The organism is Amycolatopsis sp. NPDC052450 (assembly GCF_044547565.1).
In the GTDB taxonomy this organism is placed as follows: domain Bacteria; phylum Actinomycetota; class Actinomycetes; order Mycobacteriales; family Pseudonocardiaceae; genus Amycolatopsis.
This window is the reverse complement of sequence record NZ_JBIUAQ010000026.1, coordinates 25,450-81,395: the sequence shown is the minus strand read 5'-3', so window position 1 is coordinate 81,395 and position 55,946 is coordinate 25,450. Positions and strand designations below refer to the sequence as shown.

The following is a 55,946-nucleotide window of genomic DNA, read 5'->3' as shown; positions in this document are numbered from 1 at the left end:
GTGCCGATCACCTCCACCATTTCCGCGTGGGTGAGCGACCGTTGGCCGGTCAGTTCGAGTTTCCGGCCGTCGAACTCGTCGGTCAGCAGGGCGCGGGCCGCGACGTCGGCCAGGTCCCGCTCGTGCAGCGGCGCTTCGGCGAAGTTCGCGAACGGACCGAAGACGACATCGCCCGCGCTGATCTGGCCTGCCCAGGTCAGCCGGGTATTGGCCGCGAAGAAGGACGCCCGCAGGCTCACCCACTCCAGTCCGCTCGCGATGGCGGCCTGTTCGACCTCTTTGTTCCGGTCGCCCTGGAAACGCGACGGCTGGTGGTCCGCGGGCTCGTCGACGTTGGTGGCGGACAACGCGACGACCCGTCGCACGCCGTGGTCCTTCGCCAGCGCGAGCACTTCGGAAGGCGCGGCGGCCGCGGCCCGGGAATGCAGGAAGATCCCGGTGACGCCCGCCATGAAGGGAGCGATGCCGTCGGGGCGCGACGGGTCTCCTTCGACGACTTCGACTCCCGAAGGCCATCCGGACGCGGCTTGGGCGTCGCGGGTCACGGCGCGGACGCGTGCGCCCGCCTCGGTGAGGCTGTCGATCAACGGCCGTCCGACGGTCCCGCTCGCCCCAGTGATCAGATACATGGCCCACTCCTTCGCTGTGTGTCATACAATATGGAAACCGTATCACTTTGGAACATGGAAACGAGATGATATGACTTCCGTAACACCTGAGGGCAGGCCTCGGCGACGGAAGGTCGCGGTGATCAAAGGAGCGTTGCGCGCGCTGAACAACCAGCTCTCGCTGTTCAATCACCAGGTCAGCGCCAAGGTCGCGCTCAAGCCGGTGGACTTCGACTGCCTCGAAGTGCTGAACCTGCACGGACCGTTGAGCCCGAGCGCGCTGGCGAAGCAGGCGGGCCTGCATCCGGCCACCATGACGGGGGTGCTGGACCGCTTGCAGCGCGCGGGATGGATCACCCGTGACCGGCCGCCGGACGCGGCCGACCGCCGCGCGGTCGTCGTCTCGGCGACCGGCGATCGCGACGGCGACGTGTACCGGCACCTGGCGGGGATGAACGGGAAGATGGACGAAGTCTGCGCCGGCTACACCGACGCGGAACTGGACGTGATCGCCGATTTCCTGCGGCGCACCACCATGGCGGGGAAAGACGCGACCGGGGACCTCGCCGGGGAATCCGGATAGGCGGCCTCGTCCGCAACCGCGTCAAACGCCGGCCCCGGACACCGACTACCCTGGAAAGCCGTCGGTCCGTACCGGCAAGCCACGACGACCCCAGCTGGAGCGTGCACACCCGTGTTCGACACCCTCTCCGATCGGCTCACGTCCGCCCTGCAGACCCTGTCTCGCAAGGGCAGGCTCTCCGACGCCGACATCGACGCCACCGCGCGTGAGATCCGTATCGCGCTGCTCGAGGCGGATGTCGCGCTGTCGGTGGTCAAGGACTTCATCGCCAGGATCAAGGAGCGCGCCAAGGGTGCCGAGGTGCACGGCGCGCTGAACCCGGCGCAGCAGGTCATCAAGATCGTCAACGAGGAACTCGTCACCATCCTCGGCGGCGAGACCAGGCGGCTCACGTTCGCGAAGAACCCGCCGACGGTCATCATGCTCGCGGGCTTGCAGGGTGCCGGTAAGACGACGCTCGCGGGCAAGCTCGCGATGTGGCTGAAGAAGCAGGGCCACGCGCCGATGCTGGTCGCCTGTGACCTCCAGCGCCCCAACGCGGTCACGCAGCTGCAGGTCGTCGGCGAGCGGGCCGGGGTCGCGGTCTTCGCGCCCGAGCCCGGCAACGGCGTCGGCGACCCGGTCGACGTCGCCCGCCGCGCCATCGACGAGGCCAAGCGCGCCCAGCACGACATCGTCCTCGTCGACACCGCCGGCCGTCTCGGCGTCGACGAAGAGCTGATGAAGCAGGCCGCGAACATCCGCGACGCCGTTTCGCCGGACGAGACGCTGTTCGTCGTCGACGCGATGATCGGTCAGGACGCGGTCACCACGGCCGAAGCGTTCCGCGACGGCGTCGGCTTCACCGGTGTCGTGCTCACCAAGCTCGACGGTGACGCCCGCGGTGGTGCCGCGCTGTCGGTCCGCCAGGTCACCGGCCAGCCGATCCTGTTCGCCTCGAACGGCGAGAAGCTCGAGGACTTCGACCTCTTCCACCCGGACCGGATGGCCAGCCGGATCCTCGGCATGGGCGACGTGCTCAGCCTCATCGAGCAGGCCGAACAGCACTTCGACCAGGAGAAGGCCGAGCAGACCGCGGCCAAGCTCGGCAGCGGCCAGCTCACCCTCGAGGACTTCCTCGAGCAGATGCTCGCGGTCCGCAAGATGGGCCCGATCGGCAACCTGCTCGGCATGCTGCCCGGCGCCGGGCAGATGAAGGACCAGCTCGCGCAGGTCGACGACAAGCAGCTCGACAAGCTGCAGGCGATCATCCGCGGCATGACCCCCGCCGAGCGGGCGGACCCGAAGATCATCAACGCCTCGCGCCGCGTCCGGATCTCGAAGGGGTCCGGTGTCGCCGTCCGCGACGTCAACGACCTGGTCAACCGGTTCTTCGAAGCGCGCAAGATGATGGCGCAGATGGCGGGCCGCTTCGGCTTCGGCGGCGGAGGCGGCGGCAGCAAGAACCGCAAGGGCAAGAAGGGGAAGAAGGGCAAGGGGCGCGGTCCGACGCAGCCCAAGGTCCGCGGCGGCTTCCCTGGCGGCATGCCGATGCTGCCCCCGGGCGGAATGCCCGGCGGCGCCGGCGGCGGGATGCCCGACCTCTCCCAGCTCGGCGGCATGAACGACGTACCCGGGTTCGACCCGAAGAAGTTCAAGCTGCCGAAGGACAAATAGCCCGTGGAGGCGCTGCACCTGGCCGGCGTCGTCCTGCCGGACGGCGAGCACCGTGAGCTGTGGGTCACCGGCGGCCGGATCACCACCGAGCCGGTCGCCGGAGCGGAAACCGTGGTCCGGGAAGGCTTTCTCGTTCCCGGGCTGGTCGACGCGCATTGTCACCCCGGCATCGGGGTCGGCGGCGCCACCACCCTCGAAGAGGCCGCCGAACAGGCGATCACCGATCGCGACGCCGGGACGCTGCTGATCCGTGACTGCGGGCTGCCGATCGACGTCCGGCCGCTGCAGGAGCGTGCCGATCTGCCGCGGATCATCCGCGCCGGACGGCATCTCGCCCTGCGCAAGCGCTACATCCCCGGCCTCGGCATCGAACTCGAAGACCCTGCCGAACTGCCGAAGGCGGTCGCCGAACAGGCCCGCGACGGCGACGGCTGGGTCAAACTCGTCGGCGACTGGATCGACCGCGGTGCCGGCGATCTCGCGCCGCTGTGGCCCGACGACGTCCTCGCCGAAGCCATCGCCGTCGCGCACGCCGCGGGTGCCAAGGTGACGGCGCACGTATTCGGCCAGGCCGCGTTGCCGGGACTGATCGACGCGGGGATCGACTGCCTCGAACACGGCACGGAACTCCTCCCGGACCAGCTGGACGTCCTCGCCGAACGCGGGATCGCGCTCGTGCCGACCCTGATCAACATCGAGAACTTCCCCGGGATCGCCGACAAGGCGGGCAAATACCCGGTGTACGCCGACCACATGCGGGCGCTGCACGCCGGCGTGGGGGAGATGGTGTCGACGGCGATCGAGGCGGGCGTGCGGGTGTACGCCGGAAGCGACGCGGGCGGCATGGTCGAACACGGCAGGCTCGTCGACGAGATCGAGGCACTCCACAAAGCGGGCATGTCCGCCGAACAGGCGCTGGCTTCGGCTTCGTGGGCGGCCCGCGAATGGCTGGGCGTGCCCGGAATCGTCGACGGCGCTTCGGCCGATCTGCTCGTCTACCCGGCCGACCCGCGTGAGGATCTCGCGGTGCTGCGGCATCCGAGTCATATCGTCCTGCGTGGCAGGATCTACGCCTGACCCGACTCCATCGGTGACCGGAGCGGCACTTAGCGTGGAGGCGTGGTGGACGACGGGCAGGCTCGCGAGCGTCTGGTGCTCGGAGCGCACTGGGGCTTCGTAGCGTTCTTCGCGGGCATCGCCGGATACCACCTCGTCACGCTCATCATGAGCTTCTTGATGTCAGGCCGCTTCGGCGGCTACGACCCTCTCGAACTCCGTGACGTCGGCCCGCTGCTGATCCTCGCGTTCCTGCCGACCCTCGTACTCGGTCTCGGCCCGGCGGTCGGCTCCCGCCTCTGGGGACAGGGGCTTCGCGAAGACTTCGGGCTCAAACCCACTTGGCGCGACGTCCGGATCGGGCTCGCCTGCGGAGCGGCCGCGCTCGCCGCCGGCTACCTCCTCAACCTGCTCCTGCTCGCCGTCTACGGGACCGACAGCGACGACAGGACCTTTTCCGACGTCTCGCCCGGCCCGATCACCGAACTGTCCGGCACCACCGAAGGCGACACGGTCTGGCTGGTGCTGGCCGCGGTCATCGTCGTCCTCGCCGCCCCGGTCACCGAAGAACTGCTCTTCCGCGGCACCCTGTGGAACGCGATGGGTTTCCACCGCCTGCCCTCGTGGGTGATCCTGCTGGTCACCGCGCTGGTTTTCGCCCAGCTGCATGGGGAAGCCGCGCGCACGATCGCGCTGTTCGGCCAAGGCATCGCCATCGGCCTCGCCCGTTATCTTTCCGGACGGGTGAGCGCGTCCGTCATCGCGCACGCGGCCAACAACCTCCCACCGGCTGTATTGCTCTTCGCGGCGAGGTGATCGCCCGTCAAGGCGGTTAGAGTCTTTGAGTAACCGAACGATCACCGGAGGATCGGCGTGACCGTATCTCAGCCCAGGGAGCCGATCCCCGAGGCCGCGCCGCCGGGCGAACTACCTGCCGGAGGTGAGGTGGCCGCGCTCGACACGCCACCGTCGCATCGCTGGGGATTCGGGGCCTTCCTCTTGGTGGAAGCCGTCCTCCTGGCTTCGGCGGCGTTCATCAGCGTCCTGCTCGGCGACGTCCAGCCCGGCCAGCCACTGCCGATGCGCATGGTGCTGCTGGGCACCATGGTGCCGACGATGATCGCCGCCGGGGTCGCGCTGCTGATCACCCGGCTGCGTGGCAACGGCCCGTTCGTCGACCTGCGGATCGGCTGGAGCTGGGCCGACGTCAAAATCGGGCTCAAGCTCGGTGTGCTCGGGCTCGGGTTCACCTCGCTCGCCGCCTACGTCTGGACGCAGGTCGTCGGCAACGAGAACGCGACCTCGGCGATCAGCGCGCTCGTGGAAGACCGGCGGATGTCGGTCTCGGCCGCCATCGTCATGTTCATCTACCTGTGGCTGGTCGGGCCGATCTGCGAGGAGATCATCTACCGCGGCCTGCTGTGGGGCGCGGTGGAACGGCTGACGTGGCGCACCGAACGCTGGGGGAGGATCGCGGCGTTCCTGGTCTCCACGGCCGTTTTCGCGGCGAGCCACCTCGAGCCGCTGCGCACCACGCTGCTGCTGGTGATCGCGATCCCGATCGGGCTCGCCAGGGTGTTCACCGGACGGCTGCTCGGCAGCGTCGTCGCCCATCAGGTGAACAACTTCCTCCCGGCCGTGACGATCCTGCTCGCCTCGCTCGGGATAGCCGCGTTCTGACGGCCCGCCGGCGTCTGGCAGAATGTACGCTTGCCTGCTTTGGCCGGACCCTCTCACCGCGCCCGAGCTTCGGACCTTCGGGTGTGCGCAGCCGTTCCCCACTCGGCCGGCGCACGCCTTCCACCTGCATCAGAGAGAACTGAGGAGTACCCACACCCGTGGCCGTCAAGATCAAGCTGCAGCGTCTCGGCAAGATCCGTGCGCCGTACTACCGCATCATCGTCGCCGACGCGCGCACTCGCCGTGATGGCAAGGCCATCGAGACGATCGGCAAGTACCACCCGAAGGAAGAGCCCAGCTTCATCGAGGTCGACACCGAGCGTGCCCAGCACTGGCTGTCCGTCGGCGCCCAGCCGACCGAGCCGGTCCAGCGCATCCTCGAGATCACCGGTGACTGGCAGAAGTTCAAGGGTCTGCCGGGCGCCGAGGGCACCCTGAAGGTCGCCGAGCCGAAGCCGTCGAAGCAGGACCTGTTCAACGCCGCGCTCGCCGCCGCCGGTGACTCGGCCTCCGCCGAGGCCACCACGCCGAAGAAGAAGTCCGCCCCGAAGAAGGCCGAAGCCGACAAGGCCGAGGCCGCCGAGGGTGACAAGGCCGAGGCGTGAGTTTCCTCGCTGACTCCCTCGAGCACCTGGTGCGCGGGATCGTCGACAACCCGGACGAGGTCCGGGTCGAGCTGCTGACCACTCGCCGTGGCCGCACGCTCGAGGTGCACGTGCACCCCGACGATCTCGGCAAGGTGATCGGCCGGGGCGGTCGTACCGCGACCGCCCTGCGCACCGTCATGGGCGGCATCGGTGGCCGCGGCGTCCGTGTGGACGTCGTCGACACCGATCGCTGACCAAGGACACAGGAACACATCGGGATGGACGTCGTAGTAGGCCGGATCGCCAAGGCGCACGGAATCCGCGGGGAACTCGCGGTGGACGTGCGCACGGACTCGCCGGAACAGCGGTTCGCGGTCGGTTCGGCCGTCACGACGAAGCTGCGTGACGGCAGCAGCAGAAACCTCACCATCGCAGCCGCCCGCGAACACAGCGGGCGGCTGCTGGTGCGTTTCGAAGAGGTGCTGACCAGGGACGTCGCGGAAACCCTCCGCGGCGCGCTGCTGATCGCCGACACCTCGACGCTGCCGCCGACCGAAGACCCCGACGAGTTCTACGACCACGAACTCGAAGGCCTGCGGGCCGAACTCGCCGACGGCACCGTCCTCGGCAAGGTGCTCGAAATCGTGCATTCGCCCGCCGGGGAACTGCTGTCGATCGAACACGACGGACGCGAGGTGCTGGTGCCGTTCGTGAAGGCGATCGTCCCGGCGGTCGACGTCGCGGGCGGCCGTGTGGTCCTCGACCCGCCGGAAGGCCTGCTGGACGCCTGATGCGCCTCGACGTCGTCACGATCTTCCCCGAATACCTCGACCCGCTCCGCGCCGCGCTGCTCGGCCGCGCGATCGACCGCGGCCTCATCGAGGTCGGCGTGCACGACCTGCGGAACTGGACGCACGACGTCCACCGCGCGGTCGACGACGCGCCGTACGGCGGTGGGCCGGGAATGGTGATGAAACCGCAGATCTGGGGCCCCGCCCTGGACGACGTCTGCGGCGAGAACACCCGCCTCGTGGTCCCCACTCCCGCCGGACGGCCGTTCACCCAGGCAATGGCCCACCAGTACGCCGCCGAGGAGCACCTCGTGTTCGCGTGCGGCCGCTACGAGGGCATCGACCAGCGGGTGATCGACGACGCCGCGAAGCGGATGCCCGTCGACGAGGTTTCGATCGGCGACTACGTGCTGGTCGGCGGCGAGGCCGCGGTGCTGGTGATGGTCGAGGCCGTCGTCCGGCTGCTGCCCGGCGTCCTCGGCAACGCCCGCTCCGCCGAGGAGGACTCGTTCTCCGACGGCCTGCTCGAAGGCCCCAGCTACACCCGGCCGGAGGTCTGGCGGGACCTGGCCGTGCCGGAAGTCCTGCGTTCGGGGAACCACGCGCTGATCGACCGCTGGCGCCGTGACCAGGCGCTGGAACGCACCGTCCGGCGCAGACCCGAACTGATCGGGCAACTGCCGGAAGGTAGTCTCGACAAGCACGATCTCGGGGTCCTCGAGCGGTTGCGCGAGGACACCGGCCAGGCCGGGTCAAGCGCCTGAGTCCTGGTCTGCAATACTTGACAGGTTGGCGTGAGTGGACGCGCGGCTTTCGAGTCGGCGCCGTACACCGGAACGCCATCAGCCCCCGGGTAGGTCGCAGTCCCGATACTGCGCGCCCAAGCTGCACGTAAGCCATACGAAGACGAGGACGGACCACCGATGAACACCCTGGACGCGCTGGATGCGCAGTCACTGCGTTCCGACATCCCGGACTTCCGACCGGGCGACACGCTCAAGGTTCACGTCCGCGTCATCGAGGGCAACCGCGAGCGTAACCAGATCTTCCAGGGCGTCGTGCTGCGTCGCCAGGGCGGCGGCATCCGCGAGACCTTCACGGTCCGCAAGGTGTCGTTCGGCATCGGCGTGGAGCGCACCTTCCCGGTGCACTCGCCGAACATCGCCGAGGTCGAGGTCTACAAGCGCGGCGACGTCCGCCGGGCGAAGCTGTACTACCTCCGCGAGCTGCGCGGCAAGGCCGCCAAGATCAAGGAACGCCGCGAAAACCGCGAGAAGACCTCCGCTTCCTGAGTAGCCTCGCGGTTACAGGTAACCTGGCGTCGTGGTCGAACCCGTGTCTCAGAACACGTCCGAAGATGAGCCCGATCGCCCCGAAGAGGAGCGCCCGACCAGGGCCTCCCGCCGGGGCCGGTCCGGGTCCAAGAAATTCGGCAAGGTCAACAAGAAGCGGTCGTTCTGGAAGGAACTGCCGATCCTGATCGTCGTCGCGCTCGTGCTGACGATCTTGATCCAGCAGTTCCTCGCCAAGGTCTACATGATCCCCTCGGGGTCCATGGAGTCCACTCTGCACGGCTGCGCGGGATGCACGGGCGACCGGATCCTGGTCGACCGGATCACGTACGACTTCACCGATCCCGGTCCCGGCGACGTGGTGGTCTTCAAGGGACCGCCGGCGTGGGCGGGCGAGATCGACACGCCGGAGTCCAGCAACATCTTCGTCAGTGGCTTCCGCGCGCTGGGTTCCCTGATCGGGTTCGCGCCGCCGGACGAGCGCGACTTCGTCAAGCGGATCATCGCGGTCGGCGGCCAGACGGTGCAGTGTTGCGACAACAACCGCGTGGTCGTGGACGGCAAGGCGCTCGACGAGCCGTACGTCCACTGGGAAGAGGGCATGGCGCCCACCGAGAAGACGTTCGAGCCGGTCAAGGTGCCCGCCGGATACGTCTGGGTGATGGGCGACAACCGCAACAACTCGAGCGACTCCCGCTTCCAGGGCGGCGGTGGCGTCAACGGCGCCGTACCGGTCGACAACATCATCGGCAAGGCGCGCGTCATCGTGCTCCCGCCCGGCCGCTGGGGCGGCGTTTCGGACCACAACCCGCAGGCGAACGCCCAGCCGCTGGCGCTCGGTGCGCCCGCCTGGCAGCAGGGTCTCCCCCTGGGCGTCGGTGTCGCCGCAGCGTGGCCCGTGGTCTTCCTCGGCAGGCGAATGTCGTCCGGAGTGCGCAAGGCGGTCGACCGGAGGCGGTAAGGCCTTGAGAGTTCCTGTACCGCTCACACCGGCCGAGCCGCTTCGGCCGCCGCGGGCAGTGGTGCGTGGCGACCTCTTCTGGGGGTTGCAGGGTGCGCTGGACCGGCGGGGCCTCGGGCCCGTCGCCGGTGTCGACGAGGCAGGGCGCGGCGCTTGCGCCGGCCCGCTCGTCGTGGCCGCCTGCGTGCTGCGCCCCGGCGACGCCGCGCGGCTGCCCGAGCTCACCGATTCGAAGGTGCTCACGGCCAAGGCCCGCGACCGGGTTTACGACCGGGTCGTCCAGCGTGCCGTCGACTACTCGGTCATCGTCATCCCGGCGCCCGAGGTCGACCTGTTCGGCATCCACGTCATGAACCTCGAAGGCATGCGACGTGCGGTTTCGGCGCTGCGGACCACGCCGGGCTACGTCCTGACCGACGGATTCCGCGTCTCCGGGCTGCCCGCCCCGAGCATCCCCGTGATCAAGGGGGACAAGGCCGTCGCATGCGTGGCGGCGGCGTCCGTACTGGCCAAGGTCACCCGCGACCGGATCATGGGCGACCTGCACGACGTCCACCCGCATTACGGCTTCGACGTGCACAAGGGGTACAGCACCACCGACCACAGCGCCGCGCTGAACACTCACGGTCCGAGTCCGGTCCATCGCTGGTCGTACGCGAACGTGGCCACCGCGGCCGCCGCGCACCGGGTGCGGCCGCCTCACCCGGTCGTGCTCACCGTCGCGGCACTGGAAAACCCGAGCGTGCCGATACGTGCCCTCGGCCCGTACGTGGGTAACAATGAACGCTCCGCCGCTGGAGCAGCAGCAAAATCGCGAGGAGGGGCGCGGATTTCATGAGCGCAGAGGATCTCGAGAAGTACGAGACCGAGATGGAGCTCTCGCTTTACCGCGAGTATCGCGACATAGTCGGCCAATTCTCGTACGTGGTGGAGACCGAGCGGCGGTTCTATCTGGCCAACGCCGTCGACGTGCAGGTGCGCGACGGCGGCGGTGAGGTGTACTTCGAGGTCCGCATGTCCGACGCGTGGGTCTGGGACATGTACCGGCCCGCACGGTTCGTCAAGCACGTCCGGGTCATCACGTTCAAGGACGTCAACGTCGAGGAACTCGACAAGCCGGATCTCCGATTGCCGGAAGACGGGCCGTTCTCCGGCTGATTTTCAGAACTACTGAAGGCCCCCTTCATCGTGTTCAGGCACGTGAAGGGGGCCTTCATGTATTCGCGGGGCGCCTAGCACAGATCACCGACGATTCCGTCCGGTGAGCCTCCACGACGGCCGAACCATCCACAACACCCCAGTTGTCCACAGGCGCCGGAATCGGGCCTGTCCGGGACCCGCTCACCCTGGCAGCGTTGATCGCACACGCACTGTGACGATCGCTGAGGGGGATCGAGATGATGAACACGGCAGAACAGCCGTCCGCCGGGGCACCGCACATCGAGCTGGGCCGGTGGGGCGAGGAACTGGCGGTCCGGCATCTGGAGAAGGCGGGCTACGTCGTACTGAGCCGCAACTGGCGGTGCCGTGACGGCGAGCTGGATCTCGTCGCGACCGACAAGAAACGCCTGATCTTCTGCGAGGTGAAGACGAGGACGGGAGTCGGCTTCGGCACTCCCGCCGAGGCGGTGACCCCGCACAAGGCCGACCGTATCCGCCGTCTCGCGCACCAGTGGCAGCGCGCTTTCATGCTCCGCTGGTGCCCGGTCCGCTACGACATCATCGCGATCGTCGCCCGGCCCGACGCCCGGCCGCAGGTGCGCCATATCAAGGCGGCGTTCTGAATGGCGCTGGCGAAAGCCTGGTCCGTCGCGCTGCTCGGCGTCGAGGGCAGGATGATCGAGATCGAGGCCGACATCGGCGGCGGCTCGCCGAAGGTGACGATGGTCGGGTTGCCCGACACCGGGCTGAAAGAAGCCAAGGACAGGGTCCGCTCGGCCGTCCGGAATTCGGGGCGGACGTGGCCGGACGAGAGGGTGATCCTCGGCCTTTCCCCGGCGAACCTGCCGAAAGTGGGATCGGGTTACGACCTGGGCATCGCGGCCGCGATCCTGGCCGCGACGGGGTCGGTCCCGGCCACCAAGCTGCTCAACACCGTGCTGCTCGGCGAACTCGCCCTCGACGGCCGGGTGCGGGCCGTCCGCGGCGTACTGCCGGGGTTGCTGGCGGCGCGCAATGCCGGGTACCGGCGGGCGGTCGTCCCCGCCGAGTCACTGTTCGAAGCGGCTCTCGTGGACGGGCTGGAGGTCGGCGGGGTAGCCCGGCTGAGTGAATTCGTGGATTGGCTCAAGGGCGAAGGCGAGCTCACCCGGCCCGAGCCGGCCGTCGTCCAGGAGCCGCCGCGGGTACCCGACCTCGCCGACGTCGTGGGACAACCGGAAGCGCGATGGGCCTTGGAGGTGGCCGCGGCGGGTGGTCATCACCTGCTCATGACCGGTCCTCCCGGAGTGGGCAAGACGATGCTCGCGAAACGCCTTCCCGGCCTCCTCCCGCGCCTGTCCGCCGAGGAGTCGTTGGAGGTGACAGCGGTTCACTCGATCGACGGATCGCTGTCGCGGTCCGAACCGCTGGTCACCGTGCCGCCGTTCGTCGCGCCGCATCATTCGATCAGCGTGCCCGCGCTGATCGGCGGTGGCAGCGGACTGGCCGTGCCCGGCGCCATCAGCCGGGCACACCGGGGGATCCTGTTCCTCGACGAAGTGTGCGAATTCGGCCCGGAACGGCTGGAGTCGCTGCGCACGGTGCTCGAAGAGGGTGAAGTACGCATCGCGAGGGTCAAGGGCTCGGTGCGGTATCCGGCACGCTTCCAGCTGGTGCTGGCGACCAATCCTTGTCCTTGCGCCCCGGCGAAAGACGCCGACTGCACGTGTTCGGCGACCGTACGAAGGCGGTACTTGGGCCGGTTGTCCGGACCCTTACTCGATCGGGTGGATCTGCGGGTCGGGCTGCGCCCGCTTTCCGCGCTCAGCGCGCACCTGAGCGAGCCGCCCGAAGCGTCGGCGGCCGTCCGGGAACGGGTCCTGGAAGCCCGCGAGCGGGCCGGAAAACGCTGGGCGGAACAGGGCTGGCTGACGAACGCGGAGGTGCCGGGTCCGGCGCTGCGTCGCGAATTCGCCCTTCCCCCGCAGGTCACGGCGCTGCTGGACCGCGCGTTGGAACGCGGGGCGATCACCGCGCGCGGCGCGGACCGCTGCCTTCGCATCGCTTGGACCCTCGCCGATTTGAAGGGGGCCGACAAGCCGGAGGCGGACGAGGTCGCGGCGGCCCTGAACTTCCGGGAGAGGTCATCCGGATGAGTGAATTCGAAGCCGAGCGGATCGCGCGGTCGTACCTTTTGCGCGTCGCCGAGCCTCCGGCGCCCGCATTGGCCCGCTTCGTCGATGAACACGGCCCTGTCGTCGCCGCGGAACGAGTGAGGCGTGCCGAGTGCCCACCGAAGGTGCGCGACGAGACGTCCGCGAGGCGGGCGCACGACTACGCGGAGCGGGATCTGGAGCGCGCGGCAGCCGGTGAGGCCCGGCTCGTCATCCCGGAAGACGACGAATGGCCGGCCTGGCCGTTGCTTTCCCTGGCCGTGGCCCAGCGCAGGGGCGTCTCCGGTGTGGCACCTCCGCCGGCGCTGTGGGTACGCGGTCCGGCCAGGCTCGACGAGGCCGTGGACCAGGCGATCGCGGTAGTCGGTGCCCGCGCGGCGACCGGGTACGGCGAGCACAACGCGGCCGAGGTGGGCTATCACCTCGCGAGCCGGGGGATCCCGGTGTTCTCGGGGGCGGCGTACGGCATCGACGGCGCGGCCCACCGAGGCGCGTTGAGCGCGGACGGGACGACGGTCGCCCTGCTCGGCTGCGGGGTCGACGTCGGCTATCCGGCACAGCACGCGACCTTGTTGCGCTCCATCGCGAAGACCGGCGCGGTGGTCAGCGAGTACCCGCCGGGCACCTCACCCGCGAGGCATCGTTTCCTCGTGCGGAACAGGCTCATCGCGGCGCTCACGGAAGGGACCGTCGTGGTCGAGGCGGGCAGGCGCAGCGGTGCGCGGAACACCGCGACCACGGCAGGGACGCTCGGCAAGGTCGTGATGGCCATGCCGGGGCCGGTGTCGTCGGGGATGTCCGCGGGGTGTCACGCGCTGATCCGCGAAGGTGAGGCCACGTTGGTGTCCTCGGTCGACGAGATCCTCGAAACCGCCGGACGGCTGGGGTCGGCGGGCGCGGATCCGTCGAAACCTCACCGCCACACCGATCGGCTCGGGCCGGAGGCGCTGCGAGTGCACGACGCGCTGTCCGACCGGTCAGCGAGACTCGAGGAACGGATCGCGGCCGAGTCCGGGATCCCGGTCGAGCGTGTCCGCTCGCTCCTTCCGGAACTGGAACTCGACGGCTTCGCGGAAAGGAGTGACGCAGGGTGGCGAAGACGGGCCGCCAAGACCTGACTGGCCTACACCTGAGACGCCATCCCGGCACGATCCGACCACGGACACCGCAACAGGGTGCGGCGATACTTGACCATCCGCCGTACATCGCGCAGCGTGATCGGCATGCCGTCGACCGAAGGTCCTCACGGCACGGGGAAACGCGCCCGCAGACCCGATCTGCGCGCCGCCCGTGCCGCGCTGCCGGAGCCTGTCCGGAAGCTGATCGACGACTACGAGCGGCATCTTTCGCTGGAACGCGGGCTGTCCGCGCATACGGTGCGCGCCTACCTCGGCGACGTGGTGTCGCTGATGGGTTTCGTGGACGGGAACGGCGGCCGGTTCTCCGATCTCGACATCGGGACACTGCGGGGCTGGCTCGCCCGGCAACGCGAGGAAGGGGCCAGCCGGACGACTCTCGCCCGGCGAGCGGCGGCGGCCCGCACCTTCACCGCGTGGGCCCACCGAGGTGGGGCGCTCGCGTCGGATCCGGGCGGACGGCTGGTGGCGCCACGCGCGCACCGCAAGCTCCCCGGGGTCCTGCGAGCGGAGCAGGCCAGCGACGTCATGCGCTTCTCAGCCGCCGGTGCCGAACAGCGCGACCCGGTGGCTTTGAGGGACAGTGCCATCGTGGAACTGCTCTACGCGACCGGAGTGCGGGTCTCGGAACTGTGCGGGCTGGATGTGGGTGACGTCGACTTCTCCCGCAGGGTCGTGCTCGTGCTGGGCAAGGGCGGCAAGGAACGTGTCGTGCCGTTCGGTGTCCCCGCCGAAGCGGCCTTGAGGCTGTGGCTGGACGAGGGCAGGGGAAAGCTCGCAGTCGAGACGAACGGGCCGGCGCAAGCGGCGCTCTTCCTGGGGGCGCGAGGCGGCAGACTCGATCCGCGGGCGGCCCGCCGGGTCGTCCACGACGCCGTCGGCTCGGTGCCGGGCGCGAACGACATGGGGCCGCACGGCCTGAGGCATTCGGCAGCCACTCATCTGCTCGAAGGCGGCGCCGATCTTCGGAGCGTTCAGGAACTGCTTGGTCACGCTACGCTGGCTACGACGCAGCTCTACACTCATGTGACCGTCGATCGGCTGAAGGCGATCCACGACCGCGCGCACCCCCGGGCCCGATGATGCCGGGGAGGACTCGGCAGGAGACCCGGCAGCCCGAACCGACGGCGCACGCGCATCCGCACGAGCACGGAGACCACTCTGAGTCGCATGCTGAGAACGGCGGTCCGATGACCGCCGACCCACATGTCACCGAAGCCGCCGGGAAGCACCGTCCCGGCGGCGACGGTCCTGCCGTCGCGCCCGAAGCGCGGACCAGTTACGAAGTGGACGCCGGGATCCAGGCCTTGTGGCGGGAGTTCACCGAGTCGCCGGACCAGATGGTGCGCGACCGGCTCGTGCTGCACTACGCCCCGCTCGTCAAGTACGTCGCGGGCCGGGTCGGCACCGGGCTGCCGACCCATGTCGACGTCGGCGACCTGATCCAGTCCGGGATCTTCGGCCTGGTCGACGCGATCGAGAAGTTCGAACCCGCCAGGGGCCTGCGGTTCGAGACCTACGCCATGCAGCGCATCCGCGGCGCGATCCTCGACGACCTGCGCTCCCAGGACTGGGTTCCCCGGGCGGTGCGCAGCAAGGCCCGTGAGGCCGAGCGTGCCCTGGAACGTCTCGGCGCCCGGCTGAACCGCACCCCGACCGACGCCGAATTGGCGGCCGAGCTCGAAATCAGCGTCGACGATCTGCGCGAGTTCTACGGCCAGATGCAACTGACCAGCGTCATCGCGCTGGAAGACCTGGTCGCCGCCGGCAAGGACAGCGGCTCGCTGGTCGACACCCTGCCCGACGACGGCGCCGTCGACCCGGTGGCCGTCCTGGTCGACCAGGACAATCGCCGCCAGCTGGCGCAGGCCATCGCCCAGCTCACCGAACGCGACCGGATCGTGGTCGGCCTCTACTACTTCGAGAGCCTGACGCTCGCCGAGATCGGCAAGGTCCTCGGCGTCACCGAATCGCGAGTCAGCCAGCTGCACACTCGCGCCGTCATGCGGCTGCGCGCCAAACTGGTCGAGCAAGCCTAGCCACCGTCCTGGTCCGCGACCCTCAGCCGAGCCGCCGCCTGTCCAGGTTCGCCGGTTCGCTTCGGGCGGGCTGCGAAACGACACGTGTGTCCCGCCGGACGACAACGTGTGTTCAGCCGGACGACACGTGTGTCTGGGCGGACGACACGTGTGTCCAGCCGGACGACACGTGTGTCTGGGCGGACGGCGCGTGTGTTCAGCGGGACGGAGCGTGGCTCCAGCCGGAAGTCACGTGTGTGGAGCCGGATCACGCGGTGCGGAGTCCGGTCCCGGTGTGTTCGCTCCCCAGTCACACGTGTTCGGTCTCCCATCACGCGAGTCCCGCGCCCGGACACGCGAATCGCGCCATCTGCCGGAGAAAGCGGCAAGAGCAAGCAGGCCAAGCCAGGACGGAGCCAGATCGCGGGCACGGACCTTCCGAAGCGGTCGGCAGCGGTCGGGTCAGTCTCCTTCCCACGGTTTGAGGCGGATCTCGGACGGGTCGCCGATCAGGGCGAGTGGATCGACGTACTCCTCGCCCTTCCGGACGCCGAAATGCAGGCACGCCGGCTCCGGACAGCCCGGATGGCCGGCCGCGAGTGTTCCGAGCACTTGGCCCCGGTAGACCTGGTCACCCGCGGTGACGGCCGGGGCGAGTGGTTGGTAGGTGGTGCGCAGACCTCCGTCGTGATCGATCGAAACCACCCCGCGGCCCGCCACCTGGCCGGCGAACATCACCACCCCTTCGGCGGCCGCGAGCACGTTCGTGCCCGGTGCCGCGGCGAGGTCGACGCCTCGGTGACCGGGGCCGTACGGCGTCGAGGGCGGCTCGAAGTACCTGGTGACGCTCGGTGCCGGGGAAAGCGGCCAAGAGAGGCGTCCTTGCGGTGTGGGCGCGCCTCTGGCCGTCCCCGGCATCGCCGCCGACGCGAAGATCGCGAGCACGGTCGCGAGGATCGTGAGACGGGGAAGGCGTCGAGGGTGCCCCGGGCGGCGGTGCCTGCCGCCGGTGCGGTCGATCGCGAAGGAATGCCTGGTGACAGGGCGGGAACAGCTCGTCATCGTCATGTGTTCCAGGCTGGGGGAGAGGTGGGGTGGCTGGGGCGGGCTGGTGAAATCTGTGGATAACCGGGGTGGTTGTGGACAACCCCTCTCATCAGGGGCTGCCGGTGCGGTACCCGGTGGCGACAGGGAGTAGACTCTTTTGCGCGGTCCGCGTCAGCGGACTGACTTCGCGTGCACGTGCGCGCCCCCGATGGCCGATCTCCTCACGGAGGGTCAGGACAGCCGGGGGCACACGGCCCGGCGGTCCCTGGAATCACTTCACTCCCGGGTCCGGGCCCGAGCATCGGCACCAGGGCGATCGGCCACCCGGCCGAGAGCGACGAACCGAGTAAGCGCGTCCCGGCGGAGCCGGGCGCGCACGACACAGAAGAGGTTGATTCCGGCAATGGCCGTCGTCACCATGAAGCAGCTGCTCGACAGCGGCGTGCACTTCGGGCACCAGACTCGTCGGTGGAACCCGAAGATGAAGCGCTACATCTTCACCGAGCGCAATGGCATCTACATCATCGACCTGCAGCAGACGCTGACGTACATCGACCGTGCGTACGAGTTCATCAAGGAAACCGTCGCGCACGGCGGCACCATCATGTTCGTCGGCACGAAGAAGCAGGCTCAGGAAGCCATCGCCTCCGAGGCCTCGCGCGTGGGCATGCCCTACGTGAACCAGCGCTGGCTCGGCGGCATGCTCACCAACTTCCAGACGGTGCACAAGCGTCTTCTCCGCCTGAAGGAGCTCGAGTCGCAGGAGCAGACCGGTGGTTTCGCCGGGCTGACCAAGCGCGAGATCCTCACGCTCACCCGTGAGAAGGACAAGCTCGAGAAGACCCTCGGCGGTATCCGCGACATGGCCAAGGTGCCGAGCATCGTGTGGATCGTCGACACGAAGAAGGAGCACATCGCCGTCGGCGAGGCTCGTAAGCTGAACATCCCGGTCGTCGCGATCCTGGACACCAACTGCGACCCGGACGAGGTCGACTACCCGATTCCGGGTAACGACGACGCGATCCGTTCGGCCGCGCTGCTGACCAAGGTCGTGGCCGAGGCCGCCGCCGCCGGTCTGATGGCCCGTTCCAGCCGCAACGGTTCCTCCGCCGACGCCAAGCCCGAGGCCGGCGTCGCCACGGACGAGCCGCTGGCCGAGTGGGAGAAGGAGCTGCTCGCCGGCTCCGAGACCGCCGCCGCGGACGCCAAGGAAGCGGCCGCCGCGACCGAGGCGCCGACCGAGGCCCCCGCCGAGGCTCCGGCCGAGCAGGCCACCGCCTCCTCCTGATGCATCCAGCCCGTGGGGCCGCCTCCGGGCGGCCCCACGGGTGACTTCCCCAAAGACTTTTCTCGTACCTGAAAAAGGACGGACACACCCACGATGGCGAACTACACCGCCGCAGACGTGAAGCGTCTCCGCGAGCTGACCGGCTCCGGCATGATGAACTGCAAGAAGGCGCTGGAAGAGAACGACGGCGACTTCGACAAGGCCGTCGAGTTCCTGCGCATCAAGGGCGCGAAGGACGTCGGCAAGCGCGCCGAGCGCGCCACCGCCGAGGGCCTCGTCGCCGGTGAAGGCGGCGTGCTGATCGAGCTCGACTCCGAGACCGACTTCGTCGCGAAGAACGAGGACTTCCAGGCCCTGGCCGCGAAGATCGTCGAGGTCGCGAAGGCCGAGAAGACCAGCGACGTCGAGAAGCTGAAGGCCGCCTCGCTCGACGGCAAGACCGTCGACGAGCAGGTCCAGGAGCTGGCCGCCCGCATCGGTGAGAAGCTTGAGCTGCGCCGTGTCGCCGCCTACGAGGGCACCACCACCACGTACCTGCACCGTCGCGGTGCCGACCTCCCGCCCGCCGTCGGCGTGCTCATCGAGTACACCGGTGAGGGCGAGGCCGCCGCCGAGGCCGCTCGTGGCGCCGCCATGCAGGTCGCCGCGCTCAAGGCCAAGTACCTCACCCGCGAAGAGGTCCCGGCCGAGATCGTCGAGAACGAGCGTCGCGTCGCCGAGGCGACCGCCCGCGAAGAGGGCAAGCCGGAGCAGGCCATGCCCAAGATCATCGAGGGCAAGGTCAACGCGTACTACAAGGACAACGTCCTGCTCGAGCAGCCGTCGGTCAAGGACAACAAGAAGACCGTCAAGGCCCTGCTCGACGAGGCCGGCGTGACCGTGAGCCGGTTCGCCCGGTTCGAGGTCGGCCAGGCCTGATCCAGGCGCGGAACACAAGAATCACCACTGTGCCCCGTCTCCGTCCATCGGGGACGGGGCACAGTCGGGTTCAGAGCATTAGGGAGGGCGACATGGGTGTCCGGGTCGAAGGCGGATACCGGCGGGTGCTGCTGAAGCTGGGCGGCGAGATGTTCGGCGGCGGTTCCATCGGGGTTGATCCGGATGTGGTGCACTCGGTCGCTCAGCAGATCGCCGACGTCGCGCGGACGGGCGTGCAGATCGCCGTCGTGATCGGCGGTGGCAACTACTTCCGCGGCGCGGAGCTGTCGCAGCGCGGCATGGACCGCGACCGCGCGGACTACATGGCGATGCTCGGCACCGTCATGAACTGCCTGGCGCTGCAGGACTTCCTGGAGAAGGAGGGCCTGCCCACGCGCGTGCAGACCGCCATCACCATGGGGCAGGTCGCCGAGCCGTACATCCCGCGCCGCGCCGAGCGCCACCTGGAGAAGGGCCGCGTCGTCATCTTCGGCGCCGGGGTCGGCATGCCGTACTTCTCGACGGACACCGCCGCCGCGCAGCGCGCGCTCGAACTCGGCTGTGAAGCCGTCTTGATGGCGAAGGCCGTCGACGGCGTCTACACCGCGGACCCGAAGAGCGACCCGACGGCCGAGATGTTCCACGAGATCAGCCACCGCGAGGTGCTGGAACGGGACCTCAAGGTCGCCGACGCCACCGCGTTCAGCCTGTGCATGGACAACAACATGCCGATCATCGTGTTCAATCTGCTCACCGAGGGGAACATCGCCCGCGCGGTCAGTGGTGAGAGGATCGGCACCCTGGTCGACACCCCCGCCGACGGGGTGCCCGCGTAGTCCAGCCCTGACCTTCGCAATCGGTACGAATACACAACTACGGGAGTTGCCGTGATCGACGAGACCCTCCTCGACGCCGAGGAGAAGATGGAAAAAGCGGTGTCCGTCGCCAAGGAGGACCTGTCGTCGGTACGCACCGGCCGGGCGCACCCTGGGATGTTCTCGCGCGTTGTCGTCGACTACTACGGCGCGCCGACCCCGCTGAACCAGTTGGCGGGCGTCAACATCCCCGAAGCCCGGATGGCGTTGATCAAGCCCTACGACCAGACCTCGCTCAACGCCATCGAGAAGGCGATCCGCGAGTCGGACCTCGGCGTCAACCCGAGCAACGACGGCAACGTGATCCGCATCGTGATCCCGCAGCTCACCGAAGAGCGCCGCCGGGAGATGGTGAAGGTCGCCAAGGCCAAGGGTGAGGACGCCCGCGTCTCGATCCGCAGCGTCCGCCGCAAGGCCAAGGAAGAGCTCGACCGGATCAAGAAGGACGGCGAGGCGGGCGAGGACGAGGTCGTCCACGCCGAGAAGGAACTCCAGAACCTCACCGACACGTACAGCCACAAGGTCGACGAGCTGGTGAAACACAAGGAAGCCGAGCTACTCGAGGTCTGATGAGCCAGGTGAGCGAGGAACGCGAGGACCGGGTGGAAAACCCGGAACCGGTTCCGGCCACAGCGCCGGATTCCAAAACCGTGCCGGAACCGGCGCAGAAGGTTTCCCGCGCCGGCCGCAACCTGCCCGCCGCGATCGGGGTCGGGCTGCTGCTGGGGGCGGCGATCGTCACGTCCCTGCTCACCGTCCGCTTTTTGTTCATCGGCATCATCGCGATCGCGATCGCGGTCGGCACGATCGAGCTGGCCGGGGCACTGAAGCGCGCGGCGGGCATCCGGATCGCGCTGGTCCCGGTGCTCGTCGGCGGTCAGGCGATGATCTGGCTGGCGTGGCCGTATGGCCGCGAAGGCGCGCTGACGGCGTTCGTGCTGACGGTGCTCGTCTGTCTGCTGTGGCGGTTGCCCGGCGGCGCTGACGGCTATTTGCGCGACATCAGCGCGTCTGTTTTCGCCGTCGCGTACATCCCGCTTTTCGGTGCCTTCGCCGCGATGCTCGTCCCGCCGGAGGACGGCGTCGGCCGGGTGCTGGCGTTCATGATCGGCGTCGTCGCTTCGGACACCGGCGGCTACATCGCCGGTGTACTGGGTGGCAAGCATCCGATGGCGCCCAGCATCAGCCCGAAGAAGACTTGGGAAGGTTTCGCGGGTTCGCTCGTGGCCGGTGTGGTCGCCGGCGCGCTGACCCTGAGCCTGCTGCTCGACGGCCATGCCTGGCAGGGTGTGCTGTTCGGCGCGGCGATCGTGTGCACGGCGACGCTGGGCGATCTCGTCGAGTCCCTGATCAAACGCGATCTCGGGGTCAAGGACATGGGGAACATGCTGCCGGGTCACGGCGGGCTGATGGACCGGCTCGATTCGTTGCTCCCCTCGGCCGTCGTCTCCTGGCTGCTGCTCTCGGCGTTCGTCCCCGTCTAGCCGAAACGCGGGTGACAAGCCCGGAGCGCTGGGCCAAGGTCGGAGTATGCGCACTCAACGGATGAGTAAGCGACTTCTGGCCATGGCACTGAGCGTGGTGACGCTCGGCGCCCTGACGACGACCGCGGCGGAAGCGGGCACGAGCCCGGTCGTCCGCACGGATTCCGGCCCCGTTCGCGGCGTGAGTACCGGCGAATACCGGAGTTTCCAAGGCATTCCGTTCGCCGCACCGCCGGTGGGCGACCTGCGCTGGGCGCCGCCGCGGAGCCCCGATCCGTGGACCGCCGTGCGGGACGCGACCGAACCGGGGCCTCGGTGCGCACAGGGAGCGGGCCTCGGTTCGCCGGCGAGCGACGCCGAGGACTGCCTGTACCTCAACGTGATCAGCCCGGCGGGGCCGGCGCGCAAACCGCGTCCGGTGATGGTCTGGGTGCACGGTGGCAGCTTCACCTCGGGTGCGGGCAGCGACTACGACTTCAAGCGTATGGCACTCGGCGGGGACGTCGTGGTGGTGACCGTGAACTACCGGCTGGGTGTGTTCGGCTTCTTCGGGCATCCGGAACTCGGCCGCGACTCCGGTGCTTTCGGCTTCCAGGACCAGCAGGCCGCTCTTCGCTGGGTGCAGCGCAACGCGCGTGCCTTCGGCGGAGATCCCCGGAACGTCACGTTGTTCGGCGAATCCGCCGGTGCGATGAGCACTTGCGCCCAGTTGGCCTCCCCTTCGGCCGCGGGGCTGTTCCACCGCGCGATCATCCAGAGTGGTCCGTGCACGCTGACCTGGCCCGACGGCGGGTTCTTCCCCGGCGTGCCCGCGGGCTCGCCGTACCTGCCCCGCGCCGATGTCGAAGCGATCGGTGCTGAAGGGGCCACGAAACTCGGCTGCGCCGATGTCGCCTGCATGCGGCGGCTTCCGGCCAAGGATCTGGTGAACCAGTCGCTCGGGACGCCCGCGTTCGGCACCGGCCTGCTGCCCGAACATCCGGCCGGCGCGCTGAAAGCGGGGCATTTCGCCCATGTCCCGGTGCTGACAGGGGTCACCAGGGACGAGGCGAGACTGTTCGTCTCCCTGTTCCCTGGGCAGCCGTTCACCGAGGACCATTACCAAGAGCTGCTGCGGAGCGCGTTCAAGGAGAAGGCGCCGCTCGTCGCCGCCCGGTACCCGTCGGCGAAGCACGGCGGCCCGGCGATGGCGTTCGCGGACGCGATGACCGACCGGATCTGGGGCTGTCCGCAGGTGGGGACCGAACGGTTGCTGCGCGAGCGCACCCGAACCTTCGGCTACGAGTTCGCCGACCGGGACGCTCCGCCGCTTTTCCCCGCTCCGGCGGGAATGCGTTCCGGGGCCGCACACGGATCCGAATTAGCTTATTTGTCTGATTTGGCGGGCTTTCCGGCGAAATTGACGCCCGCGCAGCAGGAACTCGCGGCGCAAATGATTCAGTACTGGACCGCGTTCGCGCGAACCGGGAATCCGAACGGTGGGGAACTGCCGAAGTGGCGTCCCTCGCCGCGGACGCAGTCGCTGGCGCCGGGCCGGATCGGCCCGGTCGACCTCGCGGCCGTGCACGACTGCGGGTTCTGGGCGGGACTCTGACGAAAGAGCCGGGGTGACGTCGTCGCCCCGGCTCCTCGTTTCAGTCGTCGTAAGGATCGTCGACTTCGGCGGTGCCCCAGCCCTCGGCGGCCCGGGAGTGGTCGATCACCGCGAACACCGAACCGTCCGGGTCGGCGAGGATCGCCATCCGGCCGTACGGGGTGTCATAGGGCTGGACCACGACGGCGCCGCCGAGCATCAGGGCCTGCCCCGCCGCGGCGTCCGCGCCGCGCGCCGGATCCAGTCCGAGGTAGACCATCCAGTGCGGGGGAGTGTCCGGCCGGTATTCCGAACCCATCACGTACCGGTACAGCACCGGTTCGTGCTCGATGAGCCATTCGGCGTAGTCGAGCGACGCGCCATCGCCGATCTGGTGGCTGGTGTAGTTGAAGAGGCGGCAGTAGAAGTGATCCGCTGCCGCGCCGTCGTGGGTGTTGAGATCCGCGCCGCTGAAGGTGTTGGGGACCCCGGTCGCGAACTGCCAGGTGGCGGGCGGCTCCCAGAAGACGACGTGGGCACCGCACGCGTCGATGGCATGGACGATGTTGCCGCGATGGGGAATCGCCATCGGGCCGAGCGTGACCCGGCCGCCGAGACTGTCCACCCATTCGGCGGCCGCGGCCGCCTGGGGAACCGAGATGTGGACGCTCCAGCCGGTCGGCCCGTCCGTGCCCGCGCGGTACAGACCGCCGGTGGGAACGCCGTTCAGGGTCGCGATCGAGTACCGGCCGGTCGGCGTCGCCGGATCACGCTGGACGGTGAACTCCCAGTCGAAAAGCCCGCTGTAGAAGGCTTGTACGGCCGCTTCGTCTCTGCATGCGAGCTCGATCCAGCACGGGATTCCTGAAGGGATGACGGAAGTGTGGGCGGCCGAGCCGAGCGACATGCGGTTCTCCCTTTCCGGTGGGAGTAAAGTCTAGTCGCTGACCGCATTGTTTCCGTTAAGGATTTCGACCCGGATGAGCATGGAACCCAGCCCGGTGTCCCGTCGTTGGAGCTTCCGTGCGCTGGTTTTCCCGAGCTGTCTCCTCCTTCCGCCGCGGCGGTGACGAGGTGCTGCCGAGTCCGAACATCTGGTACTACCAAAAGGCCTACGAGGTCGAGAACCGCGCGCAGGACGTCGACGACGAGATCTGGCGCGTGCTCGCCGGGTGTCGCGACTGGTCCGGTGAGGACGTCCTCGACATCGGCTGTGGTGACGGGTTCCATCTGCCGCGGTTCGCCGCGACGGCGCGGTCGGTGGTCGGGATCGAACCCCATGAGCCACTCGTGCGCGACGCGCGGAACCGGGTGGGGGAACTGCCGAACGTCGAGGTGCGGCAAGGTCGTGCGCAGCGGCTTCCCTTGCCGGACGCGGCTTTCGACGTCGTCCACGCACGCACCGCGTACTTCTTCGGCCCTGGTTGTGAACCCGGTCTTCACGAAGCGGAGCGCGTGCTGCGGCCCGGCGGGACCTTGATGATCGTGGATCTCGATGTGGCGAGCGAGCCCTACGGCCGTTGGATGCGGCTGGATCTGCCGCGGTACGACCCGCCCGGGGTCGAGAAGTTCTTCGCCCGTCAGGGTTTCGACTGCCACAAGGTGCCGACGCGGTGGCTGTTCGAGGATGCCGCCGCGATGGAAGCCGTGCTGAAGATCGAGTTCAGCGCCCCGGTCGCGGAGAAGGCGATCGCGGAGGTCCGGCGTCTCAACGAGGTTTCGTCAGCTGCCGGGGAAAAGCGGATGACGCTGCCGGTGGGCTATCGCGTGCACACACGCGCCAAGCCCACCGGCCTCGTCGTGCCAGGTCACTCCGCGTCCTCGGCGGATGCCTCCGGAGTGCCGTCCTCGGCCTCGCCGAGGATGCCGTAGATCGTCCGGCGTGCCTCGTTGAGCACGTCGACGGTGCGGGCCTGCTGGCTTTCACTGCCGGCGTGCATGACCTGCGCGACCGCCGCGGCCAGGGTCGCGCCCGCCTTGCGCAGGTTCACCTCGGCCGGGTCGACGTCGTGGGCGATCTGCTCCCACGGCGGGACGGCGTCCTGCTGTTCGGCCGCGGCGCGGCCGGATTCGGTGAGTTCGAACAGCTTCTTGCCGCTCTCGTCCTTGCTGATCACCAGGCCTTCGTCGGCCAGCATCTGCAGGGTCGGGTAGACCGAACCGGGGCTCGGCTTCCAGAAGCCGCCGCTGCGCTCGCCGATCTCGCGGATGATCTCGTATCCGTGCCTCGGCTGCTCGGAAAGCAGCGCGAGGATCGCGGCGCGGACGTCACCGCGTTTGCCGCGCCGGCCGCCGGGGCCACCGCGACGGCCGTGCCGGTGCCGATGTCCCGGCCCGCCCGGTCCCGGGGGGAAGTCGCCGAAGCCGCCGCGTGCCCAAGGCCCGAAGGCGGGACGGCCGTGTTCTGGAGGAAAAGGTCGTCGTCGCATGATGTGAATCCTCTCTACGTACTGTTCCGACATGTTCACGATATATCGGAACCAGTCGTCTCGACAACCCTTTCCGTGTGAGTTGGGTCTCAGAGGCTTGTGTGGATGCGGTGAACCGGGGTGGCCCGGGTGCGTCGGAGGTGGACATGGGACAATGGTTGAGCTATGACTGCCCTCCCTCTCGTCTTCGACGCGCCCAAGCGCGGCCTTCCGCCGCGCCACCTCGCCGACCTCACCGCCGCCGAGCGGGCCGCCGCCGTCGCCGAGCTGGGTGAGAAGCCGTTCCGTGCGAAGCAGTTGTCGAACCACTACTTCTCGCGGCTCACGGTGAACCCCGAGGAGATGACCGACATCCCGGCGGCGTCGCGGGAGAAGCTCGTCGCCGATCTGATGCCGCCCCTGCTCACCGAGATCAAGGCGCTCGCGTGCGACGACGGCACCACCCGCAAGACCCTGTGGCGCGCGCACGACGGGACGCTCTTGGAGAGCGTGCTGATGCGCTACCCGGATCGCGCGACCCTCTGCATCTCGAGCCAGGCGGGCTGCGGCATGGCATGCCCGTTCTGCGCGACCGGACAGGGTGGCCTCGACCGGAACCTCTCGACCGCGGAGATCGTCGACCAGGTCCGGTCCGCCGCCGCCGTGATGCGCGACGGACTGATGACCGGCGGCCCCGGTCGTCTGTCGAACATCGTCTTCATGGGCATGGGCGAGCCGCTGGCGAACTACAAGCGGGTGGTCGCGGCGGTCCGGCGGATCACGGACCCCTCGCCGGAGGGGCTCGGGATCGGCCAGCGTTCGGTGACGGTGTCGACGGTGGGCCTCGCCCCGGCGATCCGCAAACTCGCGGACGAGAAGATGCAGGTGCGGCTGGCGGTTTCGCTGCACACGCCGGACGACGAGTTGCGGGACACGCTGGTGCCGGTCAACGAGCGCTGGTCGGTGGACGAGGTGCTGTCCGCGGCCCGCTACTACGCGGACACCTCCGGACGGCGGGTGTCGATCGAGTACGCGCTGATCCGGGACATCAACGATCAGCCTTGGCGGGCCGAGCTGCTGGCGAAGCGGCTTCGCCAGCACCTGGGGCAATTGGTCCATGTGAACGTGATCCCGTTGAACCCGACCCCGGGTTCGAAGTGGGACGCCTCGCCGAAGCCGGTGGAGCGGGAGTTCGTCCGGCTGGTGAACGCGGGCGGAGTCGCGTGCACGGTGCGTGACACGCGTGGCCAGGAGATCGCGGCGGCCTGCGGTCAGCTCGCCGCCGAGAATTGAGTTTTCCTTTCGATGATGGAGAAACTGTCGTGATGTATGCCCCCAGCCTGCTGGACCCGGCTGCGGAGGAGCTGAAGCTCGCGGACGTGATCGGCCATGGCGCGACCGGTGTCGCGCGCGAGGCCAGGACGCTGCTCGGCGATCGGTTCAGCTCGGTGACCTTCACGTACGTCCTGATGCGGGCGTTCGAGGTGGAGTACATGGCGGCGCGGGACGCTTCGCGGTGGCACGAGTTCCACGGCGGGCCGTACGCGCTTTCGGATGCCGACCTCGAAGCCTTGCTGGCGCCCTGGCTCGGCCGCTGACCGGTCCATCCACTGTGGACGGTCAGCTCGATTCGTGCACGGCCGGCCGGTAGACGAGCTCCTGGACACGCCCGTCGAACGTCCGGCTCTCGAGCAGTTCCAGGTCGAAGTCGGCCGCGCCCCGGAAGAGCGAATCTGCTCCGGTTTTCCCGGTGATCACCGGGAAAACCGTCACCTGAAGTCGGTCAACCAGACCGGCGGCCATCAGCGCCCGGTTCATCGCCAGGCTGCCGTGCGAGCGCAACGGCACCTCGGACTCCTCCTTGAGCCGGGCCACGACGTCGACGGCGTCCCCGCTCACGACGGTCGCGTCCGGCCAGTCGAGCGGTTCCCGGAGCGTCGTCGACACCACCGTCGCCGGAAGGTGCTTCATCCGGGTGACCCACGGGTCCAGTGCCTCGGTCGCCACGACGTCCGCGCTCAGCATCTCCAGGTTCGCGCGGAACGTGGTGGCGCCGAAAACCATCCTCTGCTGCTCGGAGTACAGGCCGAGGCGGTGTTCGAGGAACTCGGGGCCCTGCTTGCCCCAGTAGCCGCCCCAGTCGCCGGTGTGGGAGCCGTAGCCGTCGAGGCTGGAAAAGACGTCGAACGTGTAAGTCGCGGTCATGATGCTCCTTCGGTGTTGTCTCTCACCCTGGCTACGAACGCACGCGGCGGTATTCGACATCGCCGCGAAAAAACCTGCCGGGCGTCGTCGAAGTGACAGGATGCTGGCGTGTACAGCCTGCAAGCCGTCATCGTCACCGAGTCCGCACGCGGTGAACTGCTCGATTCGACCCGGGGAGCGCGCCTCGTCGTCCTCGGCAGGCACCGTGACACGGACGACTGGCTCCTCGCTTAGGCGCACTGGGCCGGACGGACCAGTCAACCGGCGTTCTTCGCCTCCGGCCGTGACACTCGGTTGAAGACAGCGAAGGAGGTGGACCGGATGTCCGCGACAGAGGCGAGACAGGTGCGCCACAACAAGGCCGTCCAGGTGCTCGGACGGATCGGGATGGGTTGCTACGGCTTGGTGTACGTGCTCATCGGGTACCTGGCGGTGCGGGTCGCCGTCGACGGCGGCGGTCAGGAGGCCGATGGGCGCGGCGCGATCACCGAGGTCGGTTCGACCCCGGTGGGCGGCGTGCTGTTGTGGATTCTGGCGGCGGGACTGGTGGCATACGGCCTGTGGCAGGCGCTGCTGGCCGCGGTCGGCTACACCTGGATCGACAAGCGGCGGACCCGCACCGTCAAGCGGGTGACGTCCGGAGTCCGTTGCCTGGTGGGGATCTCGCTGGGCGTCTACGCGGCCCGGGTCGCCGCGGGTGCGGGGAACCAGGGAAGCGGTGACCAGAAACAGCAGGAGTTCACCGCGCGCTTGCTGGCGTTGCCCGCCGGGCCGTTCCTGGTGACCGTGGTGGCCGTCATCGTGTTCGGCGTCGCGGTGGGGTCGGTGGTGAAGGGCGTACGCCGGACCTTCGAGCAGGATCTCGACCTCTCGCGGCTCCCGTCGGGGACCCGGCGGTGGGTGGAGCGGCTCGGGAGGACCGGTTATGTGGCAAGGGGTGTCGTGTTCGGCATGGTCGCGGTGCTGGTGGGATACGCGGCGCTGACGCACGACGCGTCTCGTTCCGGCGGGCTCGACGCGGCCCTGCGGACCTTGGCGGCCCAGCCGTTCGGCGCGGTGCTGCTCATCGTGGTGGCCATCGGGGTCGCGGCTTTCGGCGCGTACTGCCTCGGGGCGGCACGGGCACAACGGGGCTGAGAGGTCGGCCTTTCCCGCCTCGGTCCGGCAAGGAACCGAGGCGGGAGACGGAATCTACTCGACGGCCAGTTCGCCCAATTCCGACCAGCCGTCCTGATCGACCTTCGCGTTGACGATCCGCGGTGTCTCGGCCAGGTACCGCGGCAGTTCGCGTTGTGCCGTGCGGAAATGTTCCGAACCGACATGGGCAGCGCCCGCGTCGTCGTCCCGGAACGCCTCGACGAGCACGTATTCGTTCGGGTCGTCGAGGCTGCGAGACCAGTCGTACCAAAGACAACCGGGTTCGGCGCGGGTCGCTTCGGTGAAATCGCGCGCGATCTCCGGCCACCGGTCCGCGTGTTCGGGACGGACCCGGAACTTCGCCGTGATGAAGATCATGATCGTCCTACTTCCTGCTCGGGAGAATTGGATTCCTCCGTCGATCATCACCGACTGGCCGGTCATGTAATCGGAATCCGGGGAAGCGAGATACGACACGTACGCCGCCACGTCGTCGGGAACGGAGACCCGGCCGAGGTGGATCAGGTTCGAATAGTTCTCGATCGCCTGCCCCTTCCGGATTCCTTCCGACGTTCGCGACCATGACGTCCAGGGACCCCAGCGCGCCGGCGGTCTCGGCGACCATGGCGGTGACCGACGCCTGTCGTGTCTCACTTCGAGACAGCGGCGCGGTAGTCCTTCGGCGACGTGCCGAGCAGCCGGGTGAACATGGTGGAGAACGCGGCAGGGCTCTCGTAGCCGAGCGAGGCGGCGATGCCGGCGATCGGGCGGCCGTCCGAAAGCAGTGACAGCGAATGCAGGACGCAGGCCCGTTGCCGCCAGCGGGCGAACCCCATCCCGGTCTCGGCGGTGAACATCCGGTTCAGCGTCCGGTCGCTGACGTGCAGCCGGGACGCCCAGGCACGCACCGGCTCGTGGATGTCCGGGTGGTCCAAAAAGGACTCGCACAGCGCGCGGAGCCGTTCGTGCTTCGGCAACGGGAGGTCGAGCTGGACCGGGGCGGAGCGGCGGATCTCGTGCAGGGTCAGTCCGATGACCGCGGCGTCCCGCCCGCGCGGGGTGTACAGCTCCGGCACGCCGACGGCCTCGTTCAGCAGTTCCCGGAGCAATGAGGAGACTTCGACGACCTGGCAGCGTCGCGGGAACCACGGCACCGCCTTCGGCTCGATGTACAGGCTTCGGGTGCTCACGGTCGTCGTGAAGACCTGATGGGTGGTCTCCGGCGGGACGAGCACCGCGCGCAGGGTCGGGATGGTCCACGTGCCGTCGGCCGTTTCGACCCGCATCGATCCCGTCGCGCTGTAGAGGAACTGCGCGCGCCGGTGCCGATGCGGGGGAATCCGGTGCCGCGGTGGGTAATCGGTGCGGATCGCCACCACCGCGCGATCGAGGTGGTCGACCTCGTCGATGGGGATGTCACGCACCTCACCCAGGTTACGCCGGGTGTCCGATCGGCGAAAGAAACTGGCGCTCTTTCGAATGCCCGCCGTGCCGGAGGCGCCTACCGTCGAAGGAGTGCTGATCGAGATCCTGGTGCTCCTCGGGTTCGGCTGCCTGAGCGGCGTCACCACCGTCCTTTTCGGATTCGGCGGCGGCTTCATCACCGTGCCCGTCGTCTACGCCTTCGCGCTCGCCGAGCCGGATCACGCCCTGGGCGCGATGCACGTGGCGGTGGCCACCTCGACCGCGGTGATGGTGGTCAACGCCGGGAGCGCGACCCTCGCCCAGCTGCGGACAGGGCGGCTTCGCCGCGACTATCTGTGGCCGCTCATCGCGTTCATCGGCCTCGGCGCGGTGCTCGGGTCTTTCGCCGCCACTGTGGCCGACGAGAGTGTCCTGCGCTGGCTCTTCGTCGCCTACCTCGCGCTGACCATCGCCGACAGCTTGGCCAGGAAGGGCTTCGTGAGCACGCGGGACGACCTCCGGCCGCGTGCGCTCGGCGGGCTCACCGCCACCGCCGGCGGGACCGGGATCGGTGCCGTGGCGAGCTTCCTCGGGGTCGGGGGCAGCGTGCTGACCGTCCCGCTCATGCGGCGCAAGGGGCTGCCGATGGCCGATGCGACCGCGCTGGCGAACCCCCTGAGCCTGCCGGTGGCGGTGATCGGCACGGCGGTCTACGCCTTCGCGGCGACGGGCACGGCTTCGGGCACCGCTCACCTCGGCTACATCGACCTGGTGGCCGCGGGCGCGCTGCTGTGCGGCTCGTTGCCGACCATCGCGGTGACGCGCCGGGTGGCCGGCCGGATCCCGGACCGCGCGCACGCGATCGCGTACCTCGCCCTGCTCGCCGCCGCGCTGATCGCGATCGTCGCCCGCTAGTGATCGGATGAGTGTCGTCCCTGTCAAGCCCTTGACAGCGGATCGGTGTCATGGCAAGGGGTTATCGCCAGGCAAAGATCCGACGAATCCTCTATCTCTTTTGCGCGTCTTGCGCCAAGATCTCCCGCATGAAACTGAGATCGATCACCAAACGCATGTTCGTTCTCGGGCTGCTGACGGTTCTCGGGACCACCGGGGCGACGTCGGTGGCCACCGCCGAACCCCAGCGACCGCCCGCGGACGTCAACGCGACCGGGCTGCCGCGCGGCGGCTGGGAGCCGGTCGGCCCGAACAGCGTCGGCGGGCTACTGGCCGCTTCGCCCGCCGGACTCGCGATGATGCAGCCGAGCCCGCCCGCGCTGTGGCTCTCCGGCGATCGCGGCGCTTCGTGGTCCGCGCGCCGGGGCCTGCCCGCGGAAACCGTCATCCAGGGGTTCTTCGCCGATCCGGTGAACCCGGACCGGATGCTCGCGGTGGGCAACAAGATCGTGGGCATGCTCGGCGAGTGGCGCGGTCTGCTGCTGAGCACCACCGACCGCGGCCAGACCTGGGAGACCCTGCGCGAGTGGCACCCCGACGGCGCGTTCGGCATGGCCACGGATCCGGCGGGCCGGGTCGTCGTGGTGCAGAACCTCGATTCGCTGAGCGTCAGCATCGACGGCGGCGTGCACTGGAACGACGTGCCGAGGACCTGGCCGCGCGAGGGGATCGCCGCGCCGGTCGGCGCGCTCAAACTCACGCTGGTCGGTGACGACGCCTACTTCACGACCGTCTACCCGGAGTACGCGCTGTGGGCGGTCCGCGGGGTCACTGGCAAGGAGCCCCGGGCCGAACTCGTGTACCGGGCCGACGGCGAGGTCGGACAGGTCGCTTCGGACGGCAAGCTGCTCGTGGTCACGGTCGGCCCCGAACTGCACGGCTCCGCCGACGGCGGGAAGACCTGGACCGTGCTGCGCCGCGATCCCACCGGACAGCCCCTGCGGGAACCGCGTTTCGTCGGCGGGCGTTTGTACGTCTCGACGTATAACGACATAGACGTCAGCGCGGACGACGGCCGCACCTGGACCCGCAAACCCGTGCCCGCACCGGGCGAGGGCGTCAGCGACATGATCGATCTTCCCGCCGCCGCGGGTAAATCCGCCACCACGCTGATCTCCTCGCTCTACCGCGGTGTGTACGCGGACGCGGGCAAGAGCGGCTACCGGCAGATCGGCGTACCCGGCGAATCCATTCGCGACCTCGTGACCACCGGGAACCTGCTGCGGGAGCACGTCGTCGCGGCCGGTGTGCAGGAGATCTACAACACCCCGCTCCCGCGCGGCAAGGTCTCCGCGGCGGACCGGGTCTGGCAGTCGCATCCCACCGACCGGCTGCACGAGGACGCGCGCCTGTCCGTTTCACCCGCCCGTCCGGACGTCGTCTGGCAGGTCACCCGGAACGGTTTCGCGCTCGACGTGCTCCGCAGCGGTGACGGCGGGCGGACCTGGCAGTTCGCGGCGAAGGCGAAACAAGGTCTTCCGCGGGCGATCTTCGCCCATCCGGCCGCCCCGGACAGGATCTTCGTCTCGGCCTTCGCGCCCAGCGGCTACGTGCTCTACCGCAGTGACGACGCCGGGAAGACCTGGGAACAGCTGGCGACCGACAGCGGTTTCATCGCGTTCGCCGGTGACCCGTGGAACCCGAACCGGGTCTGGGGCGGCGACTCCCAGGGCCTGTCCCGGTCGGACGACGGCGGCAAGACCTGGACCCACGTCTCCGGTGAACCGGTCAGTTCGATCTCCGTCAGCCGATGGGGTGGCGGACGCGTCCTCGCCGGTGGCGCGGGCATCCTGCTCAGCGAGGACGACGGCCGGACGTTCCGCCGCGTCCGTGACGGTGAGAGTCCCCTCGGGATCAGCCGGATCCTGCCGCATCCGTTCGACTTCCGGGTGTGGTTCGCGAGCGACTCGACCGGGGGAGGCGTGCTGCGCAGCACGGACTTCGGCCGCACCTGGTCGCCCGTGCCCGGCGCGCTGCCCGACACCAGGGTGCTGTCCATGGCGATCAGCGCCGACGGCCGGTACCTGTTCGCGGGCACCGCGCAGTCCGGGGCGTACCGGCTGAACCTGTACTGAGCGCGGGACGCTTCGTGGCCGGCGAAAGTTCCGGCCACGAAGCGTTTACCCGGCCCCGCACCGGATGTCAGAGTCGGGGACATGGCCATCGACGTCGCCGCCCTCCGGCTTCACTTCCCTTCCCTCGCCGACGGAACCGCCTTTTTCGACGGACCCGCGGGTACCCAGACACCCCGGCCCGTCGCCGACGCCATCGCCGGGACACTGACCGGTCCGCTGTCGAACCGGGGCACGATCAGCCCGTCCGAACTCAACGCGGAGCGGGCCGTCTCGGACTTCCGCGCCGCCTACGCCGACTTCCTGAACGTGCCCGCCGAAGGCGTCGTCCACGGCCGCAGCGCCACCCAGCTGACGTACGACTTTTCCCGGCATCTGGCCAAGGACTGGCGTGAGGGGGACGAGATCGTCGTCAGCCGTCTCGATCACGACGCCAACGTCCGGCCCTGGGTGCAGGCCGCCGAACGGGCCGGGATGACCGTCCGCTGGCTGGACATCGATCCCGGAACCACCGATCTCGATCTCGATTCCCTCGTCCTCACCGAGCGGACGAGGCTGGTCGCGGTCACGGCGGCCTCGAACGTCCTCGGCACCAAGCCGCCGATCCGCCGGATCGCCGATCTCGCCCACGACGCCGGGGCGCTGGTGTTCGTGGACGGCGTGCACTACGCCGCCCACGAACTCGTGGACGTTCCCGCGCTGGGAGCGGATTTCTTCGTCTGCTCGCCGTACAAGTTCCTCGGCCCGCACTGCGGGGTGCTCGGCGCGTCGCCCGCCCTCCTCGAAACCGTCGAGCCGGACAAGCTCATGCCGTCACCCGACAGCGTGCCGGAACGGTTCGAGTTCGGCACCCTGCCCTACGAGCTGCTCGCGGGCGCGACGGCGGCGGTGGACTTCCTCGCCGCGCTCGACCCCGGAGCGGGCGGAGCACGGCGAGAGCACCTCGCGAACTCGATGAATTCGTTGCACGAGCACGAAAGCACGTTGCGCGCCAGGCTGGAGAAGGGACTGGGCGACGCCGTCACCGTCCATGGCAAGGCCGCCGACCGGACCCCGACCGTCCTGATGAGCCTCGGTGGCCGCGAGCGTGAGGCGCAACGGCATCTCGCCGAAAGGAACGTCGTCGCTCCGGCAGGCTCCTTCTACGCCTACGAAGTCTTCGCGGCCTTGAAGCTGGAAGATCCGGCGCTCCGGGTCGGGCTGGCGCCGTACACGAGCGCCGAGGACGTCGACAGGTTGCTGGACGGGCTCTCGGCGTTCGGGTGACTACCACAGCGGACAGTTGAGCGGGCGGGGGTCGTGAGTGGCGATTCGGGTCAGAGCCAAGGGTGTCTTAGGTATCTACGTGGTTGAGGCTGCGGTTGATGCCAGGCCTCGGACAGGCGCCAGTAGTCACAGCGGCTGCGCGTGAAGGCCCCCTTCCCTCGGCTGAGCCGAGGAAACTTGACCTTCACACCTTGCCCCGGTCCGTGAAGGTCTCTAGTCGGGCGCTCGCGTGAGTTGTCGCAGTTCGTGGGGACATCAGAGTTCGACGCCGGGCCGTTGGAAGCACTGAAGAGCAGGGAATGGGTCCTTCATGTACTTCAAATCCGGCATCACGCAAGAAGCGCCGCGGGTCACGCAGTAGGTACCTAAGGGGAAGGTCGCCAGAACACGAATCGCCACTCACGACCCCCAGGCACGGTTTGGGGTCGATCACAAGACCCGTTCGCCCGATCTTGTGATCGGCCCCATGGACCTACGGTGACCGGGCCGACACTCTGGGGAAGGAGCGTCACGGGCAACGGGGCCCGGACGGAACAGGACGGTGGCCCGCTATGGGGAGTCTTCGCGCACGGACACTGATCGCCGGGATGGTCGCGCTCGCGACGGTGGGCTTCGCGCCCGCCGCGACGGCAGCGCCTGTCGCGACGACCGGGATCGCGGATCAGTGGAGCAAACCCGGTCCCTTCGCGGTGACCGTCGAAGCACTTGACAGCACCCACACCGTGTACCGGCCGTCGAGGCTGGAGAAGCATCCGGTGATCCTGTGGGGCAACGGGACCGGTGCGAACCCGAAGACCTACGACGGTCTTCTGCGGCATCTGGCCTCTCACGGTTTCGTGGTCGCGGCGGCCGACACGCCGAACGCGGGATCCGGCCAGGAGATGCTCGCCGGAGCCGCGACCTTGATCGCCGAGAACTCCCGCCCCGGCAGCCCCTTCCAGGGGAAGATCGACACCGCGCACATCGGCGCCACCGGCCACTCGCAGGGTGGTGGCGGGGCGATCGCCGCCGGCGCCGACTCCCGCGTCACCACCACGATCCCGATCGAGCCGGGACCGCAGGGCTCCGCCACGGCGCTGAAGGGGCCTTCGTTCTTCCTCGGTGGCCAGCTCGACACCATCGTCGTTCCCGGAATGCTGGTCATCCCGCGGTACCGCCTCGCGGACCAGGTGCCCGCCCTCTACGGCGAACTCGGCGGGGCGACCCACTTCACGCCCGTCGGCGACGGTGGCGGGTTCCGCGGCGCGATCACGGCGTGGTTCCGGTTCTGGCTTTCCGGTGACGAACGCGCCCGCGCCGAGTTCTTCGGGCCCTCCTGCGGATTGTGCGGCGACGGGGCGTGGTCCGACGTCCGGCGCAACGCGAAGGCGCTGGCCGTCCCCGGCGCTTGATCGCCGGTTCTTGTCGGTGCTCCGGGTTAGGGTCCGCCGCAGCAGCCTGACCAGGAGGGACACCACGTCATGACCACTCTCGACAACCGGCCGAACACCGCGCTCCTCGTCGTCGACGTCCAAAACGGCGTCGTCGACGAGGGCCACGAGCGCGACGCGGTGGTCGCGAACATCGGCGGGCTCGTAGGCAAGGCACGGCGGGAAGGCGTCCCGGTCGTGTGGGTGCAGCATTCCGACGAGGGACTCGTGCGCGGCAGCGAAGAATGGCGCATCGTCGGCGAGCTGAACCGGGAGGACGCCGAGCCGCTCGTCGAGAAGTCCTATGGGGATTCGTTCGAGGACACCGATCTGGAGCGGGTCCTTGCCGAACTCAAGGTCGGGCGGCTCGTGGTCGTCGGTGCGGAGACCGACGCCTGCATCCGCTCGACGCTGCACGGCGCCATGGTCCGCGGGTACGACGCGACGCTGGTCGGCGACGCGCACACCACCGTGGACAAAACGGAGTGGGGGGCGCCCGCGCCGGAGCAGGTCATCGCGCACACGAATCTGTACTGGCGGTTTCAGGCCGCGCCGGGCCGGAAAGGAGGGACGGTCAAGAGCGAAGACGTGGAATTCAGCGGCTGAACCGCTTTACGGCCGTCGTGCGACCAGCAGGCCCGCGTCTCCGGTGAAAGTGCCGCGGCAGTGGGACTTCGCCGCCTGGAGTACGCGCCGGGTGATCTCGGGCGGTAGCTGTCCGGCATGGGCGTTCAGGCATTCGGCGAGCCCGAACCGTTCGCCGTCGGCGGCACGCGCGTCCGAGAGGCCCTCGGTGTGCAGGACGACGAGATCTCCGGGCAGGAGGCGGGTGGTCATGATCCGGCCGGGTGACCCGGCGCCGAACGGCGACCGCGGAGAACTGTCCACTGTGGACGTACGGTCCGCTTCGTGCTCGGTGCCGAGTACGAGTGGCGGTTGCCCGCCCGCTTCGAGATGGCGCAGGTCGCCGTGAGCGAGGTCGACTTCGGCCAGCGTGCCACGGACGGCGGCGGCGCCGCCGAACTGCGTCGAGAGCGCTTTGTCGACAGCGGTCTCCTGGCCGCGCAGGTCCTGGCCCTCGCGGCGGGCGGACCGGTAGGCCGCGAGCGCCGTCGAGACCTCGAGACCCGCGGACGAGCTGTCCCTGCCCGCGTCGAAGATGGCCAGCCACGCCGTCGTTTCGGAAAGGGCGTAGTCGAAGGTGACACCGCGAAGGTCGTAGGCGGGCTCGACACCGCCCGCCACCGTCACGTCGCGTGTCGCCGCCGTCAACGGAGGCAGGTTCTGCCAGAGCAACTCCGCGGTGGGGTCCCGTCGTCGTCCACGCCTTGTCATGTCGAGCGCGTCGCCATAACGCATCGCGGCGGCGATGAGATGGCCTGCCAGCGACGCGAGCCACCGGCACTGGGTTCGCAGGGCGGGGTCGTGGAGATCGGTGTCCGCGCAGGCTTCGACCTCGAGCACGCCCATGCGCTCCTCGCCGTCGAGCAGCACGGCCCACAATCGCGGTCCTCCGGCCTCCTCGGCCAGCAGGGTGTCGACGTGCCGATAAGCCTGACCGGCGTTGCTCGTCTCGATGGGCAACGGTGCCCGGCTTGGGCCCGACCCTGGCAACGGGAGGAGATGACGTTGGTCGTAGTCGGCGAGATAGACGGCGATCTCGAGGTTCAGCGCACGTCCCGCGGTGGCGATGACCTCGGGCAACCGCTCCGGGGCGGCATGGTGGGCACCGTCGAGGAGTCCCAGCAGGGCGGCCAAGGTACCGCGCGGGCGGGTGCTCTCACCGGTGTCGCGGCTGTAAGGCGCCCGTCGTACGCCGGAGAGTTCGTCGAGCCGTTCGTTGACCGCGTGGGTCACCATGTCCCGCTGGATTCGGGGCAGGGGGAGCACGCCCTGCAGGAACGCGTCCAGTTCGACCTCGCTGACGTCGCCGCCCAGGGCGAAGTACCTCAGCCACAGTTGCTCCACGGTAAGCCCGGTTCGCGCGAAGCACGCGGCGACGATCCGTCGTTGCTCCTCGGCCTTGAGGGCGGACACGGTGATCACCCCCGCTTATCGACGACACCGGCCTGGATACCAACCACGACCCGGGATGAAACATGAGTCGGGCACACGATTGGTTGTCCCGTTGTGGCGCGCGACGGTTACGCCAGGTGGACGAACGATTCGGGGCCGCCGCGACAGGCCGGGACGAGCCGGGACGGGCAGAACATGGGGCGCGGGAGGCGGGGTGATCGCATTCGGCTAAGGTCGGCTTCCGAAAGCGGTTCTGAGCGTTGAGAAGTTAGCGCCGATCCGCCGGTAACCGGGTTGGTTGCGGCGGTTGATGGTGCGCGCTCGGCGCCGGTTCCCGCCGGTGACTCCCGTGGTGCATCACGCCGATGTGCAGAAGTGGGAGAGGCGGGCCTTGGCCGATGAATTCGACTGGCAGCAGGACAAGAACCGATTCGTCGAGGATGTCGGCGACGGCGAACTGCCGGTGACCTCGGAGAACGGCGCCCGGCTCATCGCCGGGCCACTTGTGAACCAGTTCGTATCCCTGACCAGGGCGCTACTGGATTCCGGCTCGATCGCGGCGGTCCTCGAACGGGTGGTCTTCGCTACCCGCGACCTGGTGCCGGGCGCGGATCTTGTCAGCGTCACCCTCCTCGATCCCGACGGCGCGTTCCACACGCCGGTGTGGACCGACGAGATCGCCGGCGAGCTGGACCAGTTGCAGTATCAATACTCCGAGGGTGCTTGCGTCGAGGCGGCGCGGGCTTCGGGACCGGCCGCGGCCTTCAGCGACAACCTCGCGGAGGACGCCCGCTGGCCGCGCTTCGGTCCGGCCGCCGCGGCGCTCGGCTTCCATTCGCTGGTCTCGACGGCCTTGCTGCCGGAAGCGTCGAGTTCGCAGCTTTCCGGTGCGCTGAACGTCTACTCGCGGCGTCCCCACGGCATCGCCAGGGCCGACCGCGACGTGCTGCTGCTCCTGGCGACGCACGCGTCACTGGCCTTGGCGACCACGCACGCGGTCACACGCGGTCAGCTCCAGGAGGAACAGCTCCAGCAGGCGCTGGACAGCCGGGACGCGATCGGGCAGGCCAAGGGCATCCTGATGGCGCGGCGCGGGATCGACGCCGCGGAGGCGTTCGAGGTGCTGCGGCATACGTCGCAGAACATGAACGTCAAACTCCGGGAGCTGGCGGAGATGCTGTCCAAACGGCATGCGGAACTGCAACTGCCCGACTGACCGGCCGGCCGCGGCTACGATCGCGATCATGGGTTTCGGTGAGCTGGACTTGTCGCGGACGTTCGGCTGGCGTGGCCGTTCGGTGGCGTGGGAACGCCTCGGCGACGGCGCCCCGGTGGTGCTGTGTCACGGGACACCGTGGTCGGCGCAACTGTGGGCGCCGTTCGCGCGAGCGCTCAGCGAAGAGTTCGCCGTCTATGTCTGGGACATGCCGGGATACGGCCGTTCGTCCAAGGAACCCGGCCACGCCGTCGATCTCGGGACGCAGGGCGAGCTTTTCGCCGACCTGCTCGGGCATTGGGGGCTGACGGCCCCGCACGTGATCGCCCACGACTACGGCGGGGCGGTTTCCCTGCGCGCGAAGCTGCTGCACGGTGCCGAGTACGCCTCGCTCGCCTTGGTGGACGTCGTCGCGCTGCGGCCGTGGGGCTCGGAATTCTTCCGGCTCGTCGCGGAGAACGCCGAGGTCTTCCAAGCGCAGCCCCCGGCTGTGCACCGGGGCGCGCTGGAGTCCTACATCGCGACGGCGTCCCACCGTGGTCTCACCGGCGCGCAACTGGCCACCCTGACCGGGCCTTGGCTGGACGCGCGGGGGCAACGTGCGTTTTACCGGCAGATCGCCGAGGCGGACGTCCGGTACACCGACGAGATCCAGGACCGCTATCCGGAACTCACGTTGCCGGTGAAGGTGATCTGGGGCGCGGACGACACGTGGATCCCGGTGGACCGCGCGGAACAACTCGCCGACGCGATTCCCGGCGCCCTCCTGAACGTCATTCCCGATGCCGGGCATCTGATCCAGTACGACGCGCCGGTCGAATTGGCCCTTTCCCTGCATCGCTGGCTCACGGCGGAAGTGGGCCGGTGGGGACCAGCAGGGAGCGGACGCTGAACGGCGCCGTCAAGATCAACATCGTTCCATTCGGATATTAGAAGTCGTCTACGTGATACCCGGCCACATAAGCGCTTGAAAGCAAGGCGCCGTGACATTCCGCCGTCGACGGTCCGAAACCGACCGGAACCCAATGTCCGACGGTGTACCAATAGGACGACCCCGACGCGCAGTGGGCGACCACTCGATAGGTTTCCGAGTTTCCCGGCAAAGAGAAGCAGGTCAGGGAAATGCCTTCGCCGAAGAAGATTCCATAGCGATCGGTGCCGCAGCCGTAGGGTGGGAACTTGCCTTCGGTCGCCGCGGAGGCCGGTGCGGCGGCCAGGAATCCGGCCGCCGAAAAGGCGGCCATGACTAAAGCGGCGATTTTCTTCTTCATGCTTTCTCCCGCGGCTCGTTCCCAATGGAAAGCCCAGATTAGCCGCACGGAAGAATTGTCGTGAATTCATCGGGCAGGTGAAACGAGATCGCGTGCGGTGAACCGCGCTGCTCCGAAAGAGCGGCGCGGCCCCCCTTCTGAGTCCCCGGCTCCCCTTTTGGCCTAGCGTCGCCGGTACTGCGCCGGGGAGGTGATCGTGGCCCGGTCCTCATAGGATCCCGGCCTGCCGCGGTCGACGTGGAATGTCGTCAGGGTGCTCACCGGCGAACGCGGGTCGCGCCGGTCGCCGATCACCCGCATGTGCGTGCTCCAGCGGCGCGGGGTGACCTCGTAGACGTCGTAGCCGTACCGGTCGCCCTCGAAGTACTTGAGGTGCGGGTTCGCCGCGCCCATCTTCGGCCCGTTCGTGGCGTTCCATTCGGGGGAATAGGCGCCGGAGGTGACCGAATGCGCGGTGAACTCCGTGCCGATCACCGGGCCCGCCGGATCCGCGAAGTCCGGGCGGATGTCGTCGACGAACGCCGAATGCCAATCGCCGGTGATCACCACGAAGTCTTCGAGGCCGCTGTTCGCCACGTGGGTCAGCACCTCCTCGCGCTCGGCGAGGAAGCCGTCCCACTGGTCCGTGAACATGTAGCCGCCACCGGGTTTCGCCAGCTGGCTCAGCATGATCGAGTTCACCCAGCAGTGCCACGCCTCGCCGGAGCCGGTCACCTGGTCCTTGAGCCACGCCTTCTGGTCCGCGCCGAGGATCGTGCCGTCGGGCAGGTTCTGCGCCGACCGGTACTGCCGGAGGTCCAGAATGGACAGATCGAGCAGGTCGCCCCAGCGGCGCTGCCGGTGGATCCTCGGTGTCGACGGATGGTCCGGGCGAACCGGCATGTGCTCGAACCAGGCCTGGTACGCCGCCGAACGCCGCGCCCGCAATGACGGGGTGGTACCGCTGTAGTCGTTGACGACCTCGTGATCATCCCAGGTGATGAACCAGGGATGGGCCGCGTGGGCGTCCCGCAGCGACGGGTCGGACTTGTAGAGCGCGTGCCGCCGCCGGTACGCCGGCAGCGTCAGCACCTCGGGACCTTCGTGGTCGCGCAGCGGATTCCCGCCGACCTGACCGTGCTCGTAGACGTAGTCGCCGAGGTGGACGACGAAATCGAGCTCCTCCCTGGCGATCCCGGCGTGCGCCGCGTAGAACCCGTCGTGGAACGCCTGGCAGTTCGCCGAGGCGAACCGCACCCGCCGGACCGGCCCGACCGGCGCGGTACGGGTGCGGCCGATCCGGCTGACCTTGCCGAGCGCGCTGAACCGGTAGTAATACTGCGAGCCCGGCTCCAGCCCGGAAACCGGCACGTGCACGCTGTGCCCGAGCCCGGCGGTCGCGGCCGTCGTCCCGTGCGCCACGCGGCGGCGGAACCCGCGGTCGGTGGCGACCTCCCAGGCGACCTCGACGGTGTCTTCGAGCGGCTGCTCGAACTCCATCGGCCTCGGCGCGAGCCTGGTCCAGAGGGCGACGCCGTACGGGACAGGGTCGCCGGACGCGACGCCGAGCGTGAACGGCGCTGCGTCCCATGTCGCGCCCAGGGCCACCGCGGCCTCCTCGGCCTGCGCGACCGTCATCCGCGAACTCAACGGCCAGGCCAGTCCCAGCGCCCCGGCGGTGGCGGCGCCTCGCAACAGGTCCCGGCGGTTGACGGACATCGGCGTTCTCCCTCGGCCTTCGGCGGATAGCTCCCCGAGAGCGAACACTCCCAAGATGGCCGGAGGCCGACGTGGGGAAGAACAACGCGGTTCACCTCAACGAAGGTGGCCGGTTCGTCGACGATCAGGTCCAGCGATCATCGCCGCCTGTACGGCTTGCCGAACCCGCTGGGGCGGATGCGGACCGGGGGAGATCGAACGAGCCAACCGCTTTGTCAGAGGGTGATGACGACCTTGCCGCGTGCGTGCCCTTCGCGCACGTGACTGATGGCTTCGGGCACCTCGACAAGCGAGAAGGCACGGTCGATGACCGGCGTCAGTTTCTCCGCCTCGATGAGCGCCCGCAGCGTCTGGAGATCGTCCTGGTTCTCTGTGGAGAACAGGCCGCGAAGCTTCTGCTTCACGAACGGCCCGAGGAGCAGTGCCCGCAGATTGCGGCCCACCGGGCCGATCCACTTCCCCTTGCCCTCGCCGCCGACGATGACGAGAGTGCCCTGCGGGGTAAGGGATTCGCGTAACGACGTCAGCGACCGGTTGCCGGCGGTGTCGAGGATGAGGTCGTAGCCGCCGCCGAAATCCTCACGGGTGTAGTCGAAAACCCGGGTCGCGCCGAGCGAACGGACGAGCTCCACCTTGCCGGTGCCGCATACGCCGTCCACCTCGGCGCCGAACGCCTTGGCGATCTGCACCGCGAAGGTGCCCACTCCACCGCCCGCGCCGATGACCAGGACCTTCTGTCGCGGCGCGACCTGCCCTCGGTCCCGGAGCGCCTGAAGCGCGGTGAAAGCGGAGATGGGGACCGCCGCCGCTTCTTCGAAGCTGAGCCGCTCGGGCTTTTTGGCGAGTCTGTCCACTGTGGTCAGCGCGTACTCGGCGAAAGAACCGTCACAGGTTCCGAAAACCTCGTCGCCCGGCCGGAATCGCGTCACGTCGCCGCCGACGGCGTGCACCACGCCGGCGAAATCCAGCCCGCGGACCCGGGCCTTCGGTCTGCGTACTCCGAACCCCATGAGCCGTACCAGGTACGGCGTGCCCTCCATGAGGTGCCAGACGCCGGGGTCGACCGCCGCCGCCCGGATCCGGACGACCACGCCGTCCGGTCCGGCTTCGGGTTCGGGCAGGTCGGTCAGGGTCAGGACGTCGATCGTGCCGTACTCGTTCTGGGCGATCGCCTTCACGGCGGCCTCATTCCTGGTCTGGGTACTGGAAAACATCGTCGAGCCCGACGCCGAAAACCCGGGCGATCCGGAAGGCCATCTCCAAGGACGGCGAGTAGCGGCCCTGTTCGATGGCGATCACCGTCTGGCGGGTGACGTCGATCCGGTCCGCGAGTTCCGCTTGGGTCATCTCGCCCTTCGCGAACCGCAGGGCGCGGATGGAGTTCGTGACCTTGGTCGGTTTCACCATGCCTGGAATCCCCAGCGGTAGGCGGCGATCTTCGCTATCGAGCCGAGCAGGGAGGACAGGACGAAGGCGAGGTACACGGAGTTGGCGATCCAGAAGTGGTCCAGTTCCGCCATCGCCATGACGAGCGCCGCGACCCCGCCGATCACGACGAACGACTGCCCGACGTGCTCGCCGAACCGGCCGATCTCGCGGTCGCGCTGGTCCTTGCGGCCCGCGTCACGCGGTGAGGCGATCGCCGCGGCGATGTGCAGCACGATCGAGGCCACGATGGCCGCCCCGACGGTCCACAGCAACGGTGCCACGTAAGGGACATCGACGACCGCACCGGAGCTTGCCCGGCCGAAGACGACGATCAGGTACGCCGCGTAGGCGAAGACCGTCACCACCGCCATGATCCATGCGCGTTTCTCTTCCAAGGCCACGAGAGCCAAGGTAAAGAGTTCTAGACACCATGTCAAACATTCTTTACCTCGACGCTCGCGTCGGGCCAGACGGACGAAGTCGACCCGACCGGGTGTTAACGGTCCGTGGTCCGGGCGCGACTCCTCTCGGTCTCACCGTCTCGGAGTGGAGTCCGCGAATGCCGAAGACCGTCGCACTGATCCTCGTCGCCGGCGTCGCCGTCCTGGCCGCTTGCGGCGTCCCGGCCACGCGGCCTGGGGCGCCGTCGACGGTGACCGAGACGTCCGTGAGTGTTCAGCCGCCGGCGGAAACCGGCGGACCTGCGTCTTCCGCCGCTCGTCTCATCGCCGTCCCCGATGTTTCGGGGATGAACCATCAGGACGCGCAGGACGCGATGCAGGCGGCGGGCCTGTACAACCTGCGCGAAGTCGACGGAACAGGGAAAGGCCGGATGCTCGCGCTGGACCGGAACTGGGTCCAGACCGGGCAGAGTCCGGCGCCGGGGACGAAGGTGACCGCGGACGTGACCGCGGACGCGGTGATCACCCTGACCGCCGTCAAAATCGGCGAGAAGTGAGACTGCCGGGCTTCAGGCCCCGACGGTGAGAGTCTCTTCGAGGGTCGCCCGGTGGGTGGGCTTCGCCTCTTCGTAGCGACGGCGGCCTTCGTCGGTCACGATGACGAAGATCCCGCGCCGGTCCGACTCGCAGAGTGAGCGCTGGACGAGCCCCTCGCGTTCCAGGCGGGCGACGAGACGTGAGGTGGCGCTCTGGCTCAGGTGGACGACCTCGGTCAGATCGGCCGCGCGGCATTTGCCGACGACGCAGTTCACCAGCCGTTCGAGGGCTTCGAACTCGGTGACGCCGAGGCCGTGACGCTCCTGGAGCCGGCACTCGAGGCGCCCGAAGACCGCCGCGTGCCGGGCGGACAGGTCGTGCCACTCCCGCAGCAGGTCTTGTTCGGCGTCGTCGCTCACGCGGCCCAAGATAGCATGCACGTGAATTTTATGCAAAGTCATTAAATGCACTTGCATTAGATGCGCGTGCATGTACTGTACGGATCATGAGTTCTTCCGTGCAGCTGTCCACCAGCTCGACAAGGTGGGACGCGCGCCTCTGGGGTGTCCTGCTCACTGTGTCCGTCGTCGTGGGCCTCGACGCGCTCGACGTGTCGATGGTCGCCGTCGCCCTCCCGTCCATCCAGGCCGAACTCGGCCTCTCCACCAGTGCCCTGCAATGGATCATCAGCGCCTACGTGCTCGGCTACGGCGGCCTGCTGCTCCTCGGCGGCCGCACCGCCGACCTGCTCGGCAGGCGCCGGGTCTTCCTTATCGCCGTCGCGGTCTTCGCGCTCGCTTCCCTGCTCGGCGGCCTCGTCGACGACGGCGCGCTGCTCATCGCCACCCGGTTCATCAAGGGTCTCGCGGCCGCGTTCACCGCGCCGGCGGCCCTCTCCATCATCACCACGACCTTCCACGAAGGCCCCGCCCGCAACCGGGCGATCAGCATCTTCGCCGTGTTCGGTGCCAGCGGTTACTCCGCGGGCCTCGTCTTCTCCGGTCTGCTCACCGAGGTGGGCTGGCGCTGGACGTTCCTGCTGCCGGTGCCGATCGCGCTCGCCGCGCTGGTCGCCGCGATCAAGCTGATCCCGTCCTACCAGCCGCAAACCGGTGGCGGCTATGACTTCCCCGGCGCGATCACCGGTGCCGCCGGTTCTCTCCTGCTGGTCTTCGCCGTGGTCGAAGCGCCGGAGATCGGCTGGGCCGCCCCGCGGACCCTGATCTCGTTCGCCCTCGCGCTCGCTCTGCTCGTCACGTTCGTGTTCATCGAGAAGCGCAGCAAGCACCCGTTGCTCCGCCTCGGCATCCTGCGTTCCGGCCCGCTGGCCCGGGCCAACCTCGGCGGCGCGACGTTCTTCGGCGCCTACATCGGTTTCCAGTTCGTGGTCATGCTGTACCTGCAGACCGTGCTGGGCTGGTCCGCGTTGCAGACCGCGCTCGGATTCCTGCCCGCCGCGCTGATCGTCGCCTTCGGTTCACCCAGGATCGAGCCGCTGATCGACCGGCTCGGCACGCCGCGCACGATCCTCGCCGGTGTCGTCGCCCACGTGATCGGGTACGCGCTGTTCCTGCGGATCGACGAGAGTTCCAGCTACGCCGGTTCGGTGCTGCCGAGCATGATCCTGCTGGGAATCGGCTTCATGCTGGCGTTCTCCTCGCTGAACATCCAGGCGACCAACGGCATCTCCGACGACGAGCAGGGGCTCGCCGGCGGGCTGCTGAACACGTCGATCCAGGTCGGCGGCGCGATCGGCCTCGCCGTGGTGACCGCGGTCCTGACCGGCAACTCGGATGGTGCCACCGGCCCGGCCGCGCTGCTGAACGGGTTGGCGCCCGCGCTGACCGTCGTCACCGGCATCGCGGTGATCAGCGTCCTGGTGGCGCTGTCCGGAGTCGTCGGCCTGCGCAAGGCCGAAGCCCGCTCCGCCGTCGCCGAACCGGAGTTCGCCGCGGCCGAATGACCAGGGGGTGAGGGCCCCTTCCCGCGCTCGGGGGCGGGAAGGGGCTCATCGCCGCCATCGGATCGGCAGCGACTTCAGGCCGTTCTGGAAGTTCGACCGCAACCGCACCGGCTTCCCGGCGAGTTCGACCTCGCCGAGCAGGTCGAGGACCGCTTCGAACATCGCCCGCAGCTGCACCCTGGCGAGCTGGGCGCCGAGGCAGAAATGCGGGCCGTGCCCGAAGGTCACGTGATCGTTGGGTGTGCGGCCGATGTCGAAGCGGTCCGGATCGTCGAAAACGGTCTCGTCGCGATTCGCCGCCGAGAACCAGACGACGACCTTCTCACCCGCCTGAATGTCCACATCGGACAGAACGACGTCCTCGGTCGCGGTCCGGCGGAAGTGCATCACCGGCGTCCACCAGCGCAGCATCTCTTCCACCGCGCCGGGAAGCAGTGACCGGTCGGCCAGCAGCCGCCGGTACTGATCGGGATGCGAGAGCAGCGCGAGCATCCCGCCCGGGATGCCGTTGCGCAGGGTTTCGTTGCCCGCCACGGAAAACAGCCAGAACAGGTTCTCGAACTCCGCGATGGACACGCGGCCGCCGTCTTCCACGTGACCCATCAGATTGCTCATCACGTCTTCGCCGGGGTGACGGCGTTTGTACTCGCCGAGCGCGGTGGCGTACGCGTAGAGATCAGGCATCCCCGCGCGGGTGCGCGGGTCGGGCATCGCCCCGCCGGGCCCCGGAACCGGCCGGACGGCCAGCGCCGACCGCGCGAGATCGGTGACCTCGCCGGCCTCGACGGTCGAGCTCACCGCGTAGTCGGCGTCCTGGTAGCCGATCACGCGGTTGCTCCAGTCGTACATCAGCCGCCGGTCCTGTTCGGGGATCCCGAAGACTTCGGCGAGCGTCAGCAGCGGGAGATCCGCCGCGACGGCGGCGAAGTCGCACCGGCCGTCCGCGGCGACTTCGGTGATCAGCTCCCGCGCCCAGCCGTTGATCCGCTCGGTCAGCCTGCCGACCGCACGCGGCGTGAACGCCTTGGTGAGCAGGCCGCGCAGCCGGGCGTGCTCGGGCGGATCCATGTTGAGCATCATCCGCCGGACGTAGCCGAGGTCCTGCTCGGTCGACGGGTCCCGGATCTGCGTCCCGCCGAGGCGCGACGAGAACAGCTTCGGGTTCTTCAGCACGTGCTTGACGTCGGAATGCCGCAGCACGGCCCAGAAATCGTCCACCCGCGTGACCGGCGAGTCCCGGCGCAGCGACGCGAGGTGCTCGTACGGCACGCCCCGCGTGTACACGTCCGGATCGGTGATCACGCCGTCGACCCTAGCCCGCGGGAGGGGGACTGAGGAAAGATCCGTCCGGTGGAAACACTGAAGATGCGCACCGCCGGAACCGAAGGCCCGCCCGTGCTCCTGCTGCACGGCCTCGGCGCGACAGGAGCGGTCTGGGACGGCCTCATGGCGCACCCGGGATATCGCTGGCTCGCGCCGGATCTGCCCGGCCACGGGGGATCGCCCCGGTTGCCGCACTACTCGTTCGGCGGGCTGGCCGCGGCGGTCGCCGACGCGCTCCCGGAACGCGGTCCGGTGCTGGTGATCGGCCATTCCCTTGGCGGCGTGGTCGGGCTGGCGCTGGCCAGCGGCTGGTTCGGGGTGAAGGTCGCCGGGCTGTTCACGGTCGGCGTCAAGGTCGAATGGAGCGAGGACGACCTCGCGAGGGCGGCCGCCATGGCGGCCAAGCCGCCGAGGGTGTTCCCGACCCGTGAGGACGCCGAACGCGGCTTCCTCAAGATCGCCGGCCTGGTCGGGATCGCCGAGGCGGATCCCGATGGCGTGGCCGAAACCGAAGGCGGCTGGCGGCTGGCGCTGGACCCCCGCGCGTTCGGCGTCGGCGCGCCCGACATGCGCGGACTGCTCGGCGCGGCACGCTGCCCGGTCGTCCTCGCGGCCGGGGAACACGACCCCATGAGCCGCCCCGAACAGCTTCGCGCCCTCAGCCCGCACTCGGCCGTACTCCGGGGGCTCGGCCACAACGCCCACGTCGAAGACCCGTCCTCGCTCCTGCCCTTCCCCAGGCAATTCGTCCTCTAGTTGCGGTAGTTCGACAGCCGAACCACCGCAACCAGAGGACGAAACGCGAGGGGGACTAGCGCCGAAGCCGGCCCAGGACGGCGATGCCCTCGGCGATGTCGCTCGCCGGGCTCGCCCCGTAGCCGAGGACGAGGCCGGGATTCATCGGGCGCTGACAGTGCCACGACAGCGGCTGCACCTTCACGCCCTGCTCCAGCGCGGCGGCGGCGAAGTCGAGATCGGAGAACTCGGCGTCGAAGGTGATCGTCAGATGCAGCCCGGCGGCGGCGCCGTGCACCACGGCGTCGGGGAGATGCGCCCGGAGCGCGTCGATCATCGCGTCCCGCCGTCGCCGGTGCCGTTTGCGCACGAACCGCAGTTGCCGCTCCATCTCCCCGGACTCCATGAGATGCGCGAGCACCAGCTGCGGGAGGACGGCGTTGCCGAGGTCGGCGAACCGTTTGGCCGCGACCACCTCGTCCCGGTACCGCGGCGGCACCAACATCCAGCCCACCCGGAGCGCGGGTGCGAGCCACTTCGACACACTGCCCGCGTAACAGACCTGCTCGGCGAGCATCGAGCGCAACGCGGGCACCGGCGGACGGTCGTAGCGGTGCTCGGCGTCGTAGTCGTCCTCGATGATCAGCCCGCCGTTCGCGGCCCAGCGCATGAGCTCGCGACGGCGTTCCCCGCCGAGCACGACACCGGTCGGGAACTGGTGCGCGGGCGTGAGCAGCACGGCGGGCGCGCCGCTGCGCACGAGCTCGCCGACGTCGATGCCGTCGTCGTCGACCCGGATCGGCGGGGTCGCCAGCCGCCGGTCGTGCAGATGCTGCCGCGCGCCCAGCGAACTCGGATCCTCGACGGCGATCTCGGAGATCCCGTTGTCGCAGAGCACTTGCGCCAGCAACCCGAGGCCCTGCGCGACACCGGCGACGATCAGCACGTCGTCCGCGTCGGCGGTGATGCCCCGGGTACGGGCGATCCAGTGCGCGATGGCCAGCCGCAACGCGGGTGCGCCACGAGGGTCGCCGTAGCCGAAGGCCGCCGCCGAAAGGTCGTTGAGCACGGTGCGCTCGGCGCGTAACCACGCCGTTCGCGGGAAGGCCGTCAGATCCGGCACACCGGGGGACAGGTCGATCCTCGCCGGGGTCGACCGCAGCGAGTCGAAGACGCCGATCCCGGGCGCGGGCTGGAAGATCGTGCCCGCGGACGGCGGCCCGGCCGTCCTCTGCTCCTTCGTCCTGGCCGGCGCCGCGACGACCACCGTGCCCGCCCTGCCCCGTCCGGCGACGTGGCCGTCTTCGACGAGGCGCTGGTACGCCTCGGTGACCACACCGCGGGAGACCCGCAGGTCCGCGGCCAGTGCCCTGGTCGCGGGCAGCCTGCTGCCGACCGGCAGGCGGCCGTCGGAGATGGCGTGCCGCAACCGCGACGCCAGCCAGTCCGACCGGCGCCCCGGCGGTGCGTCCCCGATGTCCAGCTGCAGGAAGTCCGAGCCCTCGGCAGTCACCCGATCATTGTGTCATTCAGGTTCGTAGGCGAGGTTCGGCCGCAGCCACTGCTCCATAGTGGACAGTTCGAGGCCGCGGCGGGCGGCGTAGTCCTCGACCTGGTCCTTGCCGAGCCGTCCGACGGTGAAGTACCGCGAATCGGGGTGGGCGAAGATCAGCCCGCTGACGCTCGCCGCCGGCGTCATCGCGAACGACTCGGTCAACCCCATCCCGAGCCGGTCCGAGTCGAGCAGGTCGAACAGTTCCTGCTTCTCGCTGTGGTCCGGGCTCGCCGGGTAACCCAGCGCCGGGCGGATGCCGCGGAAGCGTTCGGCGTGCAGGTCTTCCAGCTTCGGATCGGCGTCCGGCTCGAACCAGTCCCGCCGCGCCTGGAGGTGGAGGTACTCGGCGAACGCCTCGGCGAGCCGGTCCGCGAGCGCCTTCACCATGATGGCGCGGTAGTCGTCCTGGTCCGCCTCGAACTCGGCCGCGAAATCCTCGGCACCGAGGATGGTGACCGCGAACCCGCCGAGGTGGTCGCCCGCGCCCGCCGGGGCGATGTAGTCCGCCAGGCAGCGGTTGGGCCGCGACAACGGTTTCTTGGTCTGCTGGCGCAGCATCGGGAACTTGACACCCGACTCCAGGATGATGTCGTCGCCCTCGGAGTGCGCCGGCCAGAACGCGTACGCGCCCTTCGCCTGGAACCGTTCCTCGGCGATGATCTGGTCCATCAGGGTGTTCGCGTCGTCGAACAGTTCCCGCGCCACCGGGTTGTTCAGGATCGCCGGGTACTTGCCCTTCAGCTCCCAGGCCAGGAACAGGAAGGTCCAGTCGATCATCTCGCGCAGTTCGGTGAGCGTCGGCGAGACGTACCGGACGCCGGTGAACCGGGGCGTCGGGATGTCGTCGAAGGAGACCTTCTCCGGGTTGGCCCTCGCCTGCTCGACCGTCAGCAACGGCGTCCGCTGTTTGTTCGCGTGCTGCACGCGCAGTGCTTCCTGGTCCTCGCGGTTCGCCTTGTCGAGGATTTCGGCGCGGTCCGCGTCGAGCAGGTCACCGACGACGCCCACGACGCGCGACGCGTCCAGGACGTGCACGGTCGTGTGCTCGTACGCGGGCGCGATACGGACCGCGGTGTGCTGGCGCGACGTGGTCGCGCCGCCGATCAGCAGGGGCAGCTTCAGCCCCCGCCGCTCCATTTCGGCGGCGACGTTGACCATCTCGTCCAGCGACGGCGTGATCAGGCCGGAGAGCCCGATGGCGTCGGCGCCCTCGGAGACGGCCGTGTCCAGGATGACCGAAGCCGGGACCATCACGCCGAGGTCGATCACCTCGTAGTTGTTGCAGCCGAGGACGACGCCGACGATGTTCTTGCCGATGTCGTGCACGTCGCCCTTGACCGTCGCCAGGACGACCTTTCCGTTGCCCTGGCGGGTTTCGACGCGGCCTTCGAGGCGCGCCTTCTCCTTCTCGGCCTCCATGAACGGTTCGAGGTAGGCCACGGACCGCTTCATCACGCGCGCGCTCTTGACCACCTGCGGCAGGAACATCTTCCCGGACCCGAACAGGTCGCCGACGATCTTCATGCCGTCCATCAGCGGGCCTTCGATGACCTCGAGCGGCTTCGGCAGCTTCTGGCGGGCTTCCTCGGTGTCCTCTTCGATGTAGTCGACGATGCCGTGCACCAGCGCGTGGCTGAGGCGCTCCTCGACCGTACCTTCGCGCCAGGACAGGTCGATGACGCGCTGGGTTCCCTTGCCGCTGACCGTTTCCGCGAAGGTGACCAGCCTGTCGGTGGCGTCTTCGCGACGGTCGAAGAGCACGTCTTCGACCAGTTCCAGCAGATCCTTGGGGATGTCCTCGTAGACCGCGAGCTGCCCGGCGTTGACGATGCCCATGTCCAGCCCGGCGCGTACCGCGTGCAGCAGGAAGGCCGAGTGCATCGCCTCGCGCACGACGTTGTTGCCGCGGAAGGAGAACGACAGGTTCGAGATACCGCCGCTGATGTGCACGCCGGGACAGCGTTCCTTGATCCGCGGCAGCGCGTCGATGAATGCCTTGGCGTACCCGTTGTGCTCGGAGATGCCGGTCGCGACCGCGAGCACGTTCGGGTCGAAGATGATGTCCTCGGCGACGAAACCGGCCTTCTGGGTCAGCAGGTCGTAGGCGCGCCCGCAGATGTCGACCTTCCGGTCGGCGGTGTCGGCCTGGCCCTGCTCGTCGAAGGCCATCACGACCACGCCCGCGCCGTAGTCGCGGATGCGCCGGGCCTGCTGGAGGAACTGCTCCTCGCCCTCCTTGAGGCTGATGGAGTTGACGACTCCCTTGCCCTGCACGCATTTCAGCCCGGCCTCGAGCACCGTCCAGCGCGAGCTGTCGATCATGATCGGCAGCCGGGCGACCTCGGGTTCGGTGGCGATGAGGTTCAGGAACGTGGTCATCGCCTTTTCGCTGTCGAGCAAATCGGCGTCCATGTTGACGTCCAGCAGGTTCGCCCCGCCACGCACCTGCTCCAGCGCGACGTCGACGGCGGCCTGGTGGTCGTCGGCCTCGATCAGCTTGCGGAACTTGGCGGACCCGGTGACGTTGGTCCGCTCGCCGATCATGACGAAACCGGTGTCCTTGCCGATTTCGAACGGCTCCAGGCCGCTGAACCGGGTGTTCGCCTTCGGCTCCGGCACCGTCCGCGGCGCCATCCCGCGGACGGCGTCGGCGATCTCCTTGATGTGCGCGGGAGTCGTGCCGCAGCAGCCACCGACGACGTTGACCATCCCGGCCGTGGCGAAGTCGCCGAGCAGCCCGCCGGTCTCCTCGGGCGTCTGGTCGTACCCGCCGAACGCGTTCGGCAGTCCGGCGTTCGGGTGGCAGGCCGTGTACGTGCCGGCGAGGTGGGACAGTTCGGCGATGTGCGGGCGCATTTCCTCGGCGCCCAGCGAACAGTTGACGCCGACCAGCAGCGGATCGGCGTGCTCGATGGAACTCCAGAACGCCTCGACCGTCTGCCCCGACAGCGTCCGGCCGCTCAGGTCGACGATCGTCACCGAGATCCACAGCGGCAGGTGCGGTGCGACGTCGCGGGCGGCGGCGATCGCGGCCTTGCAGTTGAGGGTGTCGAAGATCGTCTCGATCAGCAGCAGATCGACGCCGCCTTCGGCGAGCGCTTTGATCTGATCCGCGTACGCGGCATACACCTCGTCGAAGGTCACCGCGCGGAACGCCGGGTCCTCGACCTTCGGCGACAGCGACAACGTGACGTTCAGCGGCCCGACCGACCCGGCGACGAACTTCCCGCCCGCCGCGTCCGCCGCCTCGCGCGCGATCTGGGCGCCGCGGAGGTTCATCTCATAAGCGAGGTTCTCGAGCCCGTAATCCGCCTGGCCGATGGTGGTGGCGGTGAACGTGTTCGTCGTCGTGATGTCCGCGCCGGCGTCCAGATACTGGCGGTGGATGTCGAGGACGACGTCCGGCCGGGTGATGTTCAGCAGGTCGGGGTCGCCGGTGATGTCACGAGGGTGGTCCTGGAACCGCTCGGTGCGGTAATCCTCAGGTTCGAGGCCGGCGTTCTGGAGCATCGACCCCCACGCGCCGTCGAGCACGACGATGCGCTCATCCAGCAGCTTTCGCAGGGCGGTCGTTTCCATCCAGCGCTCCTCCCATGTCGTGGGAGGCGCCCTTGCGGTGATGTCCGGGGCCGAGCGTGGCGGACCCCGCGGTCCGTTGCAGCGCCTCTCGACCTTGGCGACCAGAGTACCGGACCCGCACAAGGGTGATCCGCCCGAATCGCTCAGCCGCTGGCCAGAGCGGGCTCGGCTTCCCGGATCGTGGGATCGGGCAGGACGGGCCGGCGCCGGGCGACCACCTTGCGGCCCACGTCGATCATCGGCACCTCGACCCACCGGTAGAGGACGTCGGAGATGACGAGTGCGACGACGGTCACGACGATCGCGGTCAAGGTCCGGTGGACGCCCAACTGAGGGATCGACAAGGCGACCACGGTCGCCGCCACCCCCTGCAAGAGGTACACCGAGTACGACCGCTCGCCGATGAACCGCATCGGCGGGGTGGAGAAGAGCCAGGCGATCGGACCGCGCGGGATCAGCGAGGTGATGAACAGCGCGACCAGGACCGCATACGTCGTGCCGCCGATCGTGCCGCCGTCCTTGAAGAAGGCCTCGATGTCGGTGATGTGGATCTGGAGGACCACAAGCGCCGGGAGCAGGACGAAGCAGGCCAGCGGGTGGGTGAAGAAGCGGAGGACCGCGAAGCCCTTGCGGTAGTGGAGACCGATGGCGAGGGCGCAACCGATGATGATGGGGGAGTAGGCACCGGCGTACGGCATCACCGGGATCAGCGCGATCATGAGCGCGATCAGGCCGATCGCCAGGCCGAGCCGCTTCGGGAAGCTCAGCGCCGCGATGCCGAAGGCGAGGAACGGCCAGACGAGGTAGAACTTCTGCTCGACGCCCAGCGTCCACGATTGACCGAAAGGCGCGTTATGGGCGAATTCGTTGGTGAACGTCAGGAAGTAAGGCATCGCGCCGGAGAGTCCGCTCGAGGTGTACTGGCCGCGCAGATAGGTGAACACCACGATGATGCCCAAAACCGCGAAGTACACCGGAAGAATACGAAACGCGCGACGGATGTAGAAGTCGGCGAGCGAAATCCTGCCGTTTCGGTCTTCTTCGCGCAGTGCCAGCGTGGTGATCAGGAAGCCCGAGAGAACGAAGAACAGGTGGACACCGATCCATCCGTTGGCCATGGCCCACGACGGTCCTCCGTAGTGGAACACCACCACGAGGAGCGCGGCGATCGCACGCAACCCGTCGAGGGCCGGGAATCTTTTGGTGGACAGGTACTGCTCGTGAGTCATCATCGTGGCCCCCAGGAACGTCACCGGCGGACTGGCCGGTAAGGATGCGTCACTCTAAAGGGTGAATCGCGCGTTCCTGTGAGGGGGCTGTGGTTTTCCTGTGGACATTGTTGGAGATTTGCGTGCTGTCGAGCTTTATGGTTCTTTTGTCGCCGAATCTGGTCGGCGAACAAGCTACATGGCAAACGAGCGGGGAGGATTTAGGACGTTGAACGTCCCAAATCCTCCCCGCTCGGCCTTTTCGCTATCAATGGGGAGACAGCGAATGAATCAGAAACCCACAGACGCTTTCTGGATCTTCACCGGCTTCGCGGGCAGGCCGTCGGCGGGACCGTTCGGATCGGTCGGGATGATGCCGTTCGCCACGATCCGGTCCAGCACCTCCATGCCCCGCACGACCTTGCCCATCACCGAGTAGTTCTTCGGGATGTTCGCGAAGGAGTGCACGATGAAGAACTCGCTGCCGTTCGTGCCGGGGCCCTGGTTGCCCATGGCGATGGTGCCGCGTTCGTAGGTCTCGGTGCCGTCGACCTCGTCCGGGAACTTGTAGCCCGGACCGCCCTTCTCGGCTTCGTAGATGTCGCCGCACTGAAGGACGCCGAGGCGCGACGAGTTCGTCAGGCGCCAGCACTGGCTGCGGTCGTAGAAGCGCTGCACGGCCAGGCTCGCCAGGTTGTGGACGGCGCACGGAGCGGCGCCGGCGCGGTTCAGGCGCACGGTCACCGGGCCGTAGTTGAAGCGGAACGTGACGTCGACGGTGCCGCGGGTCAGCGCGAAGGGGAGCGGGCGCAGGACCGGCCGGGCCGCGGGGTTTTCGGGCGTCGGCGTGAACTCGCAGCGCACGATCGGCGCCGAAGACGCGGGCGCGGCGGTGGCGATGCCGGGCAGGAGCACGGCGGCGAGAGCGGAAACGACAACGGTGACACCCCAGCGCAGCTTCATGAGGGGGAACCTAACTCAAAAGGGTGGTCGTCGGGTAGCGGTTCACGCGGCGCGCTGCCCTTGCTGCGGCCGAGTGGTCGCGAGTGGCGATCTGGCTGTGGTGATCGCCACAACCACCCCAGGTGCATCAGCAGTCACAGGGGCGTCGCCTGTCCAAGTACATGAAGGGGGCCTTCATGTACATCGGGCGGGTGAGAGTGGCGGTGAGTCATCGGTCCAGGTGGTGGGGGGGGGGGGGGGGGGGGGGGGGGGGGGGGGGGCCCCCCCCCCCCCCCCCCCCCCCCCCCCGCCCCCCCCCCCCCCCCCGCCCCCCCCCCCCCCCCCCCCCCCG

General features: G+C 68.8%; 58 protein-coding genes and 1 pseudogene (1 of these 59 running past the window's edge). 39 read left to right on the top strand and 20 right to left on the bottom strand.

What is annotated here, in order from left to right; all coding sequences use genetic code 11:
* Positions 1-629: the 5' portion of an NAD(P)H-binding protein gene (locus ACIHAO_RS32360; RefSeq protein WP_396564259.1), read on the bottom strand. The gene continues 229 nt to the left of window position 1, outside the view; 629 of the gene's 858 nt are visible here — the first part of the coding sequence; its start codon is at positions 627-629; the stop codon falls past the left edge of the window.
* Positions 630-699: 70 nt separating this feature from the next.
* On the opposite strand from ACIHAO_RS32360, the gene ACIHAO_RS32355 reads away from it, so the two are divergent.
* From ACIHAO_RS32355 to ACIHAO_RS32270, 18 genes are all read left to right on the top strand, one after another.
* Complete coding sequence (locus ACIHAO_RS32355; RefSeq protein WP_396564257.1) at positions 700-1,191, top strand: MarR family winged helix-turn-helix transcriptional regulator; 492 nt, start codon at positions 700-702, stop codon at positions 1,189-1,191.
* 111 nt (positions 1,192-1,302) lie between these two features.
* Positions 1,303-2,847 carry a signal recognition particle protein gene (gene ffh / locus ACIHAO_RS32350; RefSeq protein ID WP_396564255.1) on the top strand — a complete coding sequence of 515 codons (1,545 nt, stop codon included), beginning with the start codon at positions 1,303-1,305 and terminating at the stop codon, positions 2,845-2,847.
* A gap of 3 nt (positions 2,848-2,850) precedes the next feature.
* Entirely contained in the window at positions 2,851-3,924 is a 1,074-nt protein-coding gene (locus ACIHAO_RS32345; RefSeq protein WP_396564253.1) for an amidohydrolase family protein, read from the top strand.
* A 45-nt stretch (positions 3,925-3,969) separates the two neighbouring features.
* Positions 3,970-4,719 carry a lysostaphin resistance A-like protein gene (locus ACIHAO_RS32340; protein ID WP_396564338.1) on the top strand — a complete coding sequence of 250 codons (750 nt, stop codon included), beginning with the start codon at positions 3,970-3,972 and terminating at the stop codon, positions 4,717-4,719.
* A gap of 57 nt (positions 4,720-4,776) precedes the next feature.
* Positions 4,777-5,583 (top strand): lysostaphin resistance A-like protein, encoded by an 807-nt coding sequence (locus ACIHAO_RS32335; protein WP_396564251.1) that lies wholly within the window; start codon positions 4,777-4,779, stop codon positions 5,581-5,583.
* 158 nt (positions 5,584-5,741) lie between these two features.
* The gene (gene rpsP / locus ACIHAO_RS32330; RefSeq protein WP_005154724.1) at positions 5,742-6,188 is read left to right on the top strand and encodes a 30S ribosomal protein S16; all 447 of its coding nucleotides are present in this window, start codon (positions 5,742-5,744) and stop codon (positions 6,186-6,188) included.
* Positions 6,185-6,424 carry an RNA-binding protein gene (locus ACIHAO_RS32325; protein WP_003103110.1) on the top strand — a complete coding sequence of 80 codons (240 nt, stop codon included), beginning with the start codon at positions 6,185-6,187 and terminating at the stop codon, positions 6,422-6,424. The genes rpsP and ACIHAO_RS32325 overlap by 4 nt, the downstream gene beginning before the upstream one ends.
* 24 nt (positions 6,425-6,448) lie before the next feature.
* The gene (gene rimM, locus ACIHAO_RS32320) at positions 6,449-6,961 is read left to right on the top strand and encodes a ribosome maturation factor RimM (RefSeq protein ID WP_396564248.1); all 513 of its coding nucleotides are present in this window, start codon (positions 6,449-6,451) and stop codon (positions 6,959-6,961) included.
* A complete protein-coding gene (gene trmD, locus ACIHAO_RS32315; protein WP_396564246.1) occupies positions 6,961-7,725 on the top strand; it encodes a tRNA (guanosine(37)-N1)-methyltransferase TrmD in 765 nt (254 codons plus the stop codon). Before rimM ends, trmD begins: the two co-directional genes overlap by 1 nt.
* A 159-nt stretch (positions 7,726-7,884) precedes the next feature.
* Entirely contained in the window at positions 7,885-8,253 is a 369-nt protein-coding gene (gene rplS / locus ACIHAO_RS32310) for a 50S ribosomal protein L19 (RefSeq protein ID WP_125792731.1), read from the top strand.
* 31 nt (positions 8,254-8,284) lie between these two features.
* Entirely contained in the window at positions 8,285-9,214 is a 930-nt protein-coding gene (gene lepB, locus ACIHAO_RS32305; protein ID WP_125792732.1) for a signal peptidase I, read from the top strand.
* A 58-nt stretch (positions 9,215-9,272) separates the two neighbouring features.
* On the top strand, positions 9,273-10,052 hold the full coding sequence (locus ACIHAO_RS32300) for a ribonuclease HII (protein ID WP_396564336.1): 780 nt from the start codon (positions 9,273-9,275) through the stop codon (positions 10,050-10,052).
* Positions 10,049-10,372, top strand: coding sequence for a DUF2469 domain-containing protein (locus ACIHAO_RS32295; protein WP_003096226.1), 324 nt, complete (start codon positions 10,049-10,051; stop codon positions 10,370-10,372). The genes ACIHAO_RS32300 and ACIHAO_RS32295 overlap by 4 nt, the downstream gene beginning before the upstream one ends.
* 239 nt (positions 10,373-10,611) lie before the next feature.
* Positions 10,612-10,998 (top strand): YraN family protein, encoded by a 387-nt coding sequence (locus ACIHAO_RS32290; RefSeq protein ID WP_396564243.1) that lies wholly within the window; start codon positions 10,612-10,614, stop codon positions 10,996-10,998.
* The gene (locus tag ACIHAO_RS32285; protein ID WP_396564241.1) at positions 10,999-12,510 is read left to right on the top strand and encodes a YifB family Mg chelatase-like AAA ATPase; all 1,512 of its coding nucleotides are present in this window, start codon (positions 10,999-11,001) and stop codon (positions 12,508-12,510) included.
* Positions 12,507-13,646 (top strand): DNA-processing protein DprA, encoded by a 1,140-nt coding sequence (dprA, locus tag ACIHAO_RS32280; protein WP_396564239.1) that lies wholly within the window; start codon positions 12,507-12,509, stop codon positions 13,644-13,646. Before ACIHAO_RS32285 ends, dprA begins: the two co-directional genes overlap by 4 nt.
* A 105-nt stretch (positions 13,647-13,751) precedes the next feature.
* A complete protein-coding gene (locus ACIHAO_RS32275; protein WP_396564237.1) occupies positions 13,752-14,747 on the top strand; it encodes a tyrosine recombinase XerC in 996 nt (331 codons plus the stop codon).
* Between the two features lie 107 nt (positions 14,748-14,854).
* Positions 14,855-15,703, top strand: a complete 849-nt coding sequence (locus ACIHAO_RS32270; RefSeq protein WP_125786499.1) for a FliA/WhiG family RNA polymerase sigma factor — start codon at positions 14,855-14,857, stop codon at positions 15,701-15,703.
* A 441-nt stretch (positions 15,704-16,144) separates the two neighbouring features.
* Here the strand turns inward: ACIHAO_RS32270 and ACIHAO_RS32265 are convergent, their stop codons facing one another.
* Positions 16,145-16,750, bottom strand: a complete 606-nt coding sequence (locus ACIHAO_RS32265; protein WP_396564235.1) for a murein hydrolase activator EnvC family protein — start codon at positions 16,748-16,750, stop codon at positions 16,145-16,147.
* Between the two features lie 382 nt (positions 16,751-17,132).
* On the opposite strand from ACIHAO_RS32265, the gene rpsB reads away from it, so the two are divergent.
* From rpsB to ACIHAO_RS32235, 6 genes are all read left to right on the top strand, one after another.
* A complete protein-coding gene (rpsB, locus tag ACIHAO_RS32260; protein ID WP_396564233.1) occupies positions 17,133-18,017 on the top strand; it encodes a 30S ribosomal protein S2 in 885 nt (294 codons plus the stop codon).
* Between the two features lie 93 nt (positions 18,018-18,110).
* Positions 18,111-18,935 carry a translation elongation factor Ts gene (gene tsf, locus ACIHAO_RS32255; protein WP_396564231.1) on the top strand — a complete coding sequence of 275 codons (825 nt, stop codon included), beginning with the start codon at positions 18,111-18,113 and terminating at the stop codon, positions 18,933-18,935.
* A 92-nt stretch (positions 18,936-19,027) separates the two neighbouring features.
* Positions 19,028-19,771 (top strand): UMP kinase, encoded by a 744-nt coding sequence (gene pyrH / locus ACIHAO_RS32250; RefSeq protein ID WP_005154669.1) that lies wholly within the window; start codon positions 19,028-19,030, stop codon positions 19,769-19,771.
* 51 nt (positions 19,772-19,822) lie between these two features.
* Positions 19,823-20,380 (top strand): ribosome recycling factor, encoded by a 558-nt coding sequence (gene frr / locus ACIHAO_RS32245; RefSeq protein ID WP_125786495.1) that lies wholly within the window; start codon positions 19,823-19,825, stop codon positions 20,378-20,380.
* The gene (locus tag ACIHAO_RS32240; RefSeq protein WP_125792740.1) at positions 20,380-21,294 is read left to right on the top strand and encodes a phosphatidate cytidylyltransferase; all 915 of its coding nucleotides are present in this window, start codon (positions 20,380-20,382) and stop codon (positions 21,292-21,294) included. Before frr ends, ACIHAO_RS32240 begins: the two co-directional genes overlap by 1 nt.
* A gap of 82 nt (positions 21,295-21,376) precedes the next feature.
* A complete protein-coding gene (locus ACIHAO_RS32235) occupies positions 21,377-22,888 on the top strand; it encodes a carboxylesterase/lipase family protein (protein ID WP_396564334.1) in 1,512 nt (503 codons plus the stop codon).
* A gap of 40 nt (positions 22,889-22,928) precedes the next feature.
* Here ACIHAO_RS32235 and ACIHAO_RS32230 read toward each other — a convergent pair whose 3' ends face one another.
* Positions 22,929-23,774, bottom strand: a complete 846-nt coding sequence (locus ACIHAO_RS32230) for a VOC family protein (RefSeq protein ID WP_396564228.1) — start codon at positions 23,772-23,774, stop codon at positions 22,929-22,931.
* 116 nt (positions 23,775-23,890) lie between these two features.
* Here ACIHAO_RS32230 and ACIHAO_RS32225 point away from each other — a divergent pair, with 116 nt between their 5' ends.
* Positions 23,891-24,739 carry a class I SAM-dependent methyltransferase gene (locus tag ACIHAO_RS32225; protein ID WP_396564226.1) on the top strand — a complete coding sequence of 283 codons (849 nt, stop codon included), beginning with the start codon at positions 23,891-23,893 and terminating at the stop codon, positions 24,737-24,739.
* Here ACIHAO_RS32225 and ACIHAO_RS32220 read toward each other — a convergent pair.
* The gene (locus ACIHAO_RS32220) at positions 24,676-25,296 is read right to left on the bottom strand and encodes a PadR family transcriptional regulator (protein ID WP_396564224.1); all 621 of its coding nucleotides are present in this window, start codon (positions 25,294-25,296) and stop codon (positions 24,676-24,678) included. The two genes, ACIHAO_RS32225 and ACIHAO_RS32220, sit on opposite strands and share 64 nt — an antisense overlap.
* A 165-nt stretch (positions 25,297-25,461) precedes the next feature.
* Here ACIHAO_RS32220 and rlmN point away from each other — a divergent pair, with 165 nt between their 5' ends.
* Positions 25,462-26,568 carry a 23S rRNA (adenine(2503)-C(2))-methyltransferase RlmN gene (rlmN, locus tag ACIHAO_RS32215; protein ID WP_396564222.1) on the top strand — a complete coding sequence of 369 codons (1,107 nt, stop codon included), beginning with the start codon at positions 25,462-25,464 and terminating at the stop codon, positions 26,566-26,568.
* A 32-nt stretch (positions 26,569-26,600) separates the two neighbouring features.
* Positions 26,601-26,873 (top strand): hypothetical protein, encoded by a 273-nt coding sequence (locus tag ACIHAO_RS32210; RefSeq protein ID WP_125786489.1) that lies wholly within the window; start codon positions 26,601-26,603, stop codon positions 26,871-26,873.
* 22 nt (positions 26,874-26,895) lie between these two features.
* Here the strand turns inward: ACIHAO_RS32210 and ACIHAO_RS32205 are convergent, their stop codons facing one another.
* Complete coding sequence (locus ACIHAO_RS32205) at positions 26,896-27,480, bottom strand: dihydrofolate reductase family protein (protein WP_396564219.1); 585 nt, start codon at positions 27,478-27,480, stop codon at positions 26,896-26,898.
* Positions 27,481-27,588: 108 nt separating this feature from the next.
* On the opposite strand from ACIHAO_RS32205, the gene ACIHAO_RS32200 reads away from it, so the two are divergent.
* Positions 27,589-27,714 (top strand): hypothetical protein, encoded by a 126-nt coding sequence (locus ACIHAO_RS32200; protein WP_396564217.1) that lies wholly within the window; start codon positions 27,589-27,591, stop codon positions 27,712-27,714.
* Positions 27,715-27,801: 87 nt separating this feature from the next.
* Complete coding sequence (locus tag ACIHAO_RS32195) at positions 27,802-28,617, top strand: DUF1206 domain-containing protein (protein ID WP_396564215.1); 816 nt, start codon at positions 27,802-27,804, stop codon at positions 28,615-28,617.
* A 54-nt stretch (positions 28,618-28,671) separates the two neighbouring features.
* Here the strand turns inward: ACIHAO_RS32195 and ACIHAO_RS32190 are convergent, their stop codons facing one another.
* The 3 genes and pseudogenes from ACIHAO_RS32190 to ACIHAO_RS32180 form a co-directional block, all read right to left on the bottom strand.
* Positions 28,672-28,995, bottom strand: coding sequence for a putative quinol monooxygenase (locus tag ACIHAO_RS32190; protein ID WP_396564332.1), 324 nt, complete (start codon positions 28,993-28,995; stop codon positions 28,672-28,674).
* Positions 28,996-29,037: 42 nt separating this feature from the next.
* Positions 29,038-29,271: pseudogene (locus ACIHAO_RS32185) on the bottom strand (SDR family oxidoreductase); the annotation flags it as partial.
* The gene (locus ACIHAO_RS32180; RefSeq protein ID WP_396564213.1) at positions 29,268-30,041 is read right to left on the bottom strand and encodes an AraC family transcriptional regulator; all 774 of its coding nucleotides are present in this window, start codon (positions 30,039-30,041) and stop codon (positions 29,268-29,270) included. The pseudogene ACIHAO_RS32185 and the gene ACIHAO_RS32180, both read right to left, overlap by 4 nt.
* A gap of 91 nt (positions 30,042-30,132) precedes the next feature.
* On the opposite strand from ACIHAO_RS32180, the gene ACIHAO_RS32175 reads away from it, so the two are divergent.
* The 5 genes from ACIHAO_RS32175 (at position 30,133) to ACIHAO_RS32155 (ending at position 36,328) form a co-directional block, all read left to right on the top strand.
* Entirely contained in the window at positions 30,133-30,936 is an 804-nt protein-coding gene (locus ACIHAO_RS32175; protein ID WP_396564211.1) for a sulfite exporter TauE/SafE family protein, read from the top strand.
* A 128-nt stretch (positions 30,937-31,064) separates the two neighbouring features.
* Complete coding sequence (locus ACIHAO_RS32170; protein ID WP_396564209.1) at positions 31,065-33,050, top strand: peptidase S8/S53 subtilisin kexin sedolisin; 1,986 nt, start codon at positions 31,065-31,067, stop codon at positions 33,048-33,050.
* Positions 33,051-33,131: 81 nt separating this feature from the next.
* Positions 33,132-34,313 carry a cysteine desulfurase-like protein gene (locus ACIHAO_RS32165; RefSeq protein ID WP_396564207.1) on the top strand — a complete coding sequence of 394 codons (1,182 nt, stop codon included), beginning with the start codon at positions 33,132-33,134 and terminating at the stop codon, positions 34,311-34,313.
* A gap of 551 nt (positions 34,314-34,864) precedes the next feature.
* Entirely contained in the window at positions 34,865-35,704 is an 840-nt protein-coding gene (locus ACIHAO_RS32160; protein WP_396564205.1) for an acetylxylan esterase, read from the top strand.
* 69 nt (positions 35,705-35,773) lie between these two features.
* Positions 35,774-36,328 (top strand): isochorismatase family protein, encoded by a 555-nt coding sequence (locus tag ACIHAO_RS32155; protein WP_396564203.1) that lies wholly within the window; start codon positions 35,774-35,776, stop codon positions 36,326-36,328.
* A gap of 6 nt (positions 36,329-36,334) precedes the next feature.
* Here the strand turns inward: ACIHAO_RS32155 and ACIHAO_RS32150 are convergent, their stop codons facing one another.
* Entirely contained in the window at positions 36,335-37,768 is a 1,434-nt protein-coding gene (locus tag ACIHAO_RS32150; protein ID WP_396564201.1) for a PP2C family protein-serine/threonine phosphatase, read from the bottom strand.
* Between the two features lie 361 nt (positions 37,769-38,129).
* On the opposite strand from ACIHAO_RS32150, the gene ACIHAO_RS32145 reads away from it, so the two are divergent.
* Entirely contained in the window at positions 38,130-38,954 is an 825-nt protein-coding gene (locus tag ACIHAO_RS32145) for a GAF and ANTAR domain-containing protein (RefSeq protein WP_396564199.1), read from the top strand.
* Positions 38,955-38,982: 28 nt separating this feature from the next.
* Positions 38,983-39,846, top strand: coding sequence for an alpha/beta fold hydrolase (locus ACIHAO_RS32140; protein ID WP_396564197.1), 864 nt, complete (start codon positions 38,983-38,985; stop codon positions 39,844-39,846).
* A gap of 37 nt (positions 39,847-39,883) precedes the next feature.
* On the opposite strand, the gene ACIHAO_RS32135 is transcribed toward ACIHAO_RS32140, so the two are convergent.
* The 5 genes from ACIHAO_RS32135 to ACIHAO_RS32115 form a co-directional block, all read right to left on the bottom strand.
* Positions 39,884-40,225 (bottom strand): hypothetical protein, encoded by a 342-nt coding sequence (locus ACIHAO_RS32135; protein WP_396564195.1) that lies wholly within the window; start codon positions 40,223-40,225, stop codon positions 39,884-39,886.
* 162 nt (positions 40,226-40,387) lie between these two features.
* Positions 40,388-41,923: an alkaline phosphatase D family protein gene (locus ACIHAO_RS32130; protein WP_396564193.1), complete on the bottom strand. Its 1,536-nt coding sequence runs from the start codon at positions 41,921-41,923 to the stop codon at positions 40,388-40,390.
* A 215-nt stretch (positions 41,924-42,138) separates the two neighbouring features.
* A complete protein-coding gene (locus ACIHAO_RS32125) occupies positions 42,139-43,101 on the bottom strand; it encodes an NAD(P)-dependent alcohol dehydrogenase (RefSeq protein ID WP_396564191.1) in 963 nt (320 codons plus the stop codon).
* Positions 43,102-43,108: 7 nt separating this feature from the next.
* Positions 43,109-43,330: a helix-turn-helix transcriptional regulator gene (locus tag ACIHAO_RS32120; RefSeq protein WP_125673158.1), complete on the bottom strand. Its 222-nt coding sequence runs from the start codon at positions 43,328-43,330 to the stop codon at positions 43,109-43,111.
* A complete protein-coding gene (locus ACIHAO_RS32115) occupies positions 43,324-43,752 on the bottom strand; it encodes a hypothetical protein (RefSeq protein WP_396564188.1) in 429 nt (142 codons plus the stop codon). The genes ACIHAO_RS32120 and ACIHAO_RS32115 overlap by 7 nt, the downstream gene beginning before the upstream one ends.
* A 158-nt stretch (positions 43,753-43,910) precedes the next feature.
* On the opposite strand from ACIHAO_RS32115, the gene ACIHAO_RS32110 reads away from it, so the two are divergent.
* A complete protein-coding gene (locus ACIHAO_RS32110) occupies positions 43,911-44,309 on the top strand; it encodes a PASTA domain-containing protein (RefSeq protein ID WP_396564186.1) in 399 nt (132 codons plus the stop codon).
* Between the two features lie 12 nt (positions 44,310-44,321).
* Here the strand turns inward: ACIHAO_RS32110 and ACIHAO_RS32105 are convergent, their stop codons facing one another.
* On the bottom strand, positions 44,322-44,708 hold the full coding sequence (locus tag ACIHAO_RS32105) for a MarR family winged helix-turn-helix transcriptional regulator (RefSeq protein WP_125786470.1): 387 nt from the start codon (positions 44,706-44,708) through the stop codon (positions 44,322-44,324).
* A gap of 86 nt (positions 44,709-44,794) precedes the next feature.
* On the opposite strand from ACIHAO_RS32105, the gene ACIHAO_RS32100 reads away from it, so the two are divergent.
* Positions 44,795-46,252: an MFS transporter gene (locus ACIHAO_RS32100; RefSeq protein WP_396564183.1), complete on the top strand. Its 1,458-nt coding sequence runs from the start codon at positions 44,795-44,797 to the stop codon at positions 46,250-46,252.
* Positions 46,253-46,297: 45 nt separating this feature from the next.
* Here ACIHAO_RS32100 and ACIHAO_RS32095 read toward each other — a convergent pair whose 3' ends face one another.
* Positions 46,298-47,554 carry a cytochrome P450 gene (locus ACIHAO_RS32095; protein WP_396564181.1) on the bottom strand — a complete coding sequence of 419 codons (1,257 nt, stop codon included), beginning with the start codon at positions 47,552-47,554 and terminating at the stop codon, positions 46,298-46,300.
* Positions 47,555-47,602: 48 nt separating this feature from the next.
* On the opposite strand from ACIHAO_RS32095, the gene ACIHAO_RS32090 reads away from it, so the two are divergent.
* A complete protein-coding gene (locus ACIHAO_RS32090) occupies positions 47,603-48,331 on the top strand; it encodes an alpha/beta fold hydrolase (RefSeq protein WP_396564179.1) in 729 nt (242 codons plus the stop codon).
* A 55-nt stretch (positions 48,332-48,386) separates the two neighbouring features.
* Here ACIHAO_RS32090 and ACIHAO_RS32085 read toward each other — a convergent pair whose 3' ends face one another.
* The 4 genes from ACIHAO_RS32085 to ACIHAO_RS32070 all read right to left on the bottom strand — a co-directional run bounded on the left by ACIHAO_RS32085 (position 48,387) and on the right by ACIHAO_RS32070 (position 55,615).
* Positions 48,387-49,823, bottom strand: coding sequence for a PLP-dependent aminotransferase family protein (locus ACIHAO_RS32085; RefSeq protein WP_396564177.1), 1,437 nt, complete (start codon positions 49,821-49,823; stop codon positions 48,387-48,389).
* Between the two features lie 12 nt (positions 49,824-49,835).
* Positions 49,836-53,444 carry a methionine synthase gene (metH, locus tag ACIHAO_RS32080; protein WP_396564175.1) on the bottom strand — a complete coding sequence of 1,203 codons (3,609 nt, stop codon included), beginning with the start codon at positions 53,442-53,444 and terminating at the stop codon, positions 49,836-49,838.
* Between the two features lie 143 nt (positions 53,445-53,587).
* Complete coding sequence (locus tag ACIHAO_RS32075) at positions 53,588-54,697, bottom strand: acyltransferase family protein (protein WP_396564173.1); 1,110 nt, start codon at positions 54,695-54,697, stop codon at positions 53,588-53,590.
* A gap of 246 nt (positions 54,698-54,943) precedes the next feature.
* Positions 54,944-55,615, bottom strand: coding sequence for a peptidylprolyl isomerase (locus ACIHAO_RS32070; protein WP_396564171.1), 672 nt, complete (start codon positions 55,613-55,615; stop codon positions 54,944-54,946).
* Between the last annotated feature and the right edge of the window lie 331 nt (positions 55,616-55,946).

Bases quoted from the DNA above. Each gene is read 5' to 3' on its own strand.
- dprA (WP_396564239.1), top strand. From the start codon at position 12,507: ATGAGTGAATTCGAAGCCGAGCGGATCGCGCGGTCGTACCTTTTGCGC.
- ACIHAO_RS32100 (WP_396564183.1), top strand. From the start codon at position 44,795: ATGAGTTCTTCCGTGCAGCTGTCCACCAGCTCGACAAGGTGGGACGCG.
- rimM (WP_396564248.1), top strand. From the start codon at position 6,449: ATGGACGTCGTAGTAGGCCGGATCGCCAAGGCGCACGGAATCCGCGGG.
- ACIHAO_RS32265 (WP_396564235.1), bottom strand. From the start codon at position 16,750: ATGACGATGACGAGCTGTTCCCGCCCTGTCACCAGGCATTCCTTCGCG.
- metH (WP_396564175.1), bottom strand. From the start codon at position 53,444: ATGGAAACGACCGCCCTGCGAAAGCTGCTGGATGAGCGCATCGTCGTG.
- ACIHAO_RS32205 (WP_396564219.1), bottom strand. From the start codon at position 27,480: ATGACCGCGACTTACACGTTCGACGTCTTTTCCAGCCTCGACGGCTAC.
- ACIHAO_RS32170 (WP_396564209.1), top strand. From the start codon at position 31,065: ATGAAACTGAGATCGATCACCAAACGCATGTTCGTTCTCGGGCTGCTG.
- ACIHAO_RS32140 (WP_396564197.1), top strand. From the start codon at position 38,983: ATGGGTTTCGGTGAGCTGGACTTGTCGCGGACGTTCGGCTGGCGTGGC.
- ACIHAO_RS32160 (WP_396564205.1), top strand. From the start codon at position 34,865: ATGGGGAGTCTTCGCGCACGGACACTGATCGCCGGGATGGTCGCGCTC.
- trmD (WP_396564246.1), top strand. From the start codon at position 6,961: ATGCGCCTCGACGTCGTCACGATCTTCCCCGAATACCTCGACCCGCTC.
- rpsB (WP_396564233.1), top strand. From the start codon at position 17,133: ATGGCCGTCGTCACCATGAAGCAGCTGCTCGACAGCGGCGTGCACTTC.
- ACIHAO_RS32355 (WP_396564257.1), top strand. From the start codon at position 700: ATGACTTCCGTAACACCTGAGGGCAGGCCTCGGCGACGGAAGGTCGCG.
- ACIHAO_RS32210 (WP_125786489.1), top strand. From the start codon at position 26,601: ATGTATGCCCCCAGCCTGCTGGACCCGGCTGCGGAGGAGCTGAAGCTC.
- ACIHAO_RS32195 (WP_396564215.1), top strand. From the start codon at position 27,802: ATGTCCGCGACAGAGGCGAGACAGGTGCGCCACAACAAGGCCGTCCAG.
- pyrH (WP_005154669.1), top strand. From the start codon at position 19,028: ATGGGTGTCCGGGTCGAAGGCGGATACCGGCGGGTGCTGCTGAAGCTG.
- ACIHAO_RS32285 (WP_396564241.1), top strand. From the start codon at position 10,999: ATGGCGCTGGCGAAAGCCTGGTCCGTCGCGCTGCTCGGCGTCGAGGGC.
- rlmN (WP_396564222.1), top strand. From the start codon at position 25,462: ATGACTGCCCTCCCTCTCGTCTTCGACGCGCCCAAGCGCGGCCTTCCG.
- ACIHAO_RS32290 (WP_396564243.1), top strand. From the start codon at position 10,612: ATGATGAACACGGCAGAACAGCCGTCCGCCGGGGCACCGCACATCGAG.
- ACIHAO_RS32240 (WP_125792740.1), top strand. From the start codon at position 20,380: ATGAGCCAGGTGAGCGAGGAACGCGAGGACCGGGTGGAAAACCCGGAA.
- ACIHAO_RS32165 (WP_396564207.1), top strand. From the start codon at position 33,132: ATGGCCATCGACGTCGCCGCCCTCCGGCTTCACTTCCCTTCCCTCGCC.
- ACIHAO_RS32220 (WP_396564224.1), bottom strand. From the start codon at position 25,296: ATGCGACGACGACCTTTTCCTCCAGAACACGGCCGTCCCGCCTTCGGG.
- ACIHAO_RS32295 (WP_003096226.1), top strand. From the start codon at position 10,049: ATGAGCGCAGAGGATCTCGAGAAGTACGAGACCGAGATGGAGCTCTCG.
- ACIHAO_RS32070 (WP_396564171.1), bottom strand. From the start codon at position 55,615: ATGAAGCTGCGCTGGGGTGTCACCGTTGTCGTTTCCGCTCTCGCCGCC.
- ACIHAO_RS32110 (WP_396564186.1), top strand. From the start codon at position 43,911: ATGCCGAAGACCGTCGCACTGATCCTCGTCGCCGGCGTCGCCGTCCTG.
- ACIHAO_RS32120 (WP_125673158.1), bottom strand. From the start codon at position 43,330: ATGGTGAAACCGACCAAGGTCACGAACTCCATCCGCGCCCTGCGGTTC.
- ACIHAO_RS32135 (WP_396564195.1), bottom strand. From the start codon at position 40,225: ATGAAGAAGAAAATCGCCGCTTTAGTCATGGCCGCCTTTTCGGCGGCC.
- tsf (WP_396564231.1), top strand. From the start codon at position 18,111: ATGGCGAACTACACCGCCGCAGACGTGAAGCGTCTCCGCGAGCTGACC.
- rplS (WP_125792731.1), top strand. From the start codon at position 7,885: ATGAACACCCTGGACGCGCTGGATGCGCAGTCACTGCGTTCCGACATC.
- ACIHAO_RS32235 (WP_396564334.1), top strand. From the start codon at position 21,377: ATGGCACTGAGCGTGGTGACGCTCGGCGCCCTGACGACGACCGCGGCG.
- ACIHAO_RS32155 (WP_396564203.1), top strand. From the start codon at position 35,774: ATGACCACTCTCGACAACCGGCCGAACACCGCGCTCCTCGTCGTCGAC.
- ACIHAO_RS32190 (WP_396564332.1), bottom strand. From the start codon at position 28,995: ATGATCTTCATCACGGCGAAGTTCCGGGTCCGTCCCGAACACGCGGAC.
- ACIHAO_RS32230 (WP_396564228.1), bottom strand. From the start codon at position 23,774: ATGTCGCTCGGCTCGGCCGCCCACACTTCCGTCATCCCTTCAGGAATC.
- ACIHAO_RS32275 (WP_396564237.1), top strand. From the start codon at position 13,752: ATGCCGTCGACCGAAGGTCCTCACGGCACGGGGAAACGCGCCCGCAGA.
- ACIHAO_RS32270 (WP_125786499.1), top strand. From the start codon at position 14,855: ATGACCGCCGACCCACATGTCACCGAAGCCGCCGGGAAGCACCGTCCC.
- ACIHAO_RS32130 (WP_396564193.1), bottom strand. From the start codon at position 41,923: ATGTCCGTCAACCGCCGGGACCTGTTGCGAGGCGCCGCCACCGCCGGG.